We start from the raw sequence: 57,671 nt of genomic DNA, 5'->3' as shown, positions 1-57,671 counted from the left end.
TGTTACGCCTACTCTCTCCCTAGAAAAAGTAGCGTTCATAGTTGCGAAAGGTAAGCGCTTTCTATTTGTTCATGCGCTCACATTTTTCCCCTTTTTGTCACCTCCTATGTTAGATTATAGTGAGCTGGAAATCTGCTGTAAATTGAATAAATTAAGGACTACAATTATTAATTCGGCATATGAATTGCCACACCGACGGTTCGGCATGGTCTCTCTTTTTTTGAGATTGGTTCTATCATTTGTTGAACTTCCCTGCTATGACAAGCCCTCAGGAGATTCAGAGTCGACAGTAAAAGTGTGGATTCATAAAAAACAAGACTGTATTCTTTAATTTCCGTCAGCCCAAATCGACAAGGATAAACTTTAGGCTGCTATCTACGCCAATCGTTAACCTATCGACAGCAAAAAAAGGATGTTTCAGGCCTACGACCATGAAAACACCCTTTTATTGTTGTTCAATCCCTCTCTGCTCATTAGCAGGTCCATGGAATGAGCGTTACTGCAATTGTACCAAATAGTTGTTACGCATTGCTGTTCTGTACTTTTTCGCGATCCTTGCCTTTGTCAGATTGTCCTGCGTTTTTATTGGCAGCATCCCGATCCAGCTGCATTTCTTCAACCGTCTTCACCTTAAGCCGTGCTGCTCCCTCATAAGGTCGGGTTGGAATCAGATCGTCTGTAGCCAAGCGTTGGCGCGCCTCGGCAATCGCTGCCCCGTATTGCGGCAACCATGCTTCCTGTGCCACCAGCATCTCATCGACCAGCTGCCAAATTTCTTTCGGATTACACACCGCGCCCACTAACGGGTCCATCATAAACGCTTGGCGTAGCAGCTTATCGTCTCCATGTACAGCCGCTTCAACAGCCAAACGCTGAACGGAAATACTAACATTGCACACGGCAGCAGGACCCAGCGGCAGTTCTCCAACTTGCGGCATAGAAATACCGTTCCGATCCACATATCCAGGAGCTTCAATAATCGCATCGTCCGGCAAGTTGGAAATTACACCGTTATTCACGACATTAAAGTGCCCCCGGTACACACGTCCTGTTTCCAGGCTTTCAATAATGTATGAACCGTGCTCTTCACCTCGATGCTCTGCCTTGTACTCCAATGGATCTTCCTTCATCCAGTTAGGGAAATCTGTTTCAAACCAGTTACGTCCTTCCGTACATACACGCAAATAGCCGCCTGTTTCTCCGTTGATCCAGTTGCCCAGATCAATCCAGTCCAGAATTTCATTCGGACGCTTCCGATACCAAGGCACATATTCACTGAGATGACCATTCGACTCTGTGCTGTAATAGCCAAAACGACGAAGCATATCGATGCGTACCTTTTCGGTGCGGCTAAATTCAGGATGTTGTTCAAAAGCCTCCAGCAGTCCGGCTGTTAGATCCTTACCCTTATGCGAGGCCTGAATGTACCATGTTTGGTGATTGATTCCGGCGCATACAATGTCCACATCCTGCTTCTCCAGACCGTACGCCTCGGCAATTTGGTGATGCCCATTCTGGACGCCGTGACATAGACCAACCGTACGCACGCCACCGTACTTGTTGCAGGCCCAGGTCATCATCGCCATTGGGTTCGAGTAGTTCAGCAGCAGCACATCCGGTGCACTTAGCTCGCGGATATCTTTGCAAATCTCCAGCATTTCAGCGATACCACGCTGGCCATACATGATGCCTCCTGCACATAATGTATCGCCCACGCATTGATCCACACCGTATTTTAGCGGAATATCCACATCGGTCGCAAAGGCTTCCAGACCGCCGACGCGGATTGTACAAATGACGTATTTGGCATCCTTTAGAGCTACCTTTCGATCCGTAGAGGACTGTATTTGTATGGACAACCCATTCTCACGAATATCCCTCTGACACAGTTCAGTAACCATATCCAGATTGTGCTGACTGATGTCCGTAAAAGCCACTTCAATATCGTTAAACTCCGGTACTGATAACAGATCTCGCAAAATTCCACGGGTAAAACCGATGCTTCCTGCTCCAATAAAAGCTACTTTAAATGACACGGCATTCAACCTCCGGTAATTAGAATTGTAATATACCGTCATTGTAGCAATATGCCTGTAGAAAGCGTTATCAAAATCATGACCAGATTCGTACTTAGGTGTCAAAAATCCTAACTTTCGCATCAACAGATGCTACTTGCCGTTGACGAAGCTGCGTGTGCTTCTCTTGTTTACTGTATAATGATTTGTGTCTCTAAATATTCCCAAAGGAGCAAGACATGTCAAACCGTAAATGGACATTTATCCTTATTCCCGTATTCCTGCTATTTGCCTGGCTGTTGTTTCAGTTCACTCTGTCTTCTCTTCAAATTCACCAATTTGCAGAACAATTGAAGACGGTTTCACCAAACGACGGGGGTTCCGATACAAAAGTGGTATTGATATCACAAGAGCTGGACAATTATTATTGGCGGTCCATTGAACAAGGAGCTCGAAAGGAAGCAGAGCAGTACGGTATGAGGCTCGATTATATCGGACCGGACCGCATTAATCCGTCCGAGCAGATCAAACTGCTGGATAAAGCGATCGCCGCCAAGGCAGATGCGATTCTGGTTCAAGGGATAAATGATCCAGAGTATCGACGATTAATCAACAAGGCTGCCGCACTCGGCATACCTGTCATCACGATCGATACGGATGAGCCGGACTCCCGAAGGCTGGCTTACGTCGGAACGGATAACGAAGGAGCAGGAAAACAGATGGGCATGCTGTTGGCGAAGGCCTCTGGGGAGCATGGCGATATTGGAGTTATGATCAGCAGCGAGCGCGTCGAGAATCAGCGGCTCAGGCTTGCGGGATTTCGTTCTGTGATCAGCCGCTATCCCAAGCTCCGCATTGTGGAGATTCGCTCCTCAAATATTTCACGGCTTCAGGCAGCCCAGCAAGCTCAGAACATGCTCACCCATTATCCGCAGATTCACTACATGGTCGGATTCAGTGCGCTGGACGGCCTTGGCATTCTGGAAGCCTCGGAGCGGCGCGGCGTGCGGAATTTGCAGATTTTCGCTTTTGACGATATGGCCGAGACGTTGAAAGCTATCAAACATCGCAAAATCGAGCTCACCCTTGTTCAACAGCCAATGGAAATGGGGGCTAAGGCTATAAAATTGCTGAATGTTTATCTAAAGGGACATGATCCCCAGGAATTAACATACACCAGGGTATATGAAGTGCATGCGGACACTCCCGACAACATGTCTGGAGATGACAGACGATGACGATCAGAACGAAGTTGCTTCTGTTCATCCCTCTTCTAGTTGTGTTCGCCAATATCATCGCTTACTTTGTATTCCAAAGCGGGAAGGTCGTCCAACAGAGCTACGATGAAATGCTTGGCCGAATTCTTCTCATCGAGCAAACCTCCGAATCGGCGGAGAGCAACTTAAATCTCCTCTATACCTATCTGCTCAATCCAAGAGACGATACGGGTGTGCAGGGCCCGACGGAATACCAATTGAAACAGCTGAAAGGCAGAATCCAGGAAGTCTCTGACTCGACCGATCCTTCTTTTGCCGAGGAGGACTACATGAATCTGTTAGCCACATTTCTTGAACAGAAGCAAGCTGCAGTTCTGGATGCAAAGGCACAAGATCCTCAATCGGCTTTTGAGCATTACATTGAAGCGGAGAAAACCGTCGGCTATATTCATGAGGAGGGCCAGCGACTGATCGATGCTGAACTGGCTTATTACCGGCCGCTCATCGAGAACATTCGGAACAAGAATGAGCAAATGAACGGATTGGGAGTGGCGTTGTTCGGCATGAACGCGCTGATGGGGGTTTTGCTTGCCATCTGGGTCTCGCGCAGCATTACGGGCCCTGTCGGCAGACTGGTCGGACTGGCGAAGCGAATCGCCACAGGTGATCTGAATATCGAGCCCCAACCGCGGCGAGATGACGAGCTAGGCGTATTGGCAGACGCCATTTTGCAAATGTCCGCTGATTTGAGCATCCTTATCGAAAAGGATAAACAGAGTCTGGAAATGCGGCGGCTTGTGAAAGAGCTAGAGCTTTTGGCTCTGCAAAATCAAATTAACCCGCACTTTTTGTTCAATACCTTAAATGTGCTCTCCAAACTGGCGATCCTGGAAGGGGCGGAGAAGACCAGCGACCTGATCGTTTCGCTGTCCAATCTATTACGGTACAGTCTGCAAAAGCTGGACAAACCCGTAACGCTCCAGGAAGAACTAGACCATATAAGCGAATACGTAACCATCCAGCAGGCGCGTTTCCGGGACAGAATTCGCTTTGATCTTCACTTTGACGCTTCCGTACTTCAGCAGCAAATTCCAGCCTTGACGATCCAGCCATTTATTGAAAACGCCTTTCTTCATGGTGTAGCTGATATGGAAAACGGAGCCATTATCACATTGACGCTGTCGAGAGCGGGCGAGGATGTGCAAATTGAAATTTCAGACAACGGAAAGGGTATGACGGAGGAAACCCGACTGTCCGTGCTCCGTTTAGAAGGTGGAGCTGAAAGCAGCAGTTCAACAGGACTTGGAATGCAAAACGTGTTTAGGCGGCTGCAATTGTTCTACGAAAAGGAAGGAATGGTTGAAATCCGAAGCCATATCGGATTAGGTACTACCATAACAATACGAATTCCAGTCAAGAAGGAGAGTGAGCAGACGAATGTATCGGTTGTTGATCGCGGATGACGAAGCTTTGGAGAGGGAAGGACTGGAATTGATAGTGGAACGGGCAATGCCGGGGGTATTTCGGTTTATTCATGCCGACAACGGCCGCATGGCGATCGAATGTGCGGAAGAGCACCGGCCTCATATTGCCATTCTGGATATTAATATGCCCGGAATTGACGGGCTTGGGGCGCTTCGTGAATTAAAGGAGCGTCTTCCTGATACCCGTTTCGTGCTCGTCACCGCCTATGATTATTTTGCTTATGCACGTGAGGCGCTTTCTTTGGGCGTAAAAGAATACATTCTGAAGCCAGCGAAGCGAGAACTAATCATCAGTACACTGAAACGACTGATTGAAGAAATTGAATGCGAGAAGCGAGCACGCACGGAAGAATTGGAGCTTAGGCACAAAATCTCACAGCTGATGCCGCTCGCAGAAAATGAGCTGGCTTTAATGCTTATGGTCGACCAGACGGTGGATTCGAGCGCTTCTCAACTGTCGGAATGGCTGGACTTTCCTCTTGATCAGGGAAGCGCCATCATTGCTGCCTTTGAAGGATATGCAGACGAGCAGGACAAAAAGAAAATTTACGATCATTTCCGAAGCTATGTAAAAACACATGGCCCCAATTCCATTGTGAGCTCCCTGATCGACCATCATGTGGCCACTTTTTTACAAAAGCCGCCTGCCACCAGCGAAAACGACTGGCAACAGCGGATTAAGCATCTTGTTCAACAGCTCTCCGAGCTGGCCCAGCAGCAATTTGGCATAAAGACAGCTATTGGAATCGGCTCGCTTCATAGCGGCGAGGAAGGACTTCGCAAGTCCTATTTCGAAGCCGTTTTTGCCTCCACCCTACGCAAGCGCGATGGAGGTTACTGCCACTTTGATGAACTGAAGTCGTCAGAGGCTGGAAACGCCTCTGTGCTTGCCGTCAAAGAGGAGAATGGAATGCTTCAGCAGACGTACGTCATGTCAGCATTACAACGGATACGCGAACAGCGGGAGGTTCAAACACTGACTATGCTGGGCAGAGCAAAGATGTATATCGAGGAACGGTTCAACGATGACCTTTCACTGGAAGAAGTGGCTGATTTCGTCCACTTGAATCCTCACTACTTCAGTAAAATTTTCAAACAGGAATATGGAGAAACGTTCATCGACTTCGTAACCAGGTTAAGGATTGATAAAGCTATTGCTTTAATTAAGGAGGGCAACCTTGCCCTGAAGGAAATCAGCTTTGAAGTGGGTTATAAGGACCCGAACTATTTTAGCCGTGTCTTTAAGAAGATAACGGGCGTTCCTCCCACGGAGTTCAAAGGTCAAAAATCGTAGAGCTTCGTCCATGCCGACCATCGGCATGGATTTTTTTAAGCTCGAATGACAAGGTAATGCTAGATTTAGCCCCTCCGTCTCCAATTCGGGAACTGAAGCCAAAATCGTGCGTGAAAAGGTCCGTTTATTGAAGACGATCACCGGCCTTTCTTTTATAAGCGCATGTTATACTTCTCCTCGAAGAACGGAATGAGGTTCTAGGAATCTGGAGGGGAGATGATCATATGGGAGTAATCATCCATAATGAAAGCGCTCAACAGAAAGCGCTTCAATCAGAAAAACCCAATATGCTTTTTGTGACGTTGGTATCCATCGTAGCTGCGCTTGGAGGCATACTGTTCGGTTTTGATATCGCGGTAGTTTCGGGAGCAGTTGAATTCCTACAGCAGCGTTTTTCGCTGAGCGAATTTCAGGTCGGTTGGGCAGTGTCGAGTCTGATTGTAGGGAGCATCACGGGTGCGGCTCTCTCCGGCTACATGAGTGAAAGGATCGGCAGAAAAAAGGTATTGCTGGCCGCCGGATTTTTATTTGTCATCGGCTCGATCTGCTCTGCAATTCAAGATACGTTCACCGGGTATGTTATCTTTCGTATGATCGGCGGCGTCGGCATAGGAATCACTTCCACCATTTGTCCGGTGTATAACGCGGAGATCGCTCCCGCCAAATACCGTGGCCGTTTGGTTGCTTTAAATCAGCTGGCGATCGTAACGGGTATTTTCCTCGTTTATTTTCAGAATTCGTGGATCGTCAGCCTGGGGGATGAAGCCTGGGGTGTCTCAACAGCCTGGCGCTGGATGTTCGGAGTGGGAGCTGTTCCGGGACTGATCTTTATGCTCCTGATGCTCTTCATACCCGAAAGCCCGAGATGGCTTATCAAAAAGAATCGGCCTTATGAAGCGCTGCCAATTCTGCTGAAAATTCACGGTGAAGAAGCCGCTAAACAGGAAGTACTTGATATCAAGGAATCGTTCAAAAATGAGAATGACTCATTGAAACAATTGTTCGCTCCCGGTATTCGGGTCGCTCTCTTTATCGGTATCATGCTCGCCATTATGCAGCATATTACCGGCATCAATGCCATTTTGTATTATGCACCGGTCATCTTTAAAGGAATGGGGCTCGGTACGGACGCTTCTTTGACCCAGACCATCTGGATCGGGTTGATCAATGTGTTGTTTACCATCGTATCCGTATGGCTGATCGACAAAGCGGGACGAAAAGTTCTACTAATGATCGGTACCTCGTTGATGACCCTCTGCTTGATCATTATTGGAGCCGCATTCAAAATGGGTCTAACCACTGGACCGCTCGTGCTCATCATGATATTGATCTACGTGGCCTCCTACGCTATATCACTTGGGCCAATCGTATGGGTCATGATCTCGGAGATCTTTCCGAACCGTATTCGCGGCAAAGCTGTCGCCATTGCTTCGATGGCATTATGGGCCGGCGATTATCTGGTCTCCCAGGCATTCCCCCCTCTGCTGAGTTCAGCTGGTCCGTCCAATACCTTCTGGATATTCGGAGCCATCTCGCTGTTCGTCGTAGTCTTTATATGGCGTAAAGTTCCCGAAACCAAGGGGAGATCACTTGAACAGATGGAAAATATGTGGCTCGAAAAATGACCCAAACTTTAGCTCTCAAGAAGCCCGATACGTTTTATAATGTTTGAAATCACACGACCTCTGAATTCATACCGACCGACCTAAATCGGTAATGGTTCAGAGGTTTTTTATTGATCATTTGTAATTTACCTTCCCGCTTCTCCTTAAATCACTTGAAATTATGAATGGGCTGTTTTTGATTAATGGATAGAGACGACGTAGCGTTGATTAACGCCGCCTGATCCAGTAACTGTTTAATTTCATCTCTTATTTGAAAGTCTATACGTCCTGAGCGCTGCAACTCTGCCGCTTGTTCGGGCAATTCCTTGGCTTGCTGCAGTAACCACGAATTCCCTTCATAAGCTGTTCGTATGTTTTATGTGTCTATGTGAGCAGCCTCATCTGTTGAATGACTTGTTTCACGTTTTGTCATTTAGTTCAGTACCTCAGCTCATTTTCTGCATGCAAAAAAGCTCATTCCTACTCGTGGTTCAAGTTGAAAAGAGCTTTTGAAAGTTTATTAAGTTGTTTGTTGGTTGTATTGCACGTTCTTGTTGTTGACAATACTACAATATATTTTTTCATATAATCAATAAAATATATCTATAACCAAACAATGTAATCCTATTTATTACCCTTGTTCCGTTTTGTTAAACCCAACCTGTCTAATATATCGCTTTTATTAGTATTTAACCGCACATGGTAGTCTCCAGATGGACATATAATACTTGGATGCATACCACTTTCTGCTTTTTGATAAAGAAGGATTTTTCCACAATTTGGGCAGGGGACTTTTTCACCATTCAAGACCTTTCTATCAATATCATTCTTATCTTTATTATTGTTATCCATATTTTCCTCCTTAAAGTCAACGATACGGTAAATTAGGATAAAGAAGTTTCACTTCTTTGAGGATAGCACGAATTTCACTATATGAAAGATCTTCTTTAATATGCTTTGCTTCTCTTAAAAACGCAATAACCTCTTCGCGTTGAGTATAAGTAGGATTTTTCAAAGAATTATGTGTAACTTCATGGATAATTGTTTGAGTAGTCCTAGTAACAGACTCTGTTCCTTTTACATATATTCTTATAGTGTTTGTATTAACATTTGCAAATCCCAAGATTTGGTTTCCAAAGTCATCTAAAGGAATTTCACCATAATCCAGTTTGATTTTTATATTATTTTGTTTTATTAAGTCTACTGTTTCTTTTCCTACATTTGACTTCTTCAGTTCTCGATACAAATTCTTAGGTGCGATTCTTTGCCCATTTGGTGCAAAGGTATCTTCTTTGAATAGGTCAGTTGGTTTAGCATAACGAGTTCCCTTAGTCCCAAGTTTAACTTCTTGCTCGAGTATATTCTTCGATTGCTGTTTCACTGGGGCACTATTCGAAATTATGTCCTTCGTTATTTGTTTCTTGCTCGACTGTGAGAAAAACTGTTTAAATTCTTCCGCACTTGGGCCACGCCCTCCGCCTCGTCCATCAAATATAAAAGGACCTTCCGTCATGTTAGATAATGACATCCACTTTTGCTCTTCTTGAGAAATACCTTCTTTATTCGATAAAATCAGAAAGTCGCCAGGATAACTTTTTTTCCAATCCTCATAATATTTAAGATCAGGATCGCCATTTGCTTTGCGCACCACTTGATCTGCTGCCCAATAACTTCCTTCAGGTATATCAGGTCTGTAGTCTTCATTAACCGTTATATAAACATACGTTCCACGAATCCCCCACTTCTTTTTATCTTCCTCAGTAGGCTCTATCCTTTCCTGCACACTCATCTTTCCCCAAGGTTGCCTTGGAGGCTGTTCTATATTCTTGGGCTTCCAGCCCACTCTTACTTCAAGCGGAATTTTATGATACTCCGTGTTCAGCTTGTCCATATTATGGGCTAGACTTTTCGCTAGCTCCCCTAATGATCTGGAACTAGCGACGTTGCGGGCTGCCGTCCATACTTTGCCCCTGTAAGCGGCGGCGTAGCGTTGTCCGACGCTGTTCTTTTTATAGGCGGCTACCCGGCGGTTAAAAGCAGCGGCTTCCCGCGCCAGACTCCTTCCACCCAGCACAGCCCAGCCTCCTGATGGCACACCTGCCAGCATGGATAACCCTGCTGCTGCGTACTTCAAGGCACGGGTTGGCCCTCCCTTGGCGACGTCACGGCGAATCGAAGTGAGCTTGTTGCTCGCCATCCGGGCAGGCGTTCCCAACACAGGAATCGTGCCAATAATGCTCAGTGCCTTCTGAGCTACGTTTAGTACCCCTCCAAGCAGGTTTGCCTTTGGCGATGCAGGTGTGGTGGGTGAAGTACCTGCCTTCCCCGCCTGGCCACCACCTGAGCTTCCCCCCTTAGGTGAACCCGCTCCAGATCCGCCAGTACTCTTCGGCGCATGGGCGGCCTGATACGCCTTGATCGACATCAGCGGCGGCTCCGGTACAGGCTCTAGATCAGCGACGAAAACCGGACGCTTGATTATCCCATCCAGCTTCACTCGTGACGAACGAATATCCGTCTCTCCGTCTATCACCATACTGCTACTGCCTGCTTGCAAATAAATGGCCTCGTTTGACGCAATATCCACTGTGTCCTCCGCATGGATCGTCAGCTCCCGTTTAGCTGCAATTGATAGCGCATGGTCACTGTGTACCTGTATTCCCTTCGCATCAAGTGAAATATATACGTTATTCGTTTTAGCCGATACCAGCAACTCTTGCGCGCTTAGCTTAACCAGCTTGTCATGAGGAGTACCCCAGTATTTAATGTCCGGATTGCCCAACTCGGGTACAGACTTGCCACTGCGCCTCAAAGACCTGGCTGCAAAACCATCCGACTCCTGCAAGGTCGGGAACTGTACCTGCACCATGTCTCCTTTTTCGGGCATCACATACCAGCCGCTATGCCCCTCTGCACTATAGCCTGTTGCATAGGGGAACCAGCATGCCTTTTCCCGTTCCTGCACAGCATCTATGGTGAGATGTACACGAACCTGATCCCGTGCAACCTCCAGTACCCGACCCTCTAGGGAGGCTCCCCTCATTGAACCGTTCCAGATCAGCTTTTGCTGAATTTCATTTTCAGAAACCAGTGTATAGGTATGTAAAAACAACCCCCGATCCATCCGGGACACGATATCCACAACGAGCAGTTCCTTGCCTTGAAAAGAGAGTACATCTCCCGGTCGGAAATATCGTGCACTCTCCACAGTATAGAAGGTACCATAGGGGGTGTTGGCTTCGTTATGACACATACCTATTTGAATCCCCGGCTCTCTATGCCACAGATCTGCTCTCCCAGGCAATGCTCTGCCCATGAAGCCACCTACGCTGACAGCAGATAGCCGCTCACTGCTGCTTGAATCACTCCAAATATCATTTATTCCATCGTTCACATGCCTCGATCCCGGAAGAGGGCCGCCAAGGATTGCTTCGGCTTCGTATACCGACGATGGTCCGTATGTCAACCGATCCCCGTCAGAAAAAGCTCCATCTGCGCCGACAAAGCTTTTTCTTGAATGATACGGTACTTCATCCAGTGTTTCGGGTCGTCCCTCGGGAATACCGAACCAGAACTTCGGGGCATCTGCGGCAGCCTCCGGCACAAGCACGGCTCCAAATCTGGAAGCTATCCTTTTCAAAAATGCCCAGTCTGTCTCTCTATATTGCAATATCAGAGCGTCCAGCCGGGCATCCCCGCTGACTGTATCAATCACATCAGCGCCTGTATAACTAGCAAGTATCTGCTTCAGCAGTTGCCCATATGTCATGGTACGATCTTGAAAAGACCGAGACACAGGCCTCACATCGAGTCGAATCGTATGCGATATGGCCTCTAACTGTACGTAATGAATGCCGTGTACCTGCTTCAGCGTGATACGCGTCATTTGTCCATGGAACAACGTACGCAGCCGCTGGCCATCCTTGTCCTTTTCGATGACTTCAATCGGTTCGGCTTCATTCTCCAACTCCATAAACCGTTCCTGCTTTTCCTCCGGCACGATGCCACTCACTACCAAACGCACATGGTCGCCCAATCTACGCTCAATACGAATGTCTGTCATAGTTTGCAGCGGAACTTTACTTAGCAATTCCACATGACGGTAACCGGATGTTTCCTGCACCTTGTCCATTTAATGAGAAACCCCCACTATCAATCCAGATTCTGCCCGTCATTTTCAATCGTGATTGCTCCGCAATACAGGCAGGCATTGGTACAATGCTCCAGCAGGGCAGGCTTCCCCTCGACGAGCACATCCTGCTTGCCTCCAATCCAGGGTTGAAGAATAACCGGGACACAAGGTGCCTTCTTCACACCAAAAATGTCCACCATCTGGCTATTTTGAACCGCCGGATTGGCCGGGCTAAAACAGTTACCAAACCCATATATATGAACTCCCGGTTCGTGATCCCCCACATTCATCTGGGCCTTGTCCTTGATGTAAACACCGTGGCTAAGCGGACGCTTGAGCCGGGTGGGTTGTGTACCACGGTTGCATTTCAAAATAGCCCCTGCAACCACATATCCTTTTTTTGAACCTGATCCGGCCTGAATGGTCATGGATGCTTTTTCTTCTGCCATGGTCTGCTTCCTCCGTTAATTCGTTTTGACTTCGCTACCAACGACCGATGTGTCACCACCGAGTATAATATGGCTGCTGCGGCTGGACAGGTTGATTTCCTGACCAGCGGAAATAGTCACCTTTTGCCCCGCCTCCATGTGGATGTTACCGCCTGCCGAAAAATGAACATCTTTGTTGCTCACCATATGAATACCGTCACCTTGATTTAACTTGATGAAAACAGCACCATCCTTGCCGGTGATTACCACTTCGTCCGGTGTCAAACGGATTTCCTTCCCATGTGGCGTTCGAAATATTTTTACATCTGGATGCTTCATATGATTGTGGCCACCATCTCCCCGATCCTGCCGGACCGAGCTACTGGCAATGCCTTCATCATCATGCTGGTTCGGGAAATAAATACGCACTTTATCCCCCAACTCAGGCATCACATACCAGCCACTATATCCCTCTGCACTATACCCTGTTGCATAAGGAAACCAGTGGGCTGTATTTTTGTCCTGCTCCGGATCGATATCCAGATGTATTTTAACCCGATCACGTTCAACAGCGATCACTTTTCCCTCCAGAGACAGACCCGTCAGCTGCTCGTTATAATACGTTTTCTGTCGCAACCCCCTATGTGTCGTCAAGGTATATGTGTGCAGCAGTACTCCATGGTTCATACGAGTTTGTCCCTCGTATACATATAGCGTTTTGCCACGGAATTGGATTTCATTGCCTAGTTCCAGCACCTGCTCTGTTTCAACGGTATAATCGAGAAAATCCTGTTCATTCACCGAAGCTGTATCATTGCCTGCAAAATAGCGATATGCCGAGATTCTTTTGCTTACCGTGTAATGATAATTATCTAGTTGAACGGCTGTTCCGCTTTCCTCAATGCCAAAATAGAACTTTGGGGTATCAAATATGGCTGCGGGCATAAGAGAGGTATGGTAATAGGAAGCCAAACGCTTAAGAAAATTCCAATCAGTCTCGCGGTACTGCACCCACATCCGCCCGATCAACGCTCCCCCGGTGGCCGAATCCATGATGTCCAAGCCAGGATAAAGAAGCGAAATACGACGCAGCAGTTCATCCACCTTCATATTTTTGTCCTGAAAAGAACGACTTTGGGGGCGTACATCCAGCCTGTAGGTATGCGACACAGCCTCTACCTCCAGGTAGTACACATCTCGTACCGCCTTCACTTCAATTGCCAGCACTGTTCCGCTAAACAAGGGAACCTCCGTGCCATTCTCTGCCAGTTGTGAGATTCCGACAGGTGAATCAAATTTGGTCATATCCACATACGTGTCCTTTAGTTCCTCAGGCACGACAGCGGTAAAGCGTAACCGAGTGTGGTCATTCAGACGCTTGACCATATAGAGCTCCTGTACATTGATAAGCTGATATGGTGTGATTTTCAGATTAGAATAGGTGGTGCTTATTTGCTCCATGTTTCTTCTCCTTTGGCCTTACTGGGCAGAATTTTCAGTGTGCTCATCATACGCTGAGCGACCAGACGCCATGTGTCCATATGCTCCTCCGTACAGTTAAACGAGCATATAAGCACATGCCCCTCCAGAACTGCAAAAAAGGTCAGATTATACAAACGAGAATTCAAAACTGGAGTCATAAATTCACAGTATCCGAGCCTATGTCCGTACACCTCACACATACCGTCTCCATACCATTCCGTCAGCTTTTGCGTGTGGTGCAAAATGTAAACCATTTCGCTGATGAACGTCTCTAGCTCCTCATCCGCCAGTTCGCTTGCTGTCAGGTTAAAAGAAAAATTAATCTCCCCCGTTGGATCGGTCAAAATGACTGGTGGGCGATAACTCGAAGGATATTTAAGTTCAATCTCCCGCTCGCCCATCTCGGTGAATGTCCGAGGCAACCACATCGAAATTTTGTCGTTTAGCAAAGGACGTTCTGCAAAAGCGATTCGTTCTCCATCCAGCATCATAAGTGGATGAAGCTCCATTTCCCCTTTCTCCAATTCCAAGCTGCTCTCTGACTCCATGTCATGATGTAAATCCGATTTCGGAAGACCTGATGCATCCTGTTGTTCTTTCCGTGCAGCATGGATCATGGCTACAATTTGCTCATCCATATGTCCCATCGTCGATAAATACTCCTTTTATGTCCAATCTCGATATTCATTTTGTGGAATTTAATAACATAAATGAATCCAAAGTACCATTTGAATTCCAATTTATGCCTTACATTAAAAGTATCATACGAAGCATTCTTCTGATTGTCAATTTATAACTATTATAAGTGAAATAAGATACAAGACCTATTTTCATGCACAAAAATGAAATTTTTGCTATCATTCAAATTCCTTTTACCCAAGGTTACATTTCCACATTTGCGAAAATACATCTTCTTTTACATCGATATAAAGTTAATTTACATATCAGTCTCTTAAATTTAATTTCATCATACGGGCTTTAACTCCTAAAAAATGATTCTTTAGAACCTAAATCAAAATGCCTATTTTTGAAAGCAAAAAAGCCTACCTTTTTTACCAGGTAAGCTCCACACGAATATGAATAAATCATAAAACTCCCTATATATTCAGTCCCCTCCCTCCTCCGCATAATTCCTCACATCACGCTCGACGGCGGTGCGGTATTCAACAGGAGTTTTGCCTGTGTGCTTTTTAAACAACATGTGGAAATACTGTCTGCTGGCGACGCCAACATAATCGGCAATTTCCTGAATGGGAATGTCCGTTTGCTGAAGCAGCATACAGGCCTTGTCCATTCGCAGCATCGTTAAATACGCGGTAAGCGTTAGCCCCGTATGTTTTTTGAAAATTCGATGCAAATACCCTGGGTGCAGATTGACGGCTGCGGCCATGTCCTTGACTGCAATATCCCGGTCATAGTTCAGATGGAGAAATTCAATGCATCGCTTGACGTACATATCCGTTTGCTGCGTATTACTGCGCTCTGCCTCTTCCCGTAAACGTGCAATTCGTACAAGCAATTGCATAAAAAGCATTTCTGCCATGGCACCCGGCTGTTCTTTACGTTGATCCAGCTCCAGCACGAGACTTTTGAGCGCATAATATACCTCTTCCGGGTCTGATAGCACCAGATATGGGAATGGACGCGACATAAAGGCTGTGACTTCCTGCTCCTCCGCTGCTATTTGTTGGATAGATGGTCCTACCCTCACCCCTTCCTTAAAGCCAAACTCTACATTCAGCATCCGGCACGGTTGTTCTCCTTCCACCACCAACCGATGCGGGACGCCTGCATCCAGCATAATAAACTCGCCTTTGCGCAGCGTAATGCTTTCTTCCGTATTCTTTCCGGTTTGTACATCTATCCTGCACAAGCCAGAAATCATATACATAATTTCAGTGGAATGATGATCGTGGTAAGACATCGTATAGTCACGCCATTGCTTGTAATAGTAAGCAAAAAAACGGGGAATATAATCCCCGTCCAGCAGTCCTGGCTCAAACAGACTTCCGTTCATCCCCGCACCTCCGCAAAATAAATCAGGCTAATATGGCAACGTATATGTACCCGTTCTATTTTCACAGTTTAGCAGACTGACCCTTGTTATTCTATTGCGTCCACCTGTCTTAAATAGAGGATTCATCACTTTCTGAACTTAAATACTGAACCAGCATCCCTACAAATCGGTTAGCCATTTGTACATCCTGAGATTCGCCATTCCAATCTTCCTTGGGAGTCAAACTCATTTTCTGGAGTAACGCCATCATAGACGTGAAGATAAAATGCGCAGTCTTTAGCGGTTCAGCATCCGACTTTAAGGATCCATCTTGGATTCCAGCTTCCAGAGCATCTATCAGAAAATGTCGTTCCTTTCCTTGGTTAACAAAATGTTTATATCGTTCTTTGAGTTCTTCATTTGAATCATAAGCTTCGTAATGCAGGTCGAATAACAGAATAAACTTGATGAAATTTGGATGTTGCCCAGCATAATCAATCCATGCATCAAGCATCGAAGTAAGCATCTGCTTACCATTCATTTCGGCTGTAGGTGCTCTTCTAACAAATTCAGTCATGCTCTCAAGGATCTCCATTTGGACCTCAAAAACTATTTCATTCATGGACTGAAAATGCTTATAGAATGTAACCCGGCTTACACCAGCCACATGGCATACATCCTTAATATTCACTTTGAGAAAGCTCTGCTTCATAAAAAGTTCCTTCGCAGCCGCAATGAGTTCTTCCCGATTTTTGTTTTTCAAGTTCTGGTGCCAGTTCTCAGTCATTAGCAACCATCCGTTTCTCATTTTTTGATGTTTGAAAGGTTAAGAAAAGGGCAGATGCAAGGATTAATGCACCAAAAATATAAGGAATATGAATGTGTTTGTCAAACAACAAACCCGCTAAAATAGGCCCCAATATACTGCCTAGGCTGGTATACGTCGTATTCAGTCCGGCGGCATATCCTTGACGATCTCCAGCCGAGTTGGCAATCATTGTACTTACTGTGGGCCTTAAGAAGGCATTAAAAGCAAAGAACAGAGCCGATACCAACAGCAGATAACCTAAATTGATCTTAATAAGCATGAACAGTAAAGCAGTGGCTGTCATGATCAAAGAGAGGCGTATAAGCTTCATCTCGCCAAGTCTCTTGATGAGGTAATCAAGCAGCCATACCTGCACCACGATGCCTATTATGGCACCAACCGTAATGATCATTGAGATTTTAGTGGCATCAAAACCGTATTTTCGTTCCACAAAAAGAGCATACACCGTTTCGTAATTCATCAAGCCTAATGTCATGATCAATATGAGGAGAAGATAACGAAAATAGGACGTTCGAAATGAATTCAGAATTTGCTTTCGAATCGGCTCCCTACGGACCCGTTGGCCAACGGGTTTTCGTTGTTCCTTGGGCAGTGTCTCTGGCATATATAAGCTAAGCAGCGTTGCTACAAGTCCAAGTCCACCAGCAAAAAAATAAGGCACCCTAATGCCCAACTCAGCGATCATACCGCCTAACCCCGGACCAAGCACCATCCCCAAATTCATGGAAGCACCCAAGTACCCCATTCCTTTAGCGCGAGTTTCAGGAGTGGTAATATCAGCGACATAGGCCATATTGGAAGGAACCATTAATCCAATACCTATCCCTCCAATAAACCGAGCAATATATAGAAGGGGCAATGTCGTAGATACAGCAAACATGAGATCCGAAATGACGGTTAAAAACAGACCGGTGATGATCATTGATTTACGCCCGTATCTATCCGATAGCTGTCCACCTAGAGGTGAAAAAATAAACTGTGCTGCTCCAAAAGCGGCAATAAGATACCCCGCAGCAGCTCCTGCCGCATTAAATTGTTTCAAATATTCAGGCAGAATGGGAATCACCATGCCTTGACCCAATAAAGCAATAAACAGATTCAGCATCAAAATGAAAAGCGGAAATGTAGCAGACTTAGGTAAGCTGCTCATGTTTGTAACCCCCTCCAATGGTTTACACTTTGCAATCCTTTACTATGTGTAAACCATATTAGTTGAATTAGGGGGCTTTGTAAATAAAAATACAGAACCTAATGCAGGACTTACACATAAGGCTCCCGTTTTGCAAACTCTTGCAGCATACCTCTTATTTGTTCTACCAATATAGCAGGTGCTTTCTGGGGTGAACCCGTGTCAAACGGAGGCTGAGGATCATATTCCAAAATCAATTGGACTCCCTTACTCATATCTTCTCCCAGTTCCCATGCGATGAGCTGGAGTGCCATGTCAATACCAGAGGAGACACCAGCTGCTGTAACGATTTTGCCCTGACGGACCACTCGCTCATCTGTTGGAATGGCTCCAAGAGATTGGAGCAGGTCTAAGGAACCCCAATGACTTGTGGCTATGGTTCCATTTAACAAGCCTGCGGCGCTTAAAATCAGAGAGCCATTACAAACCGATGTGGTCCATTTTGTAGTTTCATGTATTTGGCGAATCCAATTTAATGTTTCTTCGTCATTCATTGGAGTTTTATAATTTGGCGGACTGCAACCTGGAATAACAAGAATGTCAGCTGAAGGTACTTCAGAAAAACTATAATCGGCATGCAAATAGCCCATGTTTGAGTCCAGTTTGACTAACCCTTTTTTCTTAGCGACAAACTTCACTTCACATTTCAGTGTAGCAGCAAATACATCATATGGACCTATGGCATCTAATGCTGTGATTCCATCGAAAAGCATGATGGCGACTTTCATGAGGATCTCTCTCCTTTGAGGCGAAATTTTATTGTTGCACGCCCATGTTAACATACATATACGGGGTATGGGTATACTAATTAAATGTGAAATCAGTAAGTATCTCAATTTCAAACGTCTCTGATCACAAATACGGATTGTGCAATATCTATGTAAAGTCTTTAATTATACATACCTATAAAAAGGCATACTTAAAGGCCACCCCACGGTAGCCCTTTTTAAGTATGCCTGTAAGTCTGTTGATCAAGCCAGCTTATGAGCTTTGTTTTCTCAACTGACCATAATATAAATTACTGTAAAAGCCTTTGTGAGCCAGCAACTCCTCATGAGAACCTTGCTCCTCCAAACGACCGTCCTTTAAGACCAAAATCCGGTCAGCCTGACGAATGGTATTCAACCGATGTGCAATAACGAAACTTGTTCGCCCCTGCATGAGCCGTTCCAGTCCTTCTTGAATTTTCATCTCGGTGATGGTGTCAATGCTGCTGGTCGCCTCGTCGAGCACCAGGATAGAAGGGTTGGCCAAAATCGCACGAGCAATCGCCAGCAACTGCTTTTGCCCTTGACTGATGCCGCTACCGTTCGCTTCCAGCACCTTGTCGTACCCGTCCTTCATCCGCATGATAAAGGAGTGGGCGTTGGCCAGTTTCGATGCTTGTTCAACCTCCTCATCAGTGGCATCCAGCCTGCCGAAGCGGATATTTTCACGAATGGTCCCCTGAAACAGGAAGGTGTCCTGTAGCACAAACGCCATACGGGAGCGCAAGCTTTCACGCTCTATGGTCGTAATGTCACGCCCGTCCAGCGTAATCGTTCCCTTGTCTGGGCTATAGAATCTGGAAAGGAGCTGGATCAGTGTCGTTTTTCCTGCCCCGGTCGGGCCGACGAGCGCGATCATTTCACCAGGTTTAGCTTCAAAAGAGATGGCTTCCAGCGTAGCGTTTCCCTCATCATAACCGAAGAAAACATCCGTAAACTGTACAGCTCCCTCCACATGCTTCACCTTTACTGCGCCGCGTTCATCCTTGGACTCTTCGTCTTCGTCCAATATTTCAAATACGCGCTCAGCTCCGGCAATGGCGGACAACAGTGTATTCCACTGGTTAGCCAAATCGTTCAGCGGTCTAGTGAACTGACGAGCATATTCTACAAATACAATAATCGTCCCTATCGTAATCGAGCCGCGAATGGCTAAAATCCCGCCGATCCCTGCTACAATAGCAAAGCTGAGATTATTCAGTCCGTTCATCAGCTTGGGGATAAAGCCTGAAATCGTTTGTGCCCAGAAACCCGACAGCCGAATACGGTCATTACGCTCACGAAAACCACGGATGACTCTCTTCTCCTGTGAAAATGCCTTGATAATCTGCTGACCGGACAGCGTTTCTTCAATGTATCCGTTCAGTTCGCCCAAGTTCTTCTGCCGTTCCTTATATAAAGGCCCGGTGCGGCGTGTAATCCAGCGCATCCCGGCTGCCATTAACGGCACCACGATAAAGGTTAGCAGGGTCATCAGCGGGCTTAACCACAGCATCACAGTGAGTGTACCGATTAGCGTCAATATGCTCGAAAAAATCTGAATAGCCGAGCTGTTCAGCGTAGAACTGACATTTTCGATATCATTGGTCAGACGACTCATGATCTCTCCCTGCTGACGTTTGCCGTAGAAAGGAATGGGGAGTCGATGCAAATGTGAAAACAGATCGAAACGCATGCGGTACACCGTCTCTTGGGCAATCTCGATCATCCAGATATTTTGCAGCCAGGAGGTCAGCGAGTTCAGTAGATACACAGCCCCTAAACCTATGAGAAAATAAATCCACGTGCGTCCACCCGGCCCTTCGAGAAAATCATCCACCGCTACACCGACCAGATATGGAGCCAACAGCGACAGCCCGGAGCTGAGCAACACCATGAACAGGACCAGCATTAGCTTGGCCTTGCGACGGGCCAGATAAGCCCATATTCGCCCTACCGTGCCAGACCAGTTCTTCGCTTTGGCCTTGCGTCGTCCTTCAGCGCCAGCCGGGTTTCGCAGCACACCGGATTCCGGCGTAGGCTGACGGAACGGTTCAATGAGTTCCTTGAGCATGCGACTCCTCCTTTCCGTATTGTGATTCATAGATACGTCGATACAGTTCTGAGCTATCCATGAGATGATCATGGTTTCCACTTGCGATCAGGCGCCCTTCATCCAGCAGTAAAATCTGATCTGCTGATGCAGTTGAACTAATCTTCTGCGTGATGAGAAATGTCGTACAGGACAGGCCATCGAGTGCATTCAGCAATGCGGTTTCCGTTCCCACATCCAGCGCACTTGTGCTGTCGTCCAGAATCAGCACTGCCGGCTGACGCACCAGTGCGCGGGCAATCGACAGCCGCTGCTTCTGTCCGCCGGACAGATTAACACCACGCTGTCCGAGCATGGTGTCATAGCCTTGTGGCAAGCGTTCAATCATAGGATGGATTTGTGCCATGCGCGCGGCTTCCTGAATCTGCTCCAGACTGGCATGCTCCAGCCCCCAGGCAATATTATCCCGAATCGAACCGGTGAATAGCAGTACCTCTTGGGGGACATAGCCAATCGCCTCACGTAGTATGGAGCCATCCATTTGACGAGCGTCCTTTCCGTCAAAGCGTACATGACCTGCATCTTCTTCATACAGACGTGTAATCAACTGTACAAGTGAGGATTTGCCCGAACCAGTAGCTCCCATAATAGCGATTCGCTCACCCGGTCGTGCCTTAAAGGATATGTCCTTTAATACAGCCAAATCACTGCCCGGATAATGAAAGCTCACCCGATCCATTTCCACCTGTCCCTCAATCCGTGTATCCTGTGTTGGAACACCCTTCAGCTCTCTCCCCTCTTCATTAGGTGTTTCCAAAACCTCTCGAATCCGCCCTGTAGATGCAGTAGCCCGGGAAAATACCACAACGATACCGGATAAAGCAGACAAAGCTCCAATCGTCCGCAGGGAATAATTAACGACTGCAACCACCTGTCCTACACTGGCATCTCCAGTGGAAATTTGGCCGCGCCCAAACCAAAGTACTGCAATAATCCCTGCATTCATCGTAAACAAAATGAACGGCATCGTCGTTTCTGTCCAGCGTAGAGCGAACACCGTCCCTTTCATCAATTCACTTCCGTAATGAGCAAAACGTTCAATTTCATGTCGCATCCGCGCAAAAACCCGGATAAGCCGAATGCCTGTCAGATTCTCCTGAATTACTCCATTAACGTCATCCAAGCGCCGCTGGACACTTTTAAACAAAGTGACAGTCCTCCGCATCATCACCAGCACAAATACGAACAGCACCGGGGCCATAACCGCCAGTAGCAGCCCAAGCCTAAAATGTACAACCAAGGCCATCACAATACTGCCGATCACCACCAGCGGAACTCGTGTCATAAATCGCAGGCTCATAAACACTGTATCTTGTACTTGCGTGACATCTCCCGTCAGGCGAGTAATCAGCGACGAAGTAGCAAACCGTTTGAACACCGGATAAGAAAAGGATTGCACCTTTTGATATAGCTTTTCCCGCACATCATAGCCAAAACCCTGACTTGCATGTGAAGCAAAAAAGGAGCTGGATATCCCTGCCATAAAAGCGATAACGGCACTGCCCACCAGTACACCGCCCCATAACCAGACGACGGGCAAATCCTGCTGTCGAATGCCCTCATCTATGATTTTGGAGATCAAATACGGCTGCGATAACTCTACCGTCAATTCCAGTAGCATCATCACGAGCGCCGCGATAGCTGGAACCCGATATTTTTTTAGAAAAGTGAACATCATCCCCACAAGCATTCCTCCAATGGCCCATAGCCGTCCTTCCAGATCAGCATCTAATGGTTGTATGAATCCAAATCTGCTGTAACACCATGTATACGCACTTTATATAGCACTATATTTTATTATACCCCCCTGAAGGTTTTCGTTTAACCAGCAAATTGCAGGCTCCGGCTAAAAAAGACGCAAAAAAGAGAGCTCGTAAAATACAGCTCTCCTTCTGACATAAGAAATTCATATCACATTTTCTCGATCCTTACATGTTGGTAAAAAGCCTGCCCTCCAAATACATTGATACCAAAATGCCCTTCGGCAAATGTATCATCTTCCAAGTCCATTACCTGTTCGTTATCAATCTCTATACGAAGGCGTAATCCCTCTGCTTGGATTTTAATATGATAGGTTACTCCCGGCAGTACAAATCTTGGAACCTTGGCCAGCACTTGCTGCTCCTCAAATCGCCCCTCTTTTTTATAAAAAAGACGAATGGATTTCATGTTCGGGTCCAAATTCAAATAATAGCCACTCGCCCCGTCAGCATTGGCACGAAAAATCATGGACCCAGCGCTCCCATTTCCATACAGCTTCATATCAGCCTCATACGTAAAATCTTTCGCCTGCTCAGAAGCCATATAATTCGCATCGCTAATATAGCTTCCGCGCATACCATCCGTCGTCACCATCCAGCGGGATGCGGAGACATCCGGCACCCAACCTGAAAGGTTGGTATAAAACTTCCCGCCATGCACAGTGACAGAGGTACTTGCTCTTACCGTATCTCCCGGAATGGAGGCTGTAACTACGGCTTCTCCAGGGGAAAGTGCCTCCGTGATCGCGTAGCCTTCATTTGACGAGATCACCTTGACGACTGCGGGGTTGCTGGATTCCCAATTCAGCAAATGTTCTTTTCTCCCGGAATGATCCTCCACACTCGCATACAGACGTTTCGACCGTCCTTCCGCAAGCTCCAGCTGAGTGTAATCCATGATCAGTCTGATGGGTGAAACCTCTGTAACCCTCCAGCTATTGTGTAGCGCATACACATGAAGAGAAACAATTTTCACCTCACCACCTTGAGCATAGAAGCTCATCCCTCTACGCGCCGAATCTGGAAAAATGATATCAGAAAATACGACTTCCCCATGATTACCAAACACCTCAACTGAGGATTCGTCCACAAATATACGCATTTGAATTCGATTCCCGACCGGTGCCAACGATGCTTCATGAAGCGTTGAAAATAGGGGAGAGAAATCGGTAAGCCCTGAATCGGTACGGTTTATAAACATCTGTTGTACATCTGTTTTATAGCCAACTACCGTTCTTTGCTCACCGCCTTCCCGTACGCAAAACCCAAAAGTCGATGCCATCCCAACGGAAGGAAATTCGAACTCCGCCTCAATCTCATAGGCACCCGCCTTTAAACCTTCCAGTATATTCGGAGAAGATTCCGTGATACTTGCATGTTCTAGCGAAAATAAATGAGAACGTAGCGAAGTCAGTTCGGATATCGGATGCTGTATCAAGCGGATGCCTTCATGGGTTGTTTTTAACGATAACTCTCTCGGGATGCTGAACTGCCCCTTCCAGGGTGAAGTCGGAAAGCTGAACGGGTAGTCCCAATTTGTCATCCATGCCAGCATGATACGCCGCCCGCAGGGCATATTGGAGAAAGACATCGAGGCATAGAATTCCTTGCCCCAATCGGTTCTCAATACCTTTCTCGGCGGAAGATCATTTTGAAATTTGCCATCAGATGTCAGTTCACCGATAAAATATTCCGCATCCGAGCCTTGAGTGTTCGTGCTGGCTCCAGTACTAATCATTAGCACCCATTTAGAGGTGTTGCTCTTGTCTACCGCGAGCGGGAATAGATCTGGGCACTCCCATACCCCGCCCCGTATATAATCACCATAGCCAAAGTTATCCGTCCAGCTCCAATCTAATAGGTTGGCGGAGGTAAAGAAGCGGATATGGTCACCTCCCGACACGACCATAATCCAGCGCTGATGCGCTTCATCCCATACCACTTTCGGATCACGAAAATCCCAGTTGCCAGGATCGTTTTCATTTTGGCCCGGATTCTCAATTACAATTGAATTGTTTTCGGGGTATTGCCATGTCCGTCCCCGGTCTGTGCTGTAAGCAAGGCCAATTCTCTGGTTTCCCTTGGGCTGATCGGGATTATAGGAGGTGTAATATGCAATCAGCCCTTTTCCGCCATAGTCGCTGAACAAGCCGGAAGTATTGGTGAGATCAGCTACAGCCGAGCCGGACCAGATATGGCCCAAATCATTCCACTTTAATGCCAAGGGAAGCCTTTTCCAATCCAGCAAATCCAGACTGACCGCATGTGCCCATTGTCCACCATCCTGATGAAATAGATGATATTCTCCCTCGAAATATACCAATCCGTTCGGATCGCTGGCCGAGCCTCTGGCAGGGGAATAATGATACTGCGGGCGATATTTTTCTGTATAGTAATTCGAGACGGAGGTAAGGTAGATATCCTGAAAATAAGCCGTACCCCCAGTTGCCTTCATACCTATAAAACCACTGGAGTAACTGTTATCCACGATGTCAATCGCCGCAGGCGTGTAGCCATCTACAAACACGCGAATTCGCTCTCCATATGCGATGATTTCCAGACTATATTTACTGCCCGATGTATTCGGATACACCATGACAGAGCTTGTAACCAACGCTCCATTCGCCTTTCTCAGATGTACCTGAACCTGCTGATCCTCACGTTGCACAGAAGCAACATATCCCTCTGTACCCTTCGGATTCCCTCTGAAAAATAGCCCTGCTTCCATTCCCGGTTCAGAAGGATTCAGCGTCACACTACCTTCCATGACCAGATCGGCAGCTGTCGTACTAAATATTTTCAATGCTCCTTCAGAACTTGTTCCCTCAGCTTTTTGCCCTTTGAGGTCCGGTTGCCATTTTCCACGGATCAAGAACGGTTCATCTACATTCGTATCCATATCACTGACTTGAATGTTCTGAAATAATGCCGACCCATTCCAGACATTCAGTCCCAAATATCCTGATGCGTACGTCGTATCGACCACATCTATAATCGGGCTATACCCTTCATCCCAGTACACTTTAAGACGCGAGCCTTCTACCTTCACCTTGAGATGATAAATATCTCCTTTTTGTAATTTTACCTGCCGTTCCTCTTTGAGTCTTTCGATATCCCCGGCAGCATCGCGCAACCGTAATAATCCGGCAGCTGGCACGATTTGAAGCATATAGGAAGACCATCCATCCTCACTGGAACGGAATACTAGGGTAGCGTCTGCCTGTATGTCTGTGACCATCACATCCGCTTCAAAAGTAAAATCCTGCGATGTAGTTCCAGACATAGCCATCACATTTTCCTGTGGCTCTGACCTCAACAAAAGTCCCTGGATGTTATTTTCTATGTGTCCCTGCCCTTTAATCTGCCAGTTCGTCAAATTCGTGCGCGTGTTTGTGAGCTCTATTCTCATCGCCAATTTCCTACCCTCCAGTACGGATTACGAAGAAAATCTCATTTCAGCGCATAAAGCTCCAGTGAAAATACAGTTATCTGCTCTTCCGCTGAGAATATTTCAAGACCCTTAGCTTCTGCATCAGGAAATATTAAATCGGTAATGGCTACCTGTCCGCGATCGAAAAACACTTCGATAGACGAGCGATCTACATAGATACGGATGTCCATGCGATCCGGTAAGATTGTTAATGAGGCTCCATGTTTGCCTGCAAAGTCTTCATGAAAATCCGAGCGACCTGACCGTTTCCGGTCCACGTATACCTCCTGCGTGGCAGAAGTATACCCGACGAGTGTTTCTTGTTCATCCGATACCCGCACTTTAAAGCCAAAGTCTCCAGTGGTTGCAAATTCAGCCACAAGTTCGTAGCAATCCAGCTGCAAAGCAGACAATGCGTTTCGCACTTCCTCCCAAGATGGTTCTGTGAGTGACAGGACAGGGGTTCTTAATCCCTCCAGCTCCCGAACAGGGCGCTGAACAAGCGCAACTGTGCCCTTTCTCGTTTCCAGCGCGAGTTCTCGCGGAATGGACATGGCACCTCTCCAGCGCTCCGTCGGTGTCTGATTGGCATATCTCCAGTTGCTCATCCAGCCCATAAACAGGCGTCGTCCATCCTCTGCCGGGATATCCGACCAACACACACCTGCGTAGTTATCTCTGCCATAATCGAGCCAGCGGACTTTTTCACTTTCCGCATCTGCCACAAATGTTGTCCCATCAAATTCACCCGTAAAATACTGTGTTCTGGACCCTTCCCGAATCTCCGGAACATCACCAATACTTACAAGCATGACCCACTTCACCTGTTCGCGCTTCTCATCAATATATAGCGGAAATAAATCCGGGCACTCCCACACCGCGTCATGACTACCAATACCGTGTCCAAATTCACTGGCAAAAGTCCATTCCTTCAGATTCGGAGAATGATAGATTCGAATCGTCTGACCGCAGGCCAGCACCATCACCCACTGCTCTGTAGGTTTGTGCCAAAACACTTTCGGGTCCCGAAAATCAATGCATTCCTTATCCTCCAGCACCGGGTTGCCTGTGTATTTAATCCAGGTTTTCCCCGAATCGGTACTATAGGCAAGGCTTTGGCACTGCCGCACCTGTTCCGTCCCCGGAAGCGAAGCATGATGGGTGAAAATGGCTACCAAGCCCGGCTTGCCGCCAAAAAATCCGGATGTATCCTGTTCATCCACTACAGCGCTCCCGGAAAAAATCGTTCCTAGCTCATCCGGCTCCAAGGCAATTGGCTGCTCCTCCCAATTCATCAAATCAGTGCTGACAGCATGCCCCCAATGCATAGGTCCCCATGTGGTGCCAAATGGGTGATGCTGATAAAACAAATGATAGCGCCCTTCATAATAAACCATTCCATTCGGATCATTCATCCATCCGCTTTTTGGTGAAAAGTGATAGGATGGGCGGTATTTCTCTTGCCTAATCACGTTCATATACTCATCTCCCTCGAAAAAAGATTCATTTACTTGTGCTTCTGTCATAACCCGCTTGTTTGATTTGCAGCCATTCCTGTAATCCCAGACTGTTCAGTTCCTGCAAATATTCCGGCCACTCCTCTTCGACCTTGCCGTTCTGATACCATTCCGTACGTTTACGAAGAACATAGGCGAATAGATCGGTTTCAATGGTCGATAAACGATCCAGCTCATCGATAGAGAAAAATACTTTAGGATAATTATGATCCGCTTGCATATGCGGAACCATCACCTTTTTGAGCAAACCCAATCGCCATGTGGCATCTTCTGGCTGGGTTGTGTATTTTCCGTAGTATTCATCCAATACAGCTAACGGTCCACCAATGTTCGTCTTTTGTCTGATTTCCACCGGAGCCGAGCCTTCCAGCGGCAGATGCTTCAACATTCCCTTTGCCTCATCATACTCAAAGATATTTTTCTGTTTGGTGTCCCCGTATGTTCCCCAGTTGTTCTGTATAGACTGGATCGGATCATACAGCTGGTCAATCCACTTGGCAGTCGCCTCCAGCTTCTTATTAGCACTGGTGATCACCATGCGCCCGCGATCGAAGCCGATGCCATTCGTCCGTGTAACATTCACATGTCCATCCGGTCCAGCCAGCGGCGGCATGAGATCGTATTTTTTATTCGGGCCTGTAATATTGGCCTTATCCCATGTAAAGTACAGACCATAGCGGTGATCCTTCCCTTTGGCTAGATAGGTGTTCCAATCCTGCTGGGAAGACTCTATGTCCACCAGCCCTTCCTTGTATAAATCATGAATATATTTGACTGCTTCCTTATATCCGTTATCCGCTGCTGTAAAAACGACTTTCCCATCGTTCGTCACTACTGTATGATCCCAGTTCTCTCCAAGCCCAAAGGACCCGTATAAAAAGGCCAAATCCTCGCCGCCAGGCTTATCGATAAACGATAATGGAATCTCATCCGCCTGCCCGTTGCCGTTGGGGTCCTTTGTTTTAAAGGCAATTAGGACCTGCTTCAGCTCTTCGGTCGTTGTTGGCATGGACAAGCCCAGCTTGTTCAGCCACTCCACATTAATCCACGGCAAATCATCCACGGACTGGATCGCTTCTTTTCCTGTCCCCAATTCTTCAATCCACGGAAAGGAATAAATATGTCCATCCGGCGCAGTCAACATCGCTTTATATTCCGGGGATTGCTCCAATACCTTTTTAAAATTCGGCATATGCTGTTCAATCAAATCCTCCACTGGAATAATGACACCGTCTTTGGCTAGCTTGAGCAAGTCATAATCCGAGTAGCCCGCGTCGAACACTGCATCCGGCAAATCGCCGCTGGCAATGGCCAGATTCCTTTTTTCTACAAACTGGTCACTGGTAAAGTTCTTCCAACGAATATGAATGCCCGTTTTTTCTTCCAGCCGTTTGTTAATCAGCTTGTCGTTCGGATCTGCCGGAGCGAGTGGAGAGCTTTGGGTTATAAAGTTGAGCGTCACTTTTCCATTCACATCTGTTGCATCGCTCTCATTAGAAGAATTGCTGCTGCCGCAGCCGGAAAGAACTAAGATCGCCGCCAGTGCGGCAAATGAGGCAGTTTTGACTGTTTTCATCTGGATGACCTCCATCGGATAATGGTAAAAAGCACATATAGCAAATGAAGTGTGCGGCATCTGTTATTTTAAAGAGCCGACCATAACGCCCTTTTCAAAATACTTTTGGAAAAAAGGATACATCACAAGCAGTGGAAGACTGGATATGACAATCGATGAATATTTGATCATTTCCGAAAGACGTTTCAGTTCCGCCATTGCTAATTGATCACTAATCATGCCAGGCATCGTCTGGTTTTGGATCAGGATCGATCTCAGCACCAATTGAAGCGGATGCAGCTGTGCATTATCCAGATAAATCATGGCATCAAAATAAGAATTCCACTGACCAACAAAGGCATATAGCGCAATGACAAAAATAATGGGTTTGGACAGCGGCAGGACAATTCTAAAAAATATCGTCCAGTCCGAGGCTCCGTCCACGTTGGCGGCCTCTTTTAATTCATTAGGTACACCTTTAAAGAACGTTCGTGCCAAAATCAGATCCCACACATTGATTGCACCGGGAAGAAGAATAGCCCATACGGTATCCAGCATCCCTAAATTTTTGACCAACAAATAGGTTGGAATCAGACCTCCACTGAAAAACATGGTGATGATAAACAATGTCATAAAGAAATTCCGCCCTACCAAGCTGTTCACCGATAAGGCATAGCCAGCGCAAATCGAAACCGTCACAGAGATCAAGGCAAAGCATGAAGAATAGAACACCGAATTGGCAAACCCACGGAGCATCGCCGGGTTGGACAAAATTTTCCGATATCCCTCCACACTCCAATCCGAAATACGGAAGGATAGGCCTTTGCTTAACAAAACGGTCGGGTCCATAAACGAAGCAATCACGATATAACCCAAGGGAACTACAATAATCAAAACAGCTAAAGTGAGCACAATGTAATTCACACCTAGGATGAAGCGGTCCAGATTGGAATGTTTGACATGCATAAAGAGGCTCCTTTCCTAATAAAGCCCTTCTCCCTCATTGAGCTTCTTGACGATAAAGTTAACGGTCAGCAGCAAAACCACATTAATCACCGAATTAAACAGCCCGACCGCCGCAGAATAAGCATAATTGCCGGATTGCAAGCCGACTTTATACACATAGGTAGGAATAATTTCAGAAGTAGGCAAATTCATGGATGTCTGCATAAGATACGCCTTCTCAAACCCAATCGACATGATTCCTCCTGCTGCCAGGATAAAAACAATCGCCATAATCGGTTTAATCGTCGGCAAATCAATATGCCATATGCGCTGAAGCAGGTTGGCCCCGTCCAGACTTGCTGCATTATGCAGCTCGGGATCAACATTAGCGAGTGCAGCTACATAAATGATTGAAGACCACCCCGCCCCCTGCCAAATTCCAGACAGAATATAAATCCAGCGAAAATATTCAGGCTCTGTCATAAAGATCACAGGGTTGCCGGTCACCGATGCAATGATTTGATTCAAAGGTCCGGTCGGAGACAAGAAAATAAACAGCATTCCCACAATGACAACGACCGAAATAAAATTAGGGGCGTACAACACAAGCTGGATATTCTTTTTCAATCCCGCCTTGCGGATTTGATTCAGCATGACCGCTAACAGGATTGGTACAGGAAACCCGAGTACAAGTCCATAGAAGCTCAGTTTCAGCGTATTGAAGAAGATATCTGTAAAATTGGGTGATTCTAAAAATTTAGTGAAGTACTTTAGTCCAACCCAGTCACTTCCCCATATCCCTTTAAGCGGGCTAAAATCCTTGAATGCAATAATGGCCCCATACATCGGAACATACTTAAAAAGAATCGTAAGAATCAGTGCAGGCGCCAGCAGTACGTAAAGAAAATAGTTTTTGCGAATATAGTCTAGCTTGCTGCGAATGGACCTTTGCTCCCCCAGTGCGGCATGTCTCTGAGCTGCCTTAGCCAAGTTTGCCATGTGCGTTCCCCCCATCTGTAATAACCGTCTGTACAAGACAACTGAAAAGGCTTACATTTTTCATCTTCAATTTACCAAATCAAATTATCATTCGTCAATAACTTTTGTAAAATATTTTATTTACATTTGACCAAAATATTATTGTCATTCTGAGCTTTTGTAACAAAAACAAAAATAATCATCCCCTATGATCCAAATCTGAAAGTTCCCCATTAACAATGACCGCTTCACTTATTCGGCCCTAATGTACCCTCTCTGTTTCAATGAGCATTTTTTTATCCAGCTTATACAAATTTGAATTTCAGTTCATTTTTCGATCTGATAAAGATAAATACAGGCTATTAAATAAACTTTACAAATGTAAAAATATTTTATTCATTTGTAATCTCAACATTGCTATTTTATGCGAACTATTATACATTTAGGATACATTTTAGGTCTGAACGGAAAGCTGGCAGAGGCAACTGTACCTCTCAGGCAATCCATTTATTAAGTGAAGGTGGAACCTGTCTATGAAGAAAGAAAAAGTCACCATTCAAGACATTGCTGACGCTTTGGGAATCTCCCGAAACACCGCATCCAAAGCCATTAACGGTAGTGAGAGCATCCCGGTTGATACTCGGAACAAAGTCATTAAAAAAGCGATCGAGCTCAAATATAAGCAATTTGCCTATGTGGAAACAGACAGTATCATCCCTAAGAACCAAGGTAACATTGCCCTGTTTACATGCAATCTGCCGAACAGCTCGCATTTTGGCTCCTTTCTGATCAGTGGGCTGGAAAAAAGAATAAGTGCAGAAGGGTATAATTTGTCGATTCATATTGTGCGGGAAAACGAAATCCAAGCGGGAACACTGCCTAATAATTTTGAAGCCTCTAAGGTTGACGGAATCATTTGTATTGAAATGTTCGATCCACAGTATAGTGAGCTCGTTACGAGTTTGGGACTGCCTACAATCTTTATTGATTGCTCGGTGGACATTTTTTGTCCTGATTTGAAAGCGGATTTATTGTTGATGGAAAACGAACATAGCGTTTATTCTGTTACCAAAAGCCTGATTGATCGTGGATTTACGCGGATCGGTTTTGTTGGGGATTATAAACATTGCAAAAGCTTCAACGAGCGGTGGGTTGGATATAACCGTGCTTTAATCGAAGCAGGCCAAAGTTTGGATTTATCTTGCTGCATCGTTGATCAGGACCGAAATTTTTTCTCCGAATCGGATTGGATGGATAAACAATTGGAGGGCATGAGCGTGCTTCCATCTGCGTTCGTGTGCGCCAATGATTTTATCGCCGTCAGTGTCATGAAAGCGCTCAAAAACAAAAACTTGAAAATTCCCGAAGATATTGCTGTGTTTGGGTTTGATAACGCTCCTGAATCCCGGATTGTAGAGCCTCATTTATCCACCGTGCATATTTACAACAACGAAATGGGGATTATGGCGGCTGAGATGCTATTGGCGCGGGTCAAAGATCCTTCCAGGCCTTATCAGATTACGCATATCAGAACTGAGCCGATATTTAGAGAATCGACTCCTTTACAAATAGAAAAGTAAAAGAGGGGGTCTGGCGACGCTCCGCGAACGGAACGTTGCTCCAATCGCTGTTGTATCTGGATTTTATTGAATAGCTTAGTGGTAAAAATCCGGATACAAAGGCGACCGCTGACGCTTTTTCGCAATCGTTCCGTTTCTCTCCGCTGCTTTCAGCAAATTTGCTATTTTAGAGATGTTCTAAAACCAGAAACACCAACTATGGATAGAATCGTCTATACTCTTAAACTTTAAGAATACAAAATGGCAAGCCTCTGATGATTTAGAGGCTTGCCATTTTTCTATTAACTAATGGATGGGGTGATACAGTTTTAGTCTCCGGCTAATCGTTTATAGATCCTCTGCTGGAACTACAGGAACTACAGGGACCGCTGACTCTCCCTCTATTTCCTTCTCATCTATTTCTGCCCCATCGACTTTTGTTCCATCAACTTTCGTTTCATCGACTTCTTTTTCATCTACCTCCGTTGCCTCTACCTCATCCGCTTCGTCACTGCTCTCTTCATTCATCAAGGCTCTTGGTGTATAGAGCTTGGGAATCGGCACGTTCGCCCAATTCATATCGGATGCAAAGTAAAAGCTCGTGTAGGACGGCTGGTTATAGCCAGTATTTTGACGCGCCACATCCGCACGATACTGCGGGTCATGCATCAATGTGTACAATTTATGCGTTGTAGGCTCGGTGCTCAAATAGATACGGATCGCCGAGCTATCCGCTGTACGGACAAGCATTTCCTCGCGCCAATCTCCGAAAATATCAGCGACCAACGATGGCGTTCCTTTGGTATAATTGTTCGTTTTGGTACCTGCTGCGGTGAGTAATGTGCCTCGTTTCCAATCTTCAATGGTTGGGGTTACGTCGATCGCCCCGTTCACGATTTGTGTGGTCATATCAGCCGCCCATTTGATACTCATATTGGTACCCGGCATCTTGGTATCCAATTGTTTGCCCGCAGCGGTCCACAAGCCTATGGCCCAAGTCTCCAGTCCTCGCTGATCCGGGTCTATGTCACCGACCATCCCCCGACCTGTATCCTTACCGGAATACCCACCGTAGATGACTTCACCCGTTTTGGCATCCCGCAGCGAATAACCATAAGGGGCATAGGTGCCGCCTTCATGCACCATAAAGATTTCTTTTCCTGGCCGATCAGGGTCAATATCAGTCACATGCAGCGCGTCACCGTGTCCCAATCTGGCGGTTTGGCCCGGAATTGCGCTTTCAGGAGGCATAACATCAAATGAACTGTACAACAGGCTGCCATCATGGTCGATCGTGGCGGAGCCATATACAATTTCGTCTTTGCCGTCTCCATCCACGTCTGCGGCACTCAGCGAATGCGCTCCTTGTGTAGTCAAGGTGCCGAATTTCGGGTCCGTTCCATCCCGTCCGTGCGGGCTATCATTAAACGGATTGGTCATCGGTGCCCAGCCACTGTCCACCATCCAATGTTTTTGGAGATGGCGACCATCCCACGTATAAGTGACCAAGGTGGAGCGAGTATAATAGCCGCGTGCAAATACGGCGTATGGTTTGCGTCCATCCAGGTACGCTACCCCTGCCAGAAAACGATCTACACGGTTAGCAGGTTCAATCCGGGCCATAGCGTAGTCTCCCCACATAAGACCGTCATCATGGCGCTCTGGCTCATAGCGAATCGTCTCCAGCTCGGTACCTGTTTTCCCTTTAAAAATGGTCAAATACTCCGGTCCATCCACAATGAAACCTTCATATTCTCTCAGCTTGTTTTTGTCGCTCCGCGCAGGAGCATACACATCCATAAAGTAATCCGTCAGGCTTTCCGCATCCTTTCGGGATAACGGGTAGCTATACTTTGGAGCAATACCAAAGCATTCCTCCAGCGTAGCAGGCCACTGCCCCTTGACCACTTCTTCATGCTTCGTCCAGTTCATAAACATATTCACTACATGCTCATAATAATCCGTGCGGCTCAAACGATAATCATCTTTATGTGTAATTCCGGCTTTGCGATCCTCACGGGGCAGGGTAATATATTTTTCTTTTTTGGGCTTGCCCTTTTTGTCAAAAGTAATCGTCTTGGTCCCCGGAGCGGTCTTGAACATCAGCTCGGCTTTGCCATCGCCGTCAAAATCATACACCATCATCTGTGTATAATGGGCACCTGAGCGAATATTCACACCGAGGTCAATCCGATACAGCAGCTTGCCCTCGAACGTATACGCATCGACATACGTATTTCCGGTATACCCCTTCTGAGATACATCTTTGGAGTTGGATGGGTCCCATTTTACAAAAAATTCATATTGGCCGTCTCCGTCCACATCCCCCACACTCATATCGTTGGCCGAATAAGTATAGGATTCACCTGCGGGTGTTACGCTATCAGCAGGCTTTTGCAGAGGAAGCTCATAATAACCCTGCTGCCATGGCTTCACTTTGGCACTGCGATCCTTTTCTTTCCCTTTAACGACTGAAGCGACCCTGTACACCGCATTTCCGTTTCCTTCCTTATCCAGATAATTGGTGCTGTCCGTCACCGTCGCGATTTTCTTGCCATCACGGTATACGTTAAAGTCTGCTCCTGTCAGCCCTGTTGAACTGTAGCCATTCACTTCCTGGGCCAATAACCGCCAGCTTAAAAATACACCCTCTTGCGTCGCCGCAGCTACCAGACCGCGATCCAGCTTTTCCAGCTGAATGCTGCCACTACGGTTTTGTTCTACTGCGATTGCTGATTCTGCCTGCAGCGTGGGTTCGGATAAGTCTTCCGCAGCCACTCCTCCAGTCGTGCCCGTCATCGCCAGCATTGCTGCCAACGCGGCGGTCAAGGTTCCCTTTTGCCATGCGCCTTTCCTTTGAGCCATCCAATTCGTCCTCCTCAATTGTATTGTGATGACAAGCAAATACAGAAAATGATTGCGCTTACATAATTTAAATTCCTTATTATTATAGTTTTGCTGTTCCCCCAAACGCGTTTAAATATCCGAGTATTTCTCTACACAAATCCGTGTTGTTGTCCGTTTCTATTGAAATGACCCCATTAGACCGTTTAAAACGGTCCATTTGTGAGTCGACCATGTTAGTTGAAGTGAGAATATCCGAATATCATAAAATGATAAAATGAACGAGCTGTGATCAAACATACATACCTATCAAGGTTCCACAAAAATGATGTCACAAAATGACCCGTTGCGATTGTTATATAGACATAAATACAAGGAGGTGAGCTCTTGCAGGCAACCATCCCCGGGGATACACAGGACAAATACAGCCAGATTGAGCTGGCCATAGAACGTATCAAGGCTGGTGAACAGCAGGCTTATGAAATCATTATTCGGCAATTCGAGCGTCAGATGTACACCTACTGCTTTTATATTTTGAAGAATCATGAAGCCACAGAGGACGCGGTTCAGGACATTTTTATCAGAGCTTATGAGCATCTTCATCAATACAGCAGACAGACCAGCTTCTCGGCATGGCTATACAAGATAGCCTATCATCACTTAATGAATATCAAAAGGAAACACAGCCGCTGGCTCAAACTGGTTCAGCAGGTCAAGGAACAAGAGTCCATCGCCCAAGTATCACCTTATATAAGTGTGATTGAAGAGCTGCTGACTTATCTTACCCCAGAAGAACGTCATATTCTGCTACTGAAGGCTGTCGAGCAATACAGCTTTGAGGAAATTAGCAGCATCATGGGCTTAAAGTCGGCAACCATCCGCAAAAAATATGAGCGGCTTCGGCGCAAGCTGCTGGACCACAGAAGCAAAGGAGAACTTGTTAATGGACAAACATCTAACACCACCTTATGAGCGTGAAATGGACCCGTTGGAAAATTGGATCCATGAATCTGTCATGCCCAGAGGCAGTATGAGTGATCAAATTATGAAGGAGATTGAAAATAGAGCCATACAAAGAAAGACGACGAAACCAAAGTTTGCAAAACGGGCTGTCCTGGCGGCATCCGTAGTTGGCATATTAGGGGCAGGAGTGGTAGGCGCCGGGTTTGTATCACCCACGATGGCGGCTACACTCAAGCAGATTCCCGGAATTGGCAGTATTTTTTATGGATTGAGCTCGGATGAAATTCAGACTGCTGTAGATAAGGGCATTCTCAGTCATCCTAATGAAAGTGTGACGCATGACGGAATTACGCTGACATTAAGCGATGTTCTGTATGACGGTACACGCCTGTCCTTCTCCATTGAGCGTAAAGGTGAGAATTTGCCGGAAGGCTCTATAAGCCCTTATGTACCTATGGATGCCAAAACTGAAAATAGCGATGGCGAATGGGTAAAGGCACATAAAGTGCCTGAGAAGAATCAGCTTAAGGGCTACTTTAAGCATCCCGAAGTACAGATTAATGGAAAAAAGGTTGACTCTCAACAATTTATATACGGTGATGATCCGCACAAAAAAAATTCTGTCGTTGGGGAATTCATGCAGTTAGGATCTTTGCCGGACGAGTTTGAGTTGACGGTTAAAACTTCGATGACAGGTGTCAACGAGCCCTATGAATTCAAAGTTCCGGTGAAAATCGACAACACCATGATTGTGGTCCAACCGAATAAGACGAAGACCAGCAATAACTTCAGCTATACCGTGAAGGAGCTGAAATCCACCTCAACAACGACTCGTCTAGTGCTGGACAGTACAGGTGAAGTGCCTGCTTCTCAGGAGCAGACGGGAGAGTATGCGCCAACGATGATGTATTACGATATTGCAGATGATCAGGGCAACATTCTAGAGCAGCTCAAATTCGGTTATTTCCACAGCAAGCCTAAGATAAAATATCATGTGGATGAGCTGTACGATGCTCTTAAACCGGGCACGAAATACGTGACGATTAAGCCGTTCACTTTGACCGTCAAGCCTACCGACTGGAGCATTGTGGGACAAGTGAATGACAAGGTTGGCAACGAAGTGAAGAAAGGCGACAAAACGTATATCAAAGAACTGGAAATGGAAATCCCTGTGCCAGCCCAATAACATCAATGCAAGAGTAAGCAAGCCTGGATGAGAATCCAGGCTTGCTCATTTGGCTCGATTTACATTAACCCGTCCCTTCTCCTGCTTATTCAACTGTTTTTTACTGGTTATACAAGCAAAGGATAAGTTTAGGTTATCTTTAATTTGTATATTTCCCAATTAGTGAGGGACAAATGAACGAAAATCATCCCGGCTGGACTGGTCTGCATGATAAAACACGACATCTCCATCCTGTAAATGAAAGGTGTGTCCGTACGGGTCCTTTATCTCTCTACGATATCCCTCCAGTTGCCATTGGTTCAAAAGCGGGCCATTAATATATTGCAAATGTGGATGCTTGGTGTCCCCCTGACGGAGTGATTCCAAATTAAAGTGAACCACTATAAAGCCTGTCTTCTTGAATATATCTGTATGCTCGTTTAGCTCCTGACGGTGACTGACCTCGTGCAAATCCGTCCCTTTGGTAACGGCGTACACATCAGCAGGCAGACTATACTCGCCATACCAGCGCTGAATCGCCGCATTCGCACGATCGGCATCAACCCCCTCCGGCAGGTCCGTCTTTGGACCGATCAAGGTACGCACAGCAGCAGGCAGTACTAGCCAGTCGTAGCGTCCAACCCAGGTCTTGCTGCGTGTAATACGCTGGACATACAGCGCCACATAATGTTCCAGCATTAACTGACTTCGCTCTGCTTCACTCAGTCCATGTTGATATTGGTAGGCTGCTGTATCCTGCATTTCCTCCATAGGGACATTGCGTAGCCGTTCATTCAAAATAACATATCGCTTTTCCCGGTCCTCTGCCGATCCTACACGGATAAATTTTCGGCTGCCTGCATGTGTATACAAATCCACCTCTTCCCGCTGTCGCCCATCTTTGCTCACCCAATAAAATGAAGGGGTAATGCGAATTCCATCCTGTGCGCCGAACATATTGCCTTTGGTTTTGAGGTCAAACTTGAAATGGTAGCCTGTCTTGACCGCCACATTTGCGTAACCTTCATGTGGGTGACTACCTGGGCGAACGGGCAATGTGAAAAGCTGCGTGTTCCCTCTGGGCTCCCCGTCAATATTGCCAAGCCCTGTCCAATAGGACAGACCGCTATGCATTGGGCTGCCTTTTTGCTGCCGAAATACACGCTCCCAATGGTAATCTGCAATATCCGTGATATGAAAATCATACATCCGTCCGATGACCTCAATATTCACCACATCATTAGCAACATGATGGGCGAGATCCGTGTTGGCATGGCGCTGCTCGGTGAATCCATCCGGTGCATTTTCGGCAATGGTGCGGAACTCAACTGTATAATTGCCTTCATCGACCCATACGGGCAAATAAAAGTCTGTGGCCAGCTGCAGCACCGGAATGTCGATCCAGGTACCTCGCGGATAAAAATGTGTCTTTCCTTGGTCGTACACATCGAACGGAAAGCGCACCTGCTTGGTTCGTACATATTTGGCATACTCCCGATCACCATAGCCGGGAATATTCAAATGCGGACCTGTTGTCGAAATCGTCACCCGGAAAGGACGCTCCAAAATAAGTGCGGATCGCCCCTTCGTAGGTTGGGTTTTCTGATTATGAGCAGCATCATCCGACACTATAGACAGATTCACTACGGGAGTGTGGACAGTCACCGTATTGATTCCCTGTATCGGCAACGTTTTATCCGCACCTCCATTGATATTTCCTTTGAGAATAGCGTAAGTGATGTTACCACTGCTGGGCGTGTTGGGCTTATTGATCTTATGCTTATCAATCACATGATTCGGACTGTACAGCACATCGGCCCCAATCGCCCCGGAAGAGGGAATCACACCTGGTTTAGGGCCATTTACCTTGACGCGCTCTGGATTCATAATGATCTTGTTTTCAAAGGTCAAAGTATCGTTCTCCACTTCGATTTCCTTAACTGCCTCCTCTGCCTTAGATTTCAGTACACTGCGATCATCAGGCACACTGGGCTTGCTGCTGCCGCCATTTTTGCTGCGACTACCTCCGTCCACTGTGCCTGGTGCAGGGGGCGGATAAAAGTTACCCTGGGTCGCCGTAATATAAGAAGGGGGAGTATAGGATTGCGGACGCAGGGTGATTGCTTCATTGGGTAACGCATAGTTTCGGAGTGTAGCCTCCTTGATGCCATATACCTCCAAATTGTCTATCTTCCAATAGGAGTACGGACGGACGATTTGGTAAGTATAAGTTCGCTTCACAGTCTCATTCCGCCGAGACTTTTTCTTAGGCCGCCAGGTCAACCGATATTCCCGTTTTACGTTCACCGTATATGTACACTGACCCGTCATGTTCACAAACTTATGTTGAAAAAGGTATCTCTTGGCTTGTACATGACCGTACAGGCTTTCAGAGGTAGGAATACCTTTGGATACGTCAAATCGTTCCCGACCACGCTGGTCCGCTTTGATCACGGCAGATACTACTGGGTCCAGTTCGGCGGTTTCCAGGCGCAAACCTGGAACGGGACGTGAGCAGACAACACCTTTCGTTGGCTGTTCATGATCTTGACAATCTGAGGGCGCTCCCTCTTGGCTTTCTCCAGGCTTAGGACAGCCCTGAGCTTCTTTGTAATACAAATAAGCGGTAAACTGCTCAAAAGAACCGTCATAGGTAAACCCGGGTACAATTCCCGGCAAAATATCTCCGCTTGGCGGTTTACCTGTCGTGCTTTTCTTGTAACCCACATACTCATATTTCGGATTGGTTGGCGGGGTGAAATCATACGGTTGATTAGGTTTTAGCTCATCTTCTATTGGTGTAAATACGTTGTTAAGTGACTTTCCGTCAGTTGTAAAATGCTTGACGATGAGTGCGCTCTCTAGTTCGATTTTAAATAGAATTGGTTGGTAGATGCGGTACGCTTCTACTTCCTTAGCACAGGTAGGACATAACTCATCCTTTATATTCTCGGGTCTATCAGCATTCAACATCATGTTAACAACGATTGGAATGACTGTAGTATCAGTACCAATACCTTGAATTTGAAGCGGTCGGATATCTGAATTGAGAGTGCCTTGACTAATATGTGCGAAATAACGGGAGTATTTATCCGGCCTAGATTTCTCAAAATATTTGATGTAATCCCTGTTTTCTTTATTTTTAATAGGATCGTATAAAAAAGCTTCGACTTTTTTTATACTTCTGCCTGGAAATTGGAACTTATAAGTAAAATTTGCTTCTCCGTGCAGTCCCTTATTTGGCTCCTTCTTTTGAGTTACCCATTCACCATTAGTGTTTCGCCACATGTCAAAGTACATCATACCAACAAAGTAGCGGTCACTCTTATCTGCAAAATAGGACAGCGGTGTAACTTCTGTTTCGGCTTCCGCCTTGTTTGTAGGGAAAGAAAAAGGTGGGAGTTGCAATAGTAGCAGTACCCCCACCAGAAATACGGCCAGAATGCGTTGCATCTTTTTCATGTGCTTTAATTAACCCTCCACGGATTGACCATTATCGGTATATAGTCATCTGCCGCGTAAGCAAAGCCTATGTATTGGATATCTTGAAGTTTCAAGGATCTGTAATTCTGCACACCTTGAAACGTCTCATCTGACGTAGAATAGATCGGATAATACAGCAATTTCGTTCCGTCTCCGTTATCTATCGTCAATTGACTAACTTCATTACGAAAACGAGTATCGTTAAACTTTGTGATATAGAATATATCACCTGCCGTTGATTTAGTTTTAGCTCTGACCTTGAGGTAAGGCGTACCTTTTGCGTTAGTGTACGGTTCAATAGAGTATATATCCTCAAGAAGCTTGACTGGTAGGTCTGAATGTTTAAAAAGCATTGCCTTATCGTAAGTTCCACCAAAAGGCTTTTTGAGTATGTAAGAATTAGATGCAATCGCCTTTTTATACGGCTCAATACTAACTGCCTGATGCCCCGTATCCTCCAACGCAGCGATTTCTTTCTTCCCAATCCAGACCCAGCGGCTGACCTTATCCCATTCTACCGTCTGTCCCAAACCCTCACTCACTAACCGCAGCGGCACAAAAGTACGGTTTTGCTTCAAGATAATCTTCGTTTCATACGTTTTCGTTTGCCCATCTACGGTAGCGGTGTTTTGCCCCACTGTCATATTAACAGCATGTGCATCATTATTAATCGACACGGCTAATTGGCCGCCTGTTTTCTCCCAGCCCACCTTAGCACCCAATGCCTCGGATACAAACCGGATTGGAACCATCACATAATCGTTACTATCCTGAAAAGGTTTGGCATCCGGGAATTGTATTTTTTTCGCATTTAATAAGACTTCAATTGGTTTGGTGCTACTTGCCGCCTCCGCCATTGGAATCGTACTTGCCCCGCCCCATAGCAACGTGACTGCGGTCAAACTCAACACCCATTTTTTCATACTCATCTCTCGATCCCCTTTGTCTGCTTAAACTTATAAACTATGTATATCAACTCTAATCTCATAAACTCATCGCATCCCCACTTTCGGAAAATACTGGATACAACTTATATATTATAGGGTTTCCCAATTACAAAATCTATAAGAAAAATAACTAATATAACTACTCTAAAAATCATTTCCTATGAGAAATCTCCCGCTCTAAATCATAGAATTGCGTCCTTATATAACTTATATTTCTGCAAAATCTCATCAAAAAAGGGCTGCCTCTCCCCTCTGAAGGAAGAAACAGCCCGTGTGCTTCACGCGCAAAAACTATGAATATATCAGTTCATATCCTATGGATTATTCCAGCATCATCCAATATTTCTTACATCATAAATCATTACTGGTTAAAAATCAAACGTTAATTTTCTCACGAAACAGCTCAAAAAATCATTCATGTGCACCTGGACTCCCAGCTTGATATAGCTGCTCATACACGTCCTTGTTGACCATCCTCAGCCCAAACAATCTGCGGATACGCTGTCCAGGCTTGGCTTTGAAGGTCACTGTGGCTATATCCTTACCCTCCAGATATGCAGCCGGAATAGCGGCATTCACGTTGTAAAACTTGTCAGCCTCATCAAAGCCTTCACTAAAATGCTCAAGCAGATGACCGTTAATCCAAATATCAAAATCACAGTTTGGCATTTCCAGCGTAGCCGTGTAGGTGATAACCAGCAGCATTGGAGCAATCGGATCTGTCTTCAAATCGAAAGAGAACCAGCCGTCAATTCCCGCATTCCGGTAAGGTCGGTTATTCACATATCCGGTGCGAGTCGAAGCATCTCCCTGAAAGTTGTGATCCCGCTCCGGCTGCATTTCTCCGGGTTGGGCAAAGTCAATCGTGCACTGCTCCAGAATCGCCAGCTTTTCGCGTGCTGCTGTGTATTCCTTTTCCGCCTCCTGCCATGCTTCCTTCGTAAAAATGTCCCAATAGACTGAATAGGTACGGTCATGCATTTTATACAGCGGAGACAGTTCCACATCTCGGGGATGCCCTGCTTTTAAGGTACGGAATGTATTCGTTTTGCCCTCCACGGGCTGTATCCAATGATCCAGTTCTTCTGTTGGAGGGATGAATACCGGGGTATAGAGGAACTCTTTGGCTTTAGGATCTTCTAAGGGTCCCAGATCACCTGCCAGCACCAGCGGTCCATACATGACAGCCGCCCGATCCGGGTTATCTGGCATCTGCTCCAGTCTGAGCGACATCGGAATTGTCACCTCAACAACATCACCATCAAGCCAGGTTCTAGCGATAGAGACAAAGCTGCCCGGTTCTGATTCAACCGACTGTTCCTTGCCGTTTACACAGATAGTGATCCCTTTTTCAGCCCAATAAGGATAGCGGATGAGCAGCATAAATGGTGCAGGTTGATCACATTGAATTTCCAGCGTGGTATGATCCGTGTCTGGATAGGACGTAGTTTGTTTTAGCATAACACCTGTGTCTTTCCATGCCAGCGTAGAAGCAATGAACTGATTGACATACAACTTATCGTGATCGTGAAAATATATGCCGCTACCGTAGCTCGCATGGTTTTCCATCCCTGTGCCCACACAGCATGTAAAATCATCAAATTTACTTTCAAAATGCTTGTGCCCGCCCATGGCCAGCGACAGAAAATACGTAACACCCCCGTGAACCGGGTCCTGAGAAGCCAAAATATGATTGAATAAACCTCGCTCATAAAAGTCCGCTTCCTTGGCAGAAACATTCCACTGAAACAGGTGATTAGTCAGCTTGAGCATGTTATAGGTGTTGCATGTCTCCGTCGTATGCGGTCCGATGCGATCATTCAAGCCATCCGGCGCTCCAAAATATTCTCCAAAGCTATTGCCGCCAATGACATACGAATGATGATCCACCACCCGCTCCCAAAAAAATTCTACCGTCTTCCGACGCTTCGTGTCATTCGTGAGCTCATATTCCTTGGCAAGCCCGATTAGTTTCGGTATCTGTGTATTGGCGTGAATGCCCTGTAAGCAATCCTCCTGTGAGCTAAGCGGGTCCAGCACCAGCTTGTGCCAGAAGCACTCAGCCAGCCGCAAGTAGCGCTCTTCCCCGGTATCCGCATACAAATCCGCCAATACCTCATTCATGCCTCCATATTCGCAAAACATCATCTGCTGCATCTGCTCATCGCTCATCGGCTTCAAAATTCCTTCGAGCCAGTCCGCCAGTTTGCGCTCTACACCTAATGCCTTGTCACAGTCTGTCAAATGATACGCATCACGCAAACCAGCGAATAACTTGTGTAGTGTATACAAAGGAGCCCAGGCACCGTTCAGGTCAAAGCCCTTCGAACGAATATTTCCGGCAGATACCTCTTCAAAAAGTTCCTTTCCCCCAGGAATGCCAGATACATATCCGTCCCCATGCGCCGCCTGGCAAACATCCAGTTCATCCGTAATGTAATGTGCAATTTCCTTAAAACGCTCATCGCTGGTCGAAGCAAACATCATGGAGCAAGCGGACAAATAATGTCCCAGCGTATGACCGGAAATAGTCATCGCTTCCCAGCCTTCATATTGAGGCGCTTTGGGCGCAAGCCCGGCATATTCCCGAAAACGCGCCAGCAGACGATCAGGCTCAAGCTCCAACAGATAAGATCGGTTCAGCTCCATCGCCTGTTTGAAGGGACCTTCAGCCAATACCACCTCGTTCAGTGCGAACGGTGCTGCTTTCATATGGGCCTTTGCTTTAAGAGTCATCTTCCGTTCCTCCTTTAAGGCGAATTTGGGGTAAAAAACGCATATCCAACCTAACGAGCCGTTACGCGCCGCTCCCAGAAGAGATTTGCCCCCACTGCTGGTACAGCTGCGTTCTCGCTTCTGTAATGCCGGGATGAAATTGAATTAGCGCATGTTTCCGTGCAAAATGAACCTCACGGATCGCCTCCTGCACCCGTTGTTCCCCGCCTGCTCCGCCAAGTCCAGCAGCATGGATCATGGAAGCGGCTGCTAATCGCCCTTGAGCCATGGCGACCAGCCCGCTTTCGATGCCGGTAATATTGCCGGCAACGTACAGTCCTTTGAGCGAGGTTTCCATTCGCTCACCATGCAGTGGAACATGCCCACCCAGCTCAGGGCTGTACACGAATTTGCACCCGGCTACCGCCGCCAGCTCAGCGAGCGGATACAAGCCGCCGCTCAGCGCCACGAAGTCGGCGGGTTCGACGCGCTCGCTGCCAGCAATCGGCGAGCCGTCCGGTTTAACGTGGACCAGGGTCACGGATTCGACCCGGTCCTGCCCGTTGACGGACTGCACTGCTGTCCGCAAACGGATCGGGATATCCCACAGACGGAAGCCTCTGTGGGGATAGCAGCGCGCGATGAGCTTCTCCATCCGCATCGTCGCTGCCAGCTTGCCGCCGACGCGCATCCAGGCGGCAGGCGCCAACCCCGACAGCTGAAGCAGCAGCTTCGCGGAGGCTGTCGGATCTGCCGCTGCACCAGCCAGCGGACCCGCGCACGGCAGTGTAATCGCCGCCACCTTTACCCCGGCGACGGACAGCTCGCGGGCAATCGCCATCGACAATACGTTCATGCCTACAATAATGCCGCGTTCTCCCGGCTTGACGTAATGAACATTGGTCAGCACCTGCGCAGCCCCGATGGACATTACACCCGGTAACGTCCAGCCATCCAGCGGAACGGGAATCTCAGCCGCTCCAGTCGCCAGCAATACGTACTCAGCCGTGATCAACCCACAGGAAGTGGAAATTTCCCACGTTGTCGTATATTCCATGCCATGTACAGAAACGCCACAGCGAATGTCCACCCCAAGCTCCGCGCAGCGGGTAATCAGCTCATCCGAAACATGCTTTCCGATCCACCAGCCTTGACTGCCTTCCTCATGATATTGCCCGGGCATACGTCCACCCGGCTCAGTAAACTCATCCAGTACCGTGACTGGCAATCCTTGTTCAGCAGCCGATGCCGCTGCAGACAGTCCGGCCGGACCTGCGCCAATGACGATGAGATGTGCCATTTTATTCATGTCACAATTCTCCCTGTGATTTCATTCGAAAGCTGCCGTCCGGTTTCCACCACCATACCTTCTTCCAGCTTGGTCAGACAGGAACGAACCGTACCAAACGGATGAACCGTCAGACGACATTCGTTACAGTGCCCAATGGCGCAGTATACGCCCCTGGCCGTACCGGATTCCTCATGCCTTCTCAGCAAACGGACACCGCTGGCGAGGAGCGCTGCCGCTAGCGGTTCTCCAGCCAATCCCTGCATGGGACGACCATCAAACATGAAAGATACCTGCCGCCGCTCTGGCTTGGGTCCCAAAATCGGATGATTCACAATACGCGCACGGCTCATAGGGACCTGTATATTCCACAGTACTGAACCATTCGACTCCGCTGAATAGGTTTCAATGACTTTAAAATTGCGTATGCCTTCTGCATTATTTGAGTTCTCGTACGTGACCGTAACACGGTTGCCGCTGGTCGTAATCTTACGTGCGTCTGCCGACTTATTTGTCCACGCCTTCGTCCAGCTACCTTCATCCAGTCGGTACGTGAACATCAGCTCCCCTAGCCACTGATGATCTGCCGTGTTCTGCTCAGGTGTCACCGATGCGTTCATGACATATTCCGTCGGAAAAGCATCTCCTTTGATACGAATAGATGAAATTTCCCCATGCTCTCCTGTCTGAATCGTCAGCTTGTCATTGGATAGCTCATGGGCCTCTGCCGTATGCGCCCCAAACAACACAGACGCTGTGGTTAAAAACAAAAACGCCGCCAATATTCCCTTAAATTTCATCAACACGGCCTCCTTTTTGATCTCGGGGTCCTGATTTGCTTGCCAATCACCTGAAGTCTCTTCATTTCGCCGCAACCTCCTTGGAAATGTAAGCGCTACAACTCTATTGTACAAAGCCTTGTCCATTGGTAAAATCAACATTTTCAACCGATTTATATAGGATTTCAACCTAATTGTGTCGTGGGATGAGTTACGACGAAGGAAGTGAGCGCGCGCGTGCAGATTGTGCTTCCGCTCGCTGTTGCAACGAAATTTTTTCAAGAAATTTATATTGAGCTGCTATAGTGGGGAATAAAGTTATATATTCAATAACAATTTAGGGTAAACGCAAACCTAATTAAAACAGCCCATCCATTAATGGATGGGCTGTTTTTTTACATACTACTTTCCTGCTCCTTGATCACCTGCTCAATCCCCAACAAAATCAGCCTCAATCCGAACTCAAATGCTCTATCGGTTCCCATCAGTTCGAACAGCCCATTTTTGAACATCCGCCGGAATAGTCCTACTTCTGTCTCACTCATGGAATCCAGAAGGTGAATCATCTCTTCACCCGGAAGTGCTCCCTTGCCCTTATCCTTAAGGATCGCGGAGACATTACGTTCATGCTGATAATCGTCCAGGACGAAGTAGGAGACATAGTTCACAAGCGTTGTAACCACTTGCATTTTCTGCTCTTGCTCAAGCGGCGCCGACTCCACGCAGAGCAGCATACGGTTGGTGAACCGGATGATGTCCGGTTCGTGGGGCAGCGTCATCATCATGAGCTGCGTGGAGCAGGGGTACCGATACAGTACACTCCGCATCGTTACCGCCAGCTCCCTCAGTTGCTCCTTCCAGTCCCCCTCGGAATGAAACTCCTCCAGAATCGTTTTCGATACCTGGTTGGCCAGACGCTGATAGAGATTCTGCTTGCTTTTGAAGTACCAATATAGAGAGGGAGCCTGAATCCCCAGCCGATCGGCCAATCGTCTCAAGCTGAATTTCTCGATACCATCCTCCCCTAGAAGCTCCCACGAAGCTTCTAAGATCTTATCTTCCGAAATCTGAGGTTGCTGCTTTTTCATCGGTTATCCGCCCTTTAATCTAACAGTGTAAGTTTATTCTTTACAGATTTATTAATTCATGATAACATCTAACACTGTAAGGTTCAATCTAACGGTGTTAGATTAGGCCAAATAAATAAAGAAAGCAGTGACTCGCATGGATGCAGAAAACCTCCATTACTTTGAAAAAGCACCGATCGCTAAAGCCGTAGCTCACTTCGCTGTACCGATGATGCTAGGTACGTCAATGAGTGTCATCTATTCCATCTTAAATGCCTATTTCCTTGGCACTCTCCACAATACCGCCATGTTAACCGCACTCGCACTAACCTTGCCGTTATTCGCGGCCATTATGGCGATAGGAAATTTGGTTGGCATCGGCAGCGGTGCATTTATCTCCCGATTGCTGGGAGAGAAAAAGTATGCTGATGTAAAGAATGTGTCTTCATTCGCCTTTTACAGCAGTTTAGTTCTCGGTCTTATCTTGATGGCCCTTGGTCTCCCGTTGATCGATTCACTCGTTCAGGGTCTGGGGGCGACACCTGACTCCTTCGGCTTCACGAAGGACTATGTCACGATTATGCTTATAGGTTCGCCATTCGTCGTATTATTCTTCACACTGGAGAATATCGTGCGCTCGGAGGGTGCTGCAATTACGTCGATGATCGGTATGATACTCAGTGTTGTCGTGAATATTATTCTCGATGCGCTGGTCATCTTCGTTTTCCATTGGGGCGTGATCGGCGTTGCGTCAGCTACGGTTATTTCTAATGTGGTTGCGAGTATATTCTACGCCTTCCATATGGGATATAAGAGTCAATTTTTAACCATCTCCATAAAATGGTTCAAGGCTACCAAGGATATTCTGAGCAATGTATTCAAAATCGGAGTTCCCGTGTTTATTATGAGTCTCTTCATGGGTGCAATGTCACTCGTCTTTAACCATTTTCTTGTCGAGTATGGGGATCAGGCCATAGCGGCTTACGGAATTTCCTCACGTTTATTACAATTTCCTGAGTTTATTTTGATGGGCTTATGCGAGGGTGTTGTACCATTGATTGCCTTTAGTTTTACAGCGAATAAATTACGAATGAAACAAACCATTGGATTTACAATCAAAGCGATTTTGGCCTTGGCAGTCGTGTTTGGCATCATCGTCTATCTGATTTCCGACCATCTAATTGGTTTATTTACCAATGACCCGCAATTAATTGTAATGGGCAGCTACATTCTCCATGTGACCTTCTTATCCTTGTTCATTACGGGGATGACCACGTTGTTTACGGGGATTTTCCAAGCAACGGCGCAGGGAACCGCTGCGTTTATTATGTCCGTCATACAGGGAATTACCCTGATCCCCATGCTATACATTGCCAATCGAATGAGTGGCTTCCACGGGGTGGTCTGGTCGCTCGTCATTGCGGATGCCGTCGCGTTCCTTGTTGGAGCTATTATGCTGTATGTGCTGCGGAACAGATTGCAGCCAGAGCTGGATCATTTAGTACAGTAGAAAACATATAACATGCAAGAAGGCAGGATAAGGACATTAACCGATCCTGTCTTTTTAGATTCCGCCGCTACTTAGCGTGGTAGATAAAAAAGCCCTGAATATCAATCATCCATTTTTAATTTTTTGTAGGCTAATGGTGTCATGTTCATCGCTTTTCTGAATCTTTCTATAAAATAGCTGGTACTGTTAAATCCAACCTTATAGGCAACTTCTGTAACGTTAGATTCTGCTTGTTGCAATAAGACTAAGCTTTTTTGAATCCGATAATCCATTACATAATTCAACGGAGTTACCTTTAAAATTCGTTTGAAATATCGGCAGCACTCCGAACGACTCAATTGACCAGCTTTTGCAATATCATCTAATGTGACTTTTTCAGCATAATGTATATAGATCCAGTTTAACATTTGTTTGATCCGTTGATTCTTTACCATTTCCACCTGGTCGTATTCTAATGGAAAACCATTCATGACTAGGTTTTTCCAAATTAATGTTAAATACATCGTAATATCGATTTCATAGTATGGAGATTTATGTTGAATACATTGATTAATCTTCAACATGGCATCTAAAATGTTTTTCCCCCAAAGCTCGTTAGAATCTATGTATACATAAGGTAAATTTGTCGCTTGAATGTAAGGAGCTACGTAAGGTGTGTAAAGCTCTTGTGATAAAACGAAATGAGGAGAAACATTTAAACAGACATAGACGCAACCCGATTGATTCTGATCTTCCGCCATATGTAGGCAGCCACTATTTATAAATAACCCATCACCTTGTCGTACGATTCGTTTATCCTCATTTATTTGGAAGATCGCCTCCCCTTTTACAACCAGAACAAATTGAATTTCATCATGCCAATGAAGTGGTATGTATCCATGTATATTTTGGCTAATCGTTGTTTCATAACATGCAACCGGTAGTACGACCGTCCGATGCTCGGTTAGTTCTTTTAGGTTTTGGCCAATTATGAAATCTTTTATTTGCAAATCATCACGACCTCAATATATTTATATTTTAACATCAAATTCAGGTATAATTTAAAATTTTTTTCACCTATTATAACACTATTATTATATTTCAAGGTGGAGAACATTCATGGATAAATCAGCTAGAAAAACAGGATTATTTCTTGTTACCACAGGAGCTATATTTTGGGGAATCAGTGGGACCGTTGCAAAAAAACTTTTTCAACAAATCGATGTAAATTGGCTTGTAACAACACGTTTGCTCATTGCTGGTGTTTTACTCTTGGCCCTTCAATTTTTAATAAAAGACCGTACACAAATATGGGGTGTGTGGAAAAATAGAAGGACTGCTTTCCAACTCGTTGTCTACGGTTTGGTTGGTATGCTGTCAGTTCAATATACGTATATGGCATCGATCCAACGAGGTAATGCTGCTGTTGCGACACTATTACAGTATTTAGCACCTATAATGATTATCATTTATTTAATTCTGCGAAAGCACACTGTCTTCACACGAAAGGATCTGTCAGCGATTTTGCTGGCTTTAGTGGGTTGTTTCTTCTTGTTAACAAACGGCTCCATTTCTCAGCTATCCGTTCCGACGGTCGCAATCGTTTGGGGGATCTTATCAGCAATAGCCCTAGCTTTTTATACCCTATACGCAATACCTCTTCTGAAGCAATACGATTCCCTAGTTATTGTGGGTTGGGCGATGGTCATCGGCGGTTTTGGACTAAGCTTGGTCCATCCACCTTGGCAGATAGACTTTCAAAGCTTGTCACTAGAAACCATTTTATATCTAGCGTTCGTGATCATATTCGGCACAATGATCGCATTTTGGTTCTATATAGAAAGCTTACAGAGTCTTTCACCAAAAGAAACAAGCTTTCTAAGTAGTCTGGAACCTCTAGCTGCTGTTCTAACAACTGTGTTTTGGTTAAAAGAGCCTTTTGGTTTTTTTCAATGGGTAGGTGTAATATGTATCATCGGACTGATATTGTTATTGGCATTCAATAAAAAGCCTTCTTCAAATAACCAATCAAAAGAAGATATCCCGCTCTCAGAGTAAGCTAAGCTTATGGAGAGGCATTAGGATAAAGCTGCTCCTTAATGGAGAAAACGGCAGCCGTTTTTATGGCTGCCGTTTCATTATATTTATGAATCTACTGTTTGAGGTGTTGAGCTCGTTAGATAATACATCGAACGTTAGTTTTTATTTTGAGGTGGTTGCTTAATCATAAAAGGCACATTTTCTACTCCAACCATTCGTACATACGTAAACAATTGACCTTTATGGTGAATCTCATGGTCTTTCGCCATGGATAGCCAGAAGCTCCCAGTGCCGAGAAAGTTCCTAAATTCAATCTCCTGTTCTAGCTGTTGAGCATTTAATTCCTTCAATTCTCGGATTGTTTCCTCCGTCAATTGATCGACGATGTTGCGTACATCGGCTATTGTGTGATATTCGTCTATTTTTGTCGGTGGAGTGAAGGTACCATTTTTTACGGTATCCACGAACATTTTCATAGAACTGGCTATGTGAACGATTAGGGAACCCATGGGCATCGCATTGTCCCAAGGCTTAAAGTCAATATGCTCATCAGGAATGACTTCAACCAATTCTTGCAACACCGATCTGTGCCTTAGCCATTCCTGAAGATATTGAGCTACTACAGACATGCTACCAGCCTCCAAAATTTAGTAGTTTTCTAAGATAATAATTCTATACTTGCAACCAATTACCTTCTTTTATGAAAAGGACACAGATGAAAAAGGAACGATTTGTCATCCAATAGGCGTTCCATCAGGTAGTTTAATATCTGGTTTCAATAAAACCACGTCCCCACTCTCGGGAATACCTCCAAGGACTAATACCTCTGAATTAAAGCCTGCTATCCGCCGAGGAGGAAAGTTGACTACAGCTATTGATTTGTTCTCCTATAATCTCTTCCGCCACATATCTTTTTGTAATTTGTGCACTCGATTTTTTTATTCCAATATCTTGTCCAAAATCGATTTCAAGCTTAATAGCAGGTACTTTAGCTTCTGCAAAAAACTCAGCGTTAATTATGGTTCCAACCCGAACATCGAGTTTCAAAAAATCATCAATCGTTGCCATGTAAGTATTCTCCTCATTATTTTCTTAAATTTCACGATAAACCGTAAACAATTTTAATATTTTGCAACCGCAAACTTTAGCGATTTTGCCCAAAAATACATCCCCATACCGAACAAAGTCATGATTCCACCTATGAATTGAAATGCAGACATGATTTCTCCCAAGAATAAGTAGGCGAGAAGGATGGCGAGAACAGGCTCTCCAATAATACCCACTGACACCGTAGTTGCCCCCATTGACTTCAACAGCAGATTAAAAATATATTGACCAAAAATAGTTGGAATTACTGCAAGTAATAAGAAATACGTCCAATCCGACGAGTCATATTCGATCAAGGAATAATGATTCACCAAATTGTAGACTAGCAGGACACTGCCGCCAAGAAAAAAGACAATCACACTATAAAAATTTGCACTTATTTTGTGGCTTACCTTCTGTCCTGCTATCATATAAGCCGAAACCAAGATTGTTCCTAATAGGGATAACCCATCCCCGATTAATGCCCCTTTCGACGTCCCTATGTCTCCCCAAGCTATAATGATTGAACCGATAAGAGCAGCGATCAAGCAAAAAATAGTGAATAGGTTTACTCGTTCTCTGAACATAAAGTATGAACCAATCATTACGAATAAAGGCTGTAATGATAAGATGACCATGGAGCTCGCAACTGAGGTATATACCAAAGATTCCATCCAGAATAAGAAATGTAACCCGAGAAAAAGACCAGCCAAGAAAACGGTACCCCAATCTCTTTTGGTCATATCTGAGGTACCGAGCATTTTCCAGGGTACAAAAGGAAGCATTAATATGACTGACATATACAATCTATACATTCCAGCCACGGAGGTTGGAGTATGTGAAGATTTTATCATGATGGAAGAGACGGAAACCGACAAAATACTGATGAACAGTAAAAAATACGGATTCAAAGATAGCGATGTTTTATTTATTTTCATAATGACCCTCTCAGATGTTTTTGACCCCTTGTCTGTGCACAGAACAATTGAATAATAAACTGAACTGAGTATAATAATATCACCGCTTTTATTTATTTTGTGTAAGTATATCTTTCATTTATATAGGAATATCGTCATAAGAAAGGAATCTTTCTTCAATGGAAAAACAACTGCACGAGACCATTCTCTATCCCGATGTTTCATTTCCATACATCATGTACACCCATTCGGTTCATGAAAGTATTCCTAAAGGTAGAGGATTTAACGATTTACATTGGCATGAAGAACTACAGATCACTTTGGTTACTAAGGGGAAACTTGTTATACAAGTGAACGGGATTGATCATGAATTAGACACAGGTCAAGCTATTTTAATTAATAAGGGTGTTCTTCACGTGACTACCCAGCTTTCACATCACGGTCAATATGTCAGCTTTAATTTTCCAGAGAAGCTGTTGGCCTTTTATGCGGATAGTGCGATGGAAAAAAACTATGTACTGCCTTATACAAACTCTTCCTTACTGTCACTAGTAATTAAAGGAGATGCTGAATGGCAAATTCAAATACTACAAATGCTGTGGGATATGAAACAGAAGTTTGATATGAAAAAAAGTTGGGGATGGGAATATGAAGTAGCCATCAAAACAGCACAATTATGGTTCATCTTAATATCTAATATTTCGCTTTCTTCTGAGGAAGCACCTAAATACGTGAAAATACAACAGGAAAGACTTCAATTGATGCTTAGCTTTATCCATCAAAACTACTTCAACAACATAACCCTGCAAGAAATTGCCGATATAGCACATTTAAGTGTTTCAGAGTGCACTCGTAGTTTTAAGAGGACCATTCATATGACACCTTACGACTACTTGATTAAATACCGCATCAAGAAAAGCAGTGAATTACTAACCTCAACACAATATACCATCACTGAAATAGCCCACAGAGCGGGCTTCAATCACGTAAATCACTTCATTCAGTCGTTTAAAAAACATTATAATAAAACACCTAAAGAATTCCGCAAATTAAGAAATGAATTCATGAATTAAGAAATGAACTAGCCAGTGTCAGCTTTTATTGCAACCTAACAACTGCAAAAAAGGGAGATGGCGCTTTGCCATCTCCTTTCTCTTATTCCTACTCACACTTCCTGCTTAAAAACATATTACATGCACAGTGGTCGGTGAGCGAAGCGGGCAGAATTGTTCTGAAGAAGCGGAGCGTTCGCCTTTGCAACGGGATTTTAACCTTACCAGGTGTCATATAAATGAAAAAATCCCGTTGCAACAGCGATCGGAAGAACAATCTGCACGCGCAGCGCCTCCCCTGGAAAGAACTATGTTTTTAAGCCTCCACCCGATTCAAAAACACCTTCGTCCGCTCCAACTGCGGATTGCCAAAAATCTGCTCCGGTGTACCGGATTCCGCAATTTCTCCATTGTCCATAAAAATGACGCGATCCGCCACATCTCTCGCGAAATTCATTTCGTGGGTCACGATGACCATTGTCATATGCTCTTCAGCCAGCTTTTTGATTACTCGCAGCACCTCGCCTGTCAACTCAGGATCAAGGGCCGAGGTTGGCTCGTCAAACAGTAAAATATCAGGGTTCATCATCATTGCCCGGGCAATCGCTACACGCTGCTTCTGTCCCCCCGACAATCGGGACGGATACGCATCCGCTTTATCCGCCAAGCCGACTTTAGCCAGCAACTCGGCGCTTTGGCGTCGCAGCTCAGCCTTGCTCACCTTTTTCACCAGCTTTGGAGCCAGTTCCAGATTATCCTGCACCGTCAAATGAGGGAAGAGGTTAAAATGCTGAAACACCATGCCCATTCCGGTAGTAATGCTCTTAATGTCGCCTGCCGGAGCATAGTGACCATTTTCCACCAGTGCTTTATCATGGATGCGGATCGTCCCACCCGTCACATCTTCCAGGTGTACCAAACTACGGAGCATGGTACTTTTCCCTGAGCCTGAAGGACCGATGACAGCTACAACCTCGCCCGCTTTAACATTAAAGCTCACTCTTTTCAGAACGTCGAGTTGGCCGAACGATTTTTTCAAATCGGTTACTTCTATTGCGTTTGTGTTCATATCCGACATTCCTTTTACTCAAATTTAAAGCGTTTTTCCAGCGCTCTGAAGAATATGGTAAGCACCAAAGCCATCAACAAATAAATAACGGCCGCTACAACATAAGGCACAATCGTAAAATCGCGGTTTACAGCTGTATTAGCAAAATGCAGAAGTTCCGGTACCGCTACCGCATACAGCAGAGCTGTATCCTTCACCAAGGTCGTCGCCTCATTGGTTACCGCAGGCAAAGCAATCCGTACCATTTGCGGCACAATGACTCTAATCAGCGTTTGCGACTTACTCAAGCCCAGCACTTGCGAAGCTTCGTATTGCCCTTTATCAATCGACAACATTCCGCCTCTAAAAATTTCTGCAAAATACGCCGCATAATTCAGTACAAATGCCAGTACCGCAGCCGTTGTACGGTCCAGTACCAGATATTCCCCAATGACAGGCAACATCGGTAGACCAAAACAAAAGAACAATAATTGCAGCAATAGCGGCGTGCCTCTTATAACATAAATGTACGTGTGCATCAGCCAGGCAATAGGTTTAAACCGACTTTTGGCCAGCAGTGTAACGATAAACCCCAGCGGAATAGACAAGATGAGCGTAATGAAAAATAAAATAACCGTCATCTGTGCCCCTTCAAGCATAGGCTTCATAATTCGTAAAATATATTCCATACTCATAACCTTCGACTCCTAAACCCTTAGTTCATTACACTACATATTAATTTAATACTTTATCTTCACCGAACCATTTTTTTGAAATCTCAGCTGCTTTTCCGTTCTTGTGTAGCTCATCCAAAGCAGATTGTAGCTGCGTCAACAGCTCTTCATTCCCTTTTTTCACGCCGATGCCGTATTCCTCAGGGGCCAGTGATTCATCAAGCAGCTTATACGTCCCTTGTTCCTTGGACATATAATACTTGGCAACAACCTCATCAATGACAACTGCATCCAGGCGACCAGTTTTCAAGTCTGTCAAAGCGAGAACGTTGTCCGGGTACTCGGACACTGACTTCAATTTACTTTTAATCGGATTCGCATCCAATGCATCGGCTGCTGAGGACAACGTCTGGAGTCCCACCGTTTTGCCCGCCAGATCAGCCAGCTTGGAAAGACTGGAGGTAGCTGGAACAACAATGACCTGACTGTTTTTCAAATATGGCTTCGTGAACAGTACTTTTTCCTTACGCTCATCTGTAATGGTGTATCCATTCCAAATGAGATCAATACGTCCACTGTTCAGCTCGGATTCTTTGGCAGACCAGTCAATCGGCTGGAATTCCACTTGCTTGCCCATTTGTTCCCCTGCCGCCTTCGCATAATCAATATCAAAACCGGTCAGCTCATTATTTTCATCTCTAAAGCCCATCGGCGCGAATTTATCATCAATTCCAATAATCAACTTGCTGCTATCCTTAGCGCCGGAACATCCGGCCAACACGATCATAATCAACCCAATCATCATCGTAAACATGGCTGCTTTTCTCATCTTATTCCCCTCCAACAATGGTGACCCCCGTATTCAAAAACAGGTGGCAAACGCTTTAGTTCGTTAACACGTTATCAGAGTATCATCATAACATACCGCAGGATACTCGTCGAGAGGAATCAGCGGAATCTTAGCCTTATAAACATGGAAAACTTGTGACGAAAATTTGACCTGTGTTCTATAATGTAAAACCTTACCTTGACATGTTACCTTATCCGTTTTATCATTTCCTAGTATTCTTATATACTTTTATTTATTTCGAAGATTCAGCAGCAATAGAATGTAAATCAGCTTGATAGACAGGAGAAATAAAGTCCCATGTACATTTTAAAACGTCTTTTCACGATGCTCATTACGTTATGGATTATCGTCACTTTAACGTTTATTATCATGCACATCATTCCGGGAGATCCATTCTCGAACGATTCCAAGACGATTCCGGAGGCCGTATTGCAAAACATGCGTGCTAGGTACAATCTGGACAAGCCGCTCGCTGTGCAGTATGTGTTGTATCTCAAAAATCTCGTCGTGCTGGATATGGGGCCGTCTATTCAATCGAAAACGACTGACGTAAATATGCTTATCGCCAGAGGCTTTCCACCTTCTGCACTGCTGGGTATTCAATCCATCGTGGTTGCGATTATAGCCGGTATTGCGCTTGGAACATTGGCTGCTTTACACCATAATCGACCACTGGATTATATTTCGATGTTTATCGCCATTGTGGGTATTTCCATACCCAGCTTCATATTGGCACCACTGTTAATCAAGTATGTTGCCGTCAAATGGCATCTGCTTCCGGTCGCCTCATGGGGAACCTGGCAGCATACGGTGCTTCCATCGCTAGCTCTCGCTGTTTCACCTCTTGCTGTTATCGCCCGTTTTATGCGGACAAGTATGCTGGAAGTCATGCATGAGGAATACATACGCACCGCCAAAGCGAAAGGATTGTCCTCTTGGGCAGTAGTCATTCGTCACGGACTACGCAATGCATTGATTCCGGTGCTGTCCT

At 45.8% G+C, this 57,671-nt stretch carries 41 protein-coding genes and 2 pseudogenes (1 of these 43 only partly in view); 11 read left to right on the top strand and 32 right to left on the bottom strand.

All coding sequences use genetic code 11. From position 1 onward, the window contains the following. Positions 1 to 521: 521 nt before the first annotated feature. Positions 522 to 2,036, bottom strand: coding sequence for an alpha-glucosidase/alpha-galactosidase (locus ACH59B_RS05360; protein ID WP_016821399.1), 1,515 nt, complete (start codon positions 2,034 to 2,036; stop codon positions 522 to 524). A 218-nt stretch (positions 2,037 to 2,254) separates the two neighbouring features. On the opposite strand from ACH59B_RS05360, the gene ACH59B_RS05355 reads away from it, so the two are divergent. The 4 genes from ACH59B_RS05355 (at position 2,255) to ACH59B_RS05340 (ending at position 7,635) form a co-directional block, all read left to right on the top strand. Continuing rightward, a complete protein-coding gene (locus ACH59B_RS05355) occupies positions 2,255 to 3,253 on the top strand; it encodes a substrate-binding domain-containing protein (protein WP_017426354.1) in 999 nt (332 codons plus the stop codon). Next, positions 3,250 to 4,695: a sensor histidine kinase gene (locus ACH59B_RS05350; protein ID WP_017426353.1), complete on the top strand. Its 1,446-nt coding sequence runs from the start codon at positions 3,250 to 3,252 to the stop codon at positions 4,693 to 4,695. Before ACH59B_RS05355 ends, ACH59B_RS05350 begins: the two co-directional genes overlap by 4 nt. Next, positions 4,670 to 6,010, top strand: coding sequence for an AraC family transcriptional regulator (locus tag ACH59B_RS05345; RefSeq protein ID WP_017426352.1), 1,341 nt, complete (start codon positions 4,670 to 4,672; stop codon positions 6,008 to 6,010). The genes ACH59B_RS05350 and ACH59B_RS05345 overlap by 26 nt, the downstream gene beginning before the upstream one ends. A gap of 224 nt (positions 6,011 to 6,234) precedes the next feature. Next, on the top strand, positions 6,235 to 7,635 hold the full coding sequence (locus ACH59B_RS05340) for a sugar porter family MFS transporter (RefSeq protein ID WP_016821403.1): 1,401 nt from the start codon (positions 6,235 to 6,237) through the stop codon (positions 7,633 to 7,635). A gap of 603 nt (positions 7,636 to 8,238) precedes the next feature. Here ACH59B_RS05340 and ACH59B_RS05335 read toward each other — a convergent pair. The 16 genes from ACH59B_RS05335 to ACH59B_RS05260 form a co-directional block, all read right to left on the bottom strand. Next, a complete protein-coding gene (locus ACH59B_RS05335; protein ID WP_045244132.1) occupies positions 8,239 to 8,466 on the bottom strand; it encodes a hypothetical protein in 228 nt (75 codons plus the stop codon). Positions 8,467 to 8,482: 16 nt separating this feature from the next. Beyond that, positions 8,483 to 11,746: a phage baseplate assembly protein V gene (locus ACH59B_RS05330; RefSeq protein ID WP_045244133.1), complete on the bottom strand. Its 3,264-nt coding sequence runs from the start codon at positions 11,744 to 11,746 to the stop codon at positions 8,483 to 8,485. Between the two features lie 20 nt (positions 11,747 to 11,766). Next, on the bottom strand, positions 11,767 to 12,195 hold the full coding sequence (locus ACH59B_RS05325) for a DUF4280 domain-containing protein (RefSeq protein WP_045244134.1): 429 nt from the start codon (positions 12,193 to 12,195) through the stop codon (positions 11,767 to 11,769). Between the two features lie 15 nt (positions 12,196 to 12,210). Further along, on the bottom strand, positions 12,211 to 13,635 hold the full coding sequence (locus ACH59B_RS05320) for a hypothetical protein (protein WP_103042235.1): 1,425 nt from the start codon (positions 13,633 to 13,635) through the stop codon (positions 12,211 to 12,213). Then, a complete protein-coding gene (locus ACH59B_RS05315) occupies positions 13,623 to 14,303 on the bottom strand; it encodes a hypothetical protein (protein ID WP_045244136.1) in 681 nt (226 codons plus the stop codon). Before ACH59B_RS05315 ends, ACH59B_RS05320 begins: the two co-directional genes overlap by 13 nt. 458 nt (positions 14,304 to 14,761) lie before the next feature. Next, a complete protein-coding gene (locus ACH59B_RS05310) occupies positions 14,762 to 15,673 on the bottom strand; it encodes an AraC family transcriptional regulator (protein ID WP_045244137.1) in 912 nt (303 codons plus the stop codon). Between the two features lie 109 nt (positions 15,674 to 15,782). Next, on the bottom strand, positions 15,783 to 16,439 hold the full coding sequence (locus ACH59B_RS05305) for a TetR/AcrR family transcriptional regulator (RefSeq protein WP_019686306.1): 657 nt from the start codon (positions 16,437 to 16,439) through the stop codon (positions 15,783 to 15,785). Continuing rightward, entirely contained in the window at positions 16,432 to 17,631 is a 1,200-nt protein-coding gene (locus tag ACH59B_RS05300; protein ID WP_019686305.1) for an MFS transporter, read from the bottom strand. Before ACH59B_RS05300 ends, ACH59B_RS05305 begins: the two co-directional genes overlap by 8 nt. 110 nt (positions 17,632 to 17,741) lie before the next feature. After that, the gene (locus tag ACH59B_RS05295) at positions 17,742 to 18,398 is read right to left on the bottom strand and encodes a DJ-1/PfpI family protein (protein WP_031463013.1); all 657 of its coding nucleotides are present in this window, start codon (positions 18,396 to 18,398) and stop codon (positions 17,742 to 17,744) included. A 253-nt stretch (positions 18,399 to 18,651) separates the two neighbouring features. After that, a complete protein-coding gene (locus ACH59B_RS05290) occupies positions 18,652 to 20,490 on the bottom strand; it encodes an ABC transporter ATP-binding protein (protein ID WP_016821407.1) in 1,839 nt (612 codons plus the stop codon). Next, complete coding sequence (locus ACH59B_RS05285; protein WP_103042651.1) at positions 20,471 to 22,207, bottom strand: ABC transporter ATP-binding protein; 1,737 nt, start codon at positions 22,205 to 22,207, stop codon at positions 20,471 to 20,473. The genes ACH59B_RS05290 and ACH59B_RS05285 overlap by 20 nt, the downstream gene beginning before the upstream one ends. A gap of 233 nt (positions 22,208 to 22,440) precedes the next feature. Next, entirely contained in the window at positions 22,441 to 25,698 is a 3,258-nt protein-coding gene (locus ACH59B_RS05280) for a GH32 C-terminal domain-containing protein (protein ID WP_045244237.1), read from the bottom strand. A gap of 41 nt (positions 25,699 to 25,739) precedes the next feature. Next, on the bottom strand, positions 25,740 to 27,197 hold the full coding sequence (locus ACH59B_RS05275; RefSeq protein WP_103042650.1) for a glycoside hydrolase family 32 protein: 1,458 nt from the start codon (positions 27,195 to 27,197) through the stop codon (positions 25,740 to 25,742). Positions 27,198 to 27,222: 25 nt separating this feature from the next. After that, positions 27,223 to 28,812 carry an ABC transporter substrate-binding protein gene (locus ACH59B_RS05270; RefSeq protein WP_031463008.1) on the bottom strand — a complete coding sequence of 530 codons (1,590 nt, stop codon included), beginning with the start codon at positions 28,810 to 28,812 and terminating at the stop codon, positions 27,223 to 27,225. 63 nt (positions 28,813 to 28,875) lie between these two features. Continuing rightward, a complete protein-coding gene (locus ACH59B_RS05265; protein ID WP_013369666.1) occupies positions 28,876 to 29,757 on the bottom strand; it encodes a carbohydrate ABC transporter permease in 882 nt (293 codons plus the stop codon). Positions 29,758 to 29,772: 15 nt separating this feature from the next. Then, positions 29,773 to 30,735 (bottom strand): sugar ABC transporter permease, encoded by a 963-nt coding sequence (locus ACH59B_RS05260; protein ID WP_016821412.1) that lies wholly within the window; start codon positions 30,733 to 30,735, stop codon positions 29,773 to 29,775. A 512-nt stretch (positions 30,736 to 31,247) separates the two neighbouring features. Between ACH59B_RS05260 and ACH59B_RS05255 the strand changes: the two genes are divergently transcribed. After that, on the top strand, positions 31,248 to 32,294 hold the full coding sequence (locus tag ACH59B_RS05255; RefSeq protein WP_103042234.1) for a substrate-binding domain-containing protein: 1,047 nt from the start codon (positions 31,248 to 31,250) through the stop codon (positions 32,292 to 32,294). A 327-nt stretch (positions 32,295 to 32,621) separates the two neighbouring features. Here ACH59B_RS05255 and ACH59B_RS05250 read toward each other — a convergent pair whose 3' ends face one another. After that, positions 32,622 to 35,138 carry a rhamnogalacturonan lyase gene (locus ACH59B_RS05250; protein ID WP_103042233.1) on the bottom strand — a complete coding sequence of 839 codons (2,517 nt, stop codon included), beginning with the start codon at positions 35,136 to 35,138 and terminating at the stop codon, positions 32,622 to 32,624. A 366-nt stretch (positions 35,139 to 35,504) separates the two neighbouring features. Here ACH59B_RS05250 and ACH59B_RS05245 point away from each other — a divergent pair, with 366 nt between their 5' ends. Together ACH59B_RS05245 and ACH59B_RS05240 are read left to right on the top strand one after the other, a co-directional pair. Next, entirely contained in the window at positions 35,505 to 36,089 is a 585-nt protein-coding gene (locus ACH59B_RS05245) for an RNA polymerase sigma factor (protein WP_103042232.1), read from the top strand. Then, entirely contained in the window at positions 36,061 to 37,266 is a 1,206-nt protein-coding gene (locus ACH59B_RS05240; RefSeq protein ID WP_103042231.1) for a DUF4179 domain-containing protein, read from the top strand. Before ACH59B_RS05245 ends, ACH59B_RS05240 begins: the two co-directional genes overlap by 29 nt. A 159-nt stretch (positions 37,267 to 37,425) precedes the next feature. Here ACH59B_RS05240 and ACH59B_RS05235 read toward each other — a convergent pair whose 3' ends face one another. The 7 genes and pseudogenes from ACH59B_RS05235 to ACH59B_RS05205 form a co-directional block, all read right to left on the bottom strand. After that, the gene (locus ACH59B_RS05235; protein ID WP_123796846.1) at positions 37,426 to 40,707 is read right to left on the bottom strand and encodes a DUF5704 domain-containing protein; all 3,282 of its coding nucleotides are present in this window, start codon (positions 40,705 to 40,707) and stop codon (positions 37,426 to 37,428) included. A 5-nt stretch (positions 40,708 to 40,712) separates the two neighbouring features. Beyond that, positions 40,713 to 41,657 carry a copper amine oxidase N-terminal domain-containing protein gene (locus ACH59B_RS05230; protein WP_103042229.1) on the bottom strand — a complete coding sequence of 315 codons (945 nt, stop codon included), beginning with the start codon at positions 41,655 to 41,657 and terminating at the stop codon, positions 40,713 to 40,715. Between the two features lie 429 nt (positions 41,658 to 42,086). Next, positions 42,087 to 44,411: a glycoside hydrolase family 127 protein gene (locus tag ACH59B_RS05225; RefSeq protein WP_031463002.1), complete on the bottom strand. Its 2,325-nt coding sequence runs from the start codon at positions 44,409 to 44,411 to the stop codon at positions 42,087 to 42,089. 61 nt (positions 44,412 to 44,472) lie between these two features. Beyond that, positions 44,473 to 45,699, bottom strand: a complete 1,227-nt coding sequence (locus ACH59B_RS05220; RefSeq protein WP_031463001.1) for an NAD(P)/FAD-dependent oxidoreductase — start codon at positions 45,697 to 45,699, stop codon at positions 44,473 to 44,475. Beyond that, positions 45,696 to 46,031 carry a (2Fe-2S)-binding protein gene (locus tag ACH59B_RS05215; protein WP_017426336.1) on the bottom strand — a complete coding sequence of 112 codons (336 nt, stop codon included), beginning with the start codon at positions 46,029 to 46,031 and terminating at the stop codon, positions 45,696 to 45,698. Before ACH59B_RS05215 ends, ACH59B_RS05220 begins: the two co-directional genes overlap by 4 nt. 3 nt (positions 46,032 to 46,034) lie before the next feature. Then, positions 46,035 to 46,478 (bottom strand): annotated as a pseudogene (locus ACH59B_RS05210) (hypothetical protein); the annotation flags it as partial. A 374-nt stretch (positions 46,479 to 46,852) separates the two neighbouring features. Next, on the bottom strand, positions 46,853 to 47,545 hold the full coding sequence (locus ACH59B_RS05205; RefSeq protein ID WP_025364148.1) for a TetR/AcrR family transcriptional regulator: 693 nt from the start codon (positions 47,543 to 47,545) through the stop codon (positions 46,853 to 46,855). A gap of 136 nt (positions 47,546 to 47,681) precedes the next feature. Between ACH59B_RS05205 and ACH59B_RS05200 the strand changes: the two genes are divergently transcribed. Continuing rightward, complete coding sequence (locus tag ACH59B_RS05200; protein ID WP_404303449.1) at positions 47,682 to 49,034, top strand: MATE family efflux transporter; 1,353 nt, start codon at positions 47,682 to 47,684, stop codon at positions 49,032 to 49,034. A gap of 101 nt (positions 49,035 to 49,135) precedes the next feature. Here the strand turns inward: ACH59B_RS05200 and ACH59B_RS05195 are convergent, their stop codons facing one another. After that, positions 49,136 to 50,023: an AraC family transcriptional regulator gene (locus ACH59B_RS05195; RefSeq protein ID WP_017426321.1), complete on the bottom strand. Its 888-nt coding sequence runs from the start codon at positions 50,021 to 50,023 to the stop codon at positions 49,136 to 49,138. A gap of 109 nt (positions 50,024 to 50,132) precedes the next feature. Here ACH59B_RS05195 and ACH59B_RS05190 point away from each other — a divergent pair, with 109 nt between their 5' ends. Continuing rightward, positions 50,133 to 51,071 carry a DMT family transporter gene (locus tag ACH59B_RS05190; protein ID WP_017426320.1) on the top strand — a complete coding sequence of 313 codons (939 nt, stop codon included), beginning with the start codon at positions 50,133 to 50,135 and terminating at the stop codon, positions 51,069 to 51,071. Between the two features lie 137 nt (positions 51,072 to 51,208). Here the strand turns inward: ACH59B_RS05190 and ACH59B_RS05185 are convergent, their stop codons facing one another. The 3 genes and pseudogenes from ACH59B_RS05185 to ACH59B_RS05175 all read right to left on the bottom strand — a co-directional run bounded on the left by ACH59B_RS05185 (position 51,209) and on the right by ACH59B_RS05175 (position 53,077). After that, positions 51,209 to 51,682 carry a DinB family protein gene (locus ACH59B_RS05185; protein ID WP_017426319.1) on the bottom strand — a complete coding sequence of 158 codons (474 nt, stop codon included), beginning with the start codon at positions 51,680 to 51,682 and terminating at the stop codon, positions 51,209 to 51,211. Positions 51,683 to 51,787: 105 nt separating this feature from the next. Further along, positions 51,788 to 52,121, bottom strand: a pseudogene (gene csaA / locus ACH59B_RS05180) (chaperone CsaA). 53 nt (positions 52,122 to 52,174) lie between these two features. Continuing rightward, positions 52,175 to 53,077, bottom strand: coding sequence for a DMT family transporter (locus ACH59B_RS05175; RefSeq protein WP_025364147.1), 903 nt, complete (start codon positions 53,075 to 53,077; stop codon positions 52,175 to 52,177). 158 nt (positions 53,078 to 53,235) lie between these two features. Between ACH59B_RS05175 and ACH59B_RS05170 the strand changes: the two genes are divergently transcribed. Then, the gene (locus tag ACH59B_RS05170; RefSeq protein WP_016821445.1) at positions 53,236 to 54,129 is read left to right on the top strand and encodes an AraC family transcriptional regulator; all 894 of its coding nucleotides are present in this window, start codon (positions 53,236 to 53,238) and stop codon (positions 54,127 to 54,129) included. A 295-nt stretch (positions 54,130 to 54,424) separates the two neighbouring features. Here the strand turns inward: ACH59B_RS05170 and ACH59B_RS05165 are convergent, their stop codons facing one another. From ACH59B_RS05165 to ACH59B_RS05155, 3 genes are read right to left on the bottom strand one after another with little or no spacing between them, the layout of a single operon-like run. Continuing rightward, positions 54,425 to 55,177, bottom strand: coding sequence for an amino acid ABC transporter ATP-binding protein (locus tag ACH59B_RS05165; RefSeq protein WP_017426316.1), 753 nt, complete (start codon positions 55,175 to 55,177; stop codon positions 54,425 to 54,427). Between the two features lie 14 nt (positions 55,178 to 55,191). Further along, complete coding sequence (locus ACH59B_RS05160) at positions 55,192 to 55,851, bottom strand: amino acid ABC transporter permease (RefSeq protein ID WP_017426315.1); 660 nt, start codon at positions 55,849 to 55,851, stop codon at positions 55,192 to 55,194. Positions 55,852 to 55,891: 40 nt separating this feature from the next. After that, positions 55,892 to 56,659: an amino acid ABC transporter substrate-binding protein gene (locus ACH59B_RS05155; protein WP_016821455.1), complete on the bottom strand. Its 768-nt coding sequence runs from the start codon at positions 56,657 to 56,659 to the stop codon at positions 55,892 to 55,894. A gap of 318 nt (positions 56,660 to 56,977) precedes the next feature. Here ACH59B_RS05155 and ACH59B_RS05150 point away from each other — a divergent pair, with 318 nt between their 5' ends. After that, positions 56,978 to 57,671, top strand: partial view of an ABC transporter permease gene (locus ACH59B_RS05150; RefSeq protein WP_404303446.1) — the 5' portion only. The gene runs 233 nt beyond the window's last position; only the first 694 of its 927 coding nucleotides appear in the window; its start codon is at positions 56,978 to 56,980; the stop codon falls past the right edge of the window.

Source organism: Paenibacillus sp. DP01 (assembly GCF_044784315.1).
Lineage (GTDB): Bacteria > Bacillota > Bacilli > Paenibacillales > Paenibacillaceae > Paenibacillus > Paenibacillus polymyxa.
Note: the sequence above shows the minus strand (reverse complement) of the source record. Positions and strands in the feature narration are given on the sequence as shown.

Bases quoted from the DNA above. Each gene is read 5' to 3' on its own strand.
- ACH59B_RS05220 (WP_031463001.1), bottom strand. From the start codon at position 45,699: ATGAATAAAATGGCACATCTCATCGTCATTGGCGCAGGTCCGGCCGGA.
- ACH59B_RS05315 (WP_045244136.1), bottom strand. From the start codon at position 14,303: ATGGGACATATGGATGAGCAAATTGTAGCCATGATCCATGCTGCACGG.
- ACH59B_RS05330 (WP_045244133.1), bottom strand. From the start codon at position 11,746: ATGGACAAGGTGCAGGAAACATCCGGTTACCGTCATGTGGAATTGCTA.
- ACH59B_RS05345 (WP_017426352.1), top strand. From the start codon at position 4,670: ATGTATCGGTTGTTGATCGCGGATGACGAAGCTTTGGAGAGGGAAGGA.
- ACH59B_RS05355 (WP_017426354.1), top strand. From the start codon at position 2,255: ATGTCAAACCGTAAATGGACATTTATCCTTATTCCCGTATTCCTGCTA.
- ACH59B_RS05255 (WP_103042234.1), top strand. From the start codon at position 31,248: ATGAAGAAAGAAAAAGTCACCATTCAAGACATTGCTGACGCTTTGGGA.
- ACH59B_RS05215 (WP_017426336.1), bottom strand. From the start codon at position 46,031: ATGAGCCGTGCGCGTATTGTGAATCATCCGATTTTGGGACCCAAGCCA.
- ACH59B_RS05240 (WP_103042231.1), top strand. From the start codon at position 36,061: ATGGACAAACATCTAACACCACCTTATGAGCGTGAAATGGACCCGTTG.
- ACH59B_RS05325 (WP_045244134.1), bottom strand. From the start codon at position 12,195: ATGGCAGAAGAAAAAGCATCCATGACCATTCAGGCCGGATCAGGTTCA.
- ACH59B_RS05300 (WP_019686305.1), bottom strand. From the start codon at position 17,631: ATGAGCAGCTTACCTAAGTCTGCTACATTTCCGCTTTTCATTTTGATG.
- ACH59B_RS05230 (WP_103042229.1), bottom strand. From the start codon at position 41,657: ATGAGTATGAAAAAATGGGTGTTGAGTTTGACCGCAGTCACGTTGCTA.
- ACH59B_RS05250 (WP_103042233.1), bottom strand. From the start codon at position 35,138: ATGGCTCAAAGGAAAGGCGCATGGCAAAAGGGAACCTTGACCGCCGCG.
- ACH59B_RS05170 (WP_016821445.1), top strand. From the start codon at position 53,236: ATGGAAAAACAACTGCACGAGACCATTCTCTATCCCGATGTTTCATTT.
- ACH59B_RS05190 (WP_017426320.1), top strand. From the start codon at position 50,133: ATGGATAAATCAGCTAGAAAAACAGGATTATTTCTTGTTACCACAGGA.
- ACH59B_RS05205 (WP_025364148.1), bottom strand. From the start codon at position 47,545: ATGAAAAAGCAGCAACCTCAGATTTCGGAAGATAAGATCTTAGAAGCT.
- ACH59B_RS05165 (WP_017426316.1), bottom strand. From the start codon at position 55,177: ATGAACACAAACGCAATAGAAGTAACCGATTTGAAAAAATCGTTCGGC.
- ACH59B_RS05320 (WP_103042235.1), bottom strand. From the start codon at position 13,635: ATGGAGCAAATAAGCACCACCTATTCTAATCTGAAAATCACACCATAT.
- ACH59B_RS05225 (WP_031463002.1), bottom strand. From the start codon at position 44,411: ATGACTCTTAAAGCAAAGGCCCATATGAAAGCAGCACCGTTCGCACTG.
- ACH59B_RS05310 (WP_045244137.1), bottom strand. From the start codon at position 15,673: ATGAACGGAAGTCTGTTTGAGCCAGGACTGCTGGACGGGGATTATATT.
- ACH59B_RS05265 (WP_013369666.1), bottom strand. From the start codon at position 29,757: ATGCATGTCAAACATTCCAATCTGGACCGCTTCATCCTAGGTGTGAAT.
- ACH59B_RS05200 (WP_404303449.1), top strand. From the start codon at position 47,682: ATGGATGCAGAAAACCTCCATTACTTTGAAAAAGCACCGATCGCTAAA.
- ACH59B_RS05280 (WP_045244237.1), bottom strand. From the start codon at position 25,698: ATGAGAATAGAGCTCACAAACACGCGCACGAATTTGACGAACTGGCAG.
- ACH59B_RS05335 (WP_045244132.1), bottom strand. From the start codon at position 8,466: ATGGATAACAATAATAAAGATAAGAATGATATTGATAGAAAGGTCTTG.
- ACH59B_RS05275 (WP_103042650.1), bottom strand. From the start codon at position 27,197: ATGAACGTGATTAGGCAAGAGAAATACCGCCCATCCTATCACTTTTCA.
- ACH59B_RS05295 (WP_031463013.1), bottom strand. From the start codon at position 18,398: ATGAAAGTCGCCATCATGCTTTTCGATGGAATCACAGCATTAGATGCC.
- ACH59B_RS05185 (WP_017426319.1), bottom strand. From the start codon at position 51,682: ATGTCTGTAGTAGCTCAATATCTTCAGGAATGGCTAAGGCACAGATCG.
- ACH59B_RS05155 (WP_016821455.1), bottom strand. From the start codon at position 56,659: ATGAGAAAAGCAGCCATGTTTACGATGATGATTGGGTTGATTATGATC.
- ACH59B_RS05175 (WP_025364147.1), bottom strand. From the start codon at position 53,077: ATGAAAATAAATAAAACATCGCTATCTTTGAATCCGTATTTTTTACTG.
- ACH59B_RS05285 (WP_103042651.1), bottom strand. From the start codon at position 22,207: ATGATGTTCACTTTTCTAAAAAAATATCGGGTTCCAGCTATCGCGGCG.
- ACH59B_RS05290 (WP_016821407.1), bottom strand. From the start codon at position 20,490: ATGCTCAAGGAACTCATTGAACCGTTCCGTCAGCCTACGCCGGAATCC.
- ACH59B_RS05235 (WP_123796846.1), bottom strand. From the start codon at position 40,707: ATGAAAAAGATGCAACGCATTCTGGCCGTATTTCTGGTGGGGGTACTG.
- ACH59B_RS05305 (WP_019686306.1), bottom strand. From the start codon at position 16,439: ATGACTGAGAACTGGCACCAGAACTTGAAAAACAAAAATCGGGAAGAA.
- ACH59B_RS05340 (WP_016821403.1), top strand. From the start codon at position 6,235: ATGGGAGTAATCATCCATAATGAAAGCGCTCAACAGAAAGCGCTTCAA.
- ACH59B_RS05350 (WP_017426353.1), top strand. From the start codon at position 3,250: ATGACGATCAGAACGAAGTTGCTTCTGTTCATCCCTCTTCTAGTTGTG.
- ACH59B_RS05160 (WP_017426315.1), bottom strand. From the start codon at position 55,851: ATGAGTATGGAATATATTTTACGAATTATGAAGCCTATGCTTGAAGGG.
- ACH59B_RS05260 (WP_016821412.1), bottom strand. From the start codon at position 30,735: ATGGCAAACTTGGCTAAGGCAGCTCAGAGACATGCCGCACTGGGGGAG.
- ACH59B_RS05270 (WP_031463008.1), bottom strand. From the start codon at position 28,812: ATGAAAACAGTCAAAACTGCCTCATTTGCCGCACTGGCGGCGATCTTA.